The sequence below is a fragment of the Luteimonas sp. AC640a genome (genome assembly GCF_979256585.1).
This window is the reverse complement of record NZ_CEEDOV010000007.1, coordinates 771,407-829,077: the sequence shown is the minus strand read 5'-3', so window position 1 is coordinate 829,077 and position 57,671 is coordinate 771,407. Positions and strand designations below refer to the sequence as shown.

The 57,671-nt window shown below is 67.8% G+C and carries 43 protein-coding genes, 1 pseudogene and 1 riboswitch (2 of these 45 running past the window's edge); of the genes and pseudogenes, 22 read left to right on the top strand and 22 right to left on the bottom strand.

Annotation, left to right across the window (positions count from 1 at the left end; all coding sequences use genetic code 11):
* Together ACZ9YD_RS07990 and recO are read left to right on the top strand one after the other, a co-directional pair.
* A protein-coding gene (locus ACZ9YD_RS07990; protein WP_465074595.1) for a GFA family protein crosses the window boundary here: on the top strand, nucleotides 1-213 show its final stretch. The gene continues 225 nt to the left of window position 1, outside the view; 213 of the gene's 438 nt are visible here — the last part of the coding sequence; its start codon lies beyond the left edge, outside the window; its stop codon occupies nucleotides 211-213.
* 18 nt (nucleotides 214-231) lie between these two features.
* A complete protein-coding gene (gene recO / locus ACZ9YD_RS07985) occupies nucleotides 232-948 on the top strand; it encodes a DNA repair protein RecO (RefSeq protein WP_465074594.1) in 717 nt (238 codons plus the stop codon).
* Between the two features lie 3 nt (nucleotides 949-951).
* Here recO and ACZ9YD_RS07980 read toward each other — a convergent pair whose 3' ends face one another.
* Nucleotides 952-1,692 carry a response regulator gene (locus ACZ9YD_RS07980; RefSeq protein ID WP_465074593.1) on the bottom strand — a complete coding sequence of 247 codons (741 nt, stop codon included), beginning with the start codon at nucleotides 1,690-1,692 and terminating at the stop codon, nucleotides 952-954.
* Between the two features lie 32 nt (nucleotides 1,693-1,724).
* On the opposite strand from ACZ9YD_RS07980, the gene ACZ9YD_RS07975 reads away from it, so the two are divergent.
* The 7 genes from ACZ9YD_RS07975 to ACZ9YD_RS07945 all read left to right on the top strand — a co-directional run bounded on the left by ACZ9YD_RS07975 (nucleotide 1,725) and on the right by ACZ9YD_RS07945 (nucleotide 9,255).
* Nucleotides 1,725-3,752 (top strand): translocation/assembly module TamB domain-containing protein, encoded by a 2,028-nt coding sequence (locus tag ACZ9YD_RS07975; protein ID WP_465074592.1) that lies wholly within the window; start codon nucleotides 1,725-1,727, stop codon nucleotides 3,750-3,752.
* Nucleotides 3,753-3,785: 33 nt separating this feature from the next.
* Nucleotides 3,786-4,385, top strand: a complete 600-nt coding sequence (locus ACZ9YD_RS07970) for a YdbL family probable chaperone protein (RefSeq protein WP_465074591.1) — start codon at nucleotides 3,786-3,788, stop codon at nucleotides 4,383-4,385.
* Nucleotides 4,386-4,671: 286 nt separating this feature from the next.
* Complete coding sequence (rlmD, locus tag ACZ9YD_RS07965) at nucleotides 4,672-6,009, top strand: 23S rRNA (uracil(1939)-C(5))-methyltransferase RlmD (RefSeq protein ID WP_465074590.1); 1,338 nt, start codon at nucleotides 4,672-4,674, stop codon at nucleotides 6,007-6,009.
* A gap of 7 nt (nucleotides 6,010-6,016) precedes the next feature.
* Nucleotides 6,017-6,520 (top strand): CYTH domain-containing protein, encoded by a 504-nt coding sequence (locus tag ACZ9YD_RS07960; protein WP_465074589.1) that lies wholly within the window; start codon nucleotides 6,017-6,019, stop codon nucleotides 6,518-6,520.
* Nucleotides 6,521-6,764: 244 nt separating this feature from the next.
* Entirely contained in the window at nucleotides 6,765-7,751 is a 987-nt protein-coding gene (gene nagZ / locus ACZ9YD_RS07955) for a beta-N-acetylhexosaminidase (protein WP_465074588.1), read from the top strand.
* The gene (locus ACZ9YD_RS07950; protein ID WP_465074587.1) at nucleotides 7,748-8,308 is read left to right on the top strand and encodes a hypoxanthine-guanine phosphoribosyltransferase; all 561 of its coding nucleotides are present in this window, start codon (nucleotides 7,748-7,750) and stop codon (nucleotides 8,306-8,308) included. Before nagZ ends, ACZ9YD_RS07950 begins: the two co-directional genes overlap by 4 nt.
* A 191-nt stretch (nucleotides 8,309-8,499) precedes the next feature.
* Nucleotides 8,500-9,255, top strand: coding sequence for an S-methyl-5'-thioinosine phosphorylase (locus tag ACZ9YD_RS07945; protein WP_465074585.1), 756 nt, complete (start codon nucleotides 8,500-8,502; stop codon nucleotides 9,253-9,255).
* Between the two features lie 106 nt (nucleotides 9,256-9,361).
* Here ACZ9YD_RS07945 and ACZ9YD_RS07940 read toward each other — a convergent pair whose 3' ends face one another.
* From ACZ9YD_RS07940 to ACZ9YD_RS07900, 9 genes and pseudogenes are all read right to left on the bottom strand, one after another.
* A complete protein-coding gene (locus tag ACZ9YD_RS07940) occupies nucleotides 9,362-10,078 on the bottom strand; it encodes a response regulator (protein ID WP_465074584.1) in 717 nt (238 codons plus the stop codon).
* Nucleotides 10,071-12,755 (bottom strand): ATP-binding protein, encoded by a 2,685-nt coding sequence (locus tag ACZ9YD_RS07935; protein ID WP_465074583.1) that lies wholly within the window; start codon nucleotides 12,753-12,755, stop codon nucleotides 10,071-10,073. The genes ACZ9YD_RS07940 and ACZ9YD_RS07935 overlap by 8 nt, the downstream gene beginning before the upstream one ends.
* A gap of 4 nt (nucleotides 12,756-12,759) precedes the next feature.
* The gene (gene kdpC / locus ACZ9YD_RS07930; protein WP_465074582.1) at nucleotides 12,760-13,377 is read right to left on the bottom strand and encodes a potassium-transporting ATPase subunit KdpC; all 618 of its coding nucleotides are present in this window, start codon (nucleotides 13,375-13,377) and stop codon (nucleotides 12,760-12,762) included.
* A 10-nt stretch (nucleotides 13,378-13,387) separates the two neighbouring features.
* A complete protein-coding gene (kdpB, locus tag ACZ9YD_RS07925) occupies nucleotides 13,388-15,454 on the bottom strand; it encodes a potassium-transporting ATPase subunit KdpB (RefSeq protein WP_465074581.1) in 2,067 nt (688 codons plus the stop codon).
* A 5-nt stretch (nucleotides 15,455-15,459) separates the two neighbouring features.
* Nucleotides 15,460-17,169: a potassium-transporting ATPase subunit KdpA gene (gene kdpA, locus ACZ9YD_RS07920; RefSeq protein WP_465074580.1), complete on the bottom strand. Its 1,710-nt coding sequence runs from the start codon at nucleotides 17,167-17,169 to the stop codon at nucleotides 15,460-15,462.
* Nucleotides 17,170-17,210: 41 nt separating this feature from the next.
* On the bottom strand, nucleotides 17,211-17,918 hold the full coding sequence (locus tag ACZ9YD_RS07915) for a TorF family putative porin (protein WP_465074578.1): 708 nt from the start codon (nucleotides 17,916-17,918) through the stop codon (nucleotides 17,211-17,213).
* Nucleotides 17,919-18,104: 186 nt separating this feature from the next.
* Nucleotides 18,105-19,976, bottom strand: coding sequence for a TonB-dependent vitamin B12 receptor (gene btuB, locus ACZ9YD_RS07910; protein WP_465074577.1), 1,872 nt, complete (start codon nucleotides 19,974-19,976; stop codon nucleotides 18,105-18,107).
* Between the two features lie 127 nt (nucleotides 19,977-20,103).
* Nucleotides 20,104-20,319: riboswitch (cobalamin riboswitch) on the bottom strand.
* Between the two features lie 116 nt (nucleotides 20,320-20,435).
* Nucleotides 20,436-20,744 (bottom strand): annotated as a pseudogene (locus ACZ9YD_RS07905) (TfoX/Sxy family protein); the annotation flags it as partial.
* Nucleotides 20,741-21,223, bottom strand: a complete 483-nt coding sequence (locus ACZ9YD_RS07900) for a GAF domain-containing protein (RefSeq protein WP_465074576.1) — start codon at nucleotides 21,221-21,223, stop codon at nucleotides 20,741-20,743. The pseudogene ACZ9YD_RS07905 and the gene ACZ9YD_RS07900, both read right to left, overlap by 4 nt.
* A 135-nt stretch (nucleotides 21,224-21,358) precedes the next feature.
* Here ACZ9YD_RS07900 and bioD point away from each other — a divergent pair, with 135 nt between their 5' ends.
* The gene (gene bioD / locus ACZ9YD_RS07895) at nucleotides 21,359-22,045 is read left to right on the top strand and encodes a dethiobiotin synthase (protein WP_465074575.1); all 687 of its coding nucleotides are present in this window, start codon (nucleotides 21,359-21,361) and stop codon (nucleotides 22,043-22,045) included.
* Nucleotides 22,046-22,126: 81 nt separating this feature from the next.
* On the opposite strand, the gene ACZ9YD_RS07890 is transcribed toward bioD, so the two are convergent.
* From ACZ9YD_RS07890 to ACZ9YD_RS07880, 3 genes are all read right to left on the bottom strand, one after another.
* On the bottom strand, nucleotides 22,127-25,306 hold the full coding sequence (locus tag ACZ9YD_RS07890; protein WP_465074574.1) for an efflux RND transporter permease subunit: 3,180 nt from the start codon (nucleotides 25,304-25,306) through the stop codon (nucleotides 22,127-22,129).
* 90 nt (nucleotides 25,307-25,396) lie between these two features.
* Nucleotides 25,397-26,599 carry an efflux RND transporter periplasmic adaptor subunit gene (locus ACZ9YD_RS07885; RefSeq protein WP_465074573.1) on the bottom strand — a complete coding sequence of 401 codons (1,203 nt, stop codon included), beginning with the start codon at nucleotides 26,597-26,599 and terminating at the stop codon, nucleotides 25,397-25,399.
* Between the two features lie 12 nt (nucleotides 26,600-26,611).
* Nucleotides 26,612-27,385: a TetR/AcrR family transcriptional regulator gene (locus tag ACZ9YD_RS07880; protein WP_465074572.1), complete on the bottom strand. Its 774-nt coding sequence runs from the start codon at nucleotides 27,383-27,385 to the stop codon at nucleotides 26,612-26,614.
* A gap of 209 nt (nucleotides 27,386-27,594) precedes the next feature.
* On the opposite strand from ACZ9YD_RS07880, the gene ACZ9YD_RS07875 reads away from it, so the two are divergent.
* The 5 genes from ACZ9YD_RS07875 to ACZ9YD_RS07855 all read left to right on the top strand — a co-directional run bounded on the left by ACZ9YD_RS07875 (nucleotide 27,595) and on the right by ACZ9YD_RS07855 (nucleotide 36,139).
* Complete coding sequence (locus ACZ9YD_RS07875; protein ID WP_465074570.1) at nucleotides 27,595-28,845, top strand: efflux RND transporter periplasmic adaptor subunit; 1,251 nt, start codon at nucleotides 27,595-27,597, stop codon at nucleotides 28,843-28,845.
* Between the two features lie 6 nt (nucleotides 28,846-28,851).
* Nucleotides 28,852-32,052 carry a multidrug efflux RND transporter permease subunit gene (locus ACZ9YD_RS07870; RefSeq protein WP_465074569.1) on the top strand — a complete coding sequence of 1,067 codons (3,201 nt, stop codon included), beginning with the start codon at nucleotides 28,852-28,854 and terminating at the stop codon, nucleotides 32,050-32,052.
* Between the two features lie 131 nt (nucleotides 32,053-32,183).
* Nucleotides 32,184-33,431: an FAD-dependent oxidoreductase gene (locus ACZ9YD_RS07865; RefSeq protein WP_465074568.1), complete on the top strand. Its 1,248-nt coding sequence runs from the start codon at nucleotides 32,184-32,186 to the stop codon at nucleotides 33,429-33,431.
* A gap of 855 nt (nucleotides 33,432-34,286) precedes the next feature.
* The gene (locus ACZ9YD_RS07860; RefSeq protein ID WP_465074567.1) at nucleotides 34,287-34,589 is read left to right on the top strand and encodes a metalloregulator ArsR/SmtB family transcription factor; all 303 of its coding nucleotides are present in this window, start codon (nucleotides 34,287-34,289) and stop codon (nucleotides 34,587-34,589) included.
* Between the two features lie 5 nt (nucleotides 34,590-34,594).
* Nucleotides 34,595-36,139, top strand: a complete 1,545-nt coding sequence (locus tag ACZ9YD_RS07855; RefSeq protein WP_465074708.1) for a DUF2867 domain-containing protein — start codon at nucleotides 34,595-34,597, stop codon at nucleotides 36,137-36,139.
* Here ACZ9YD_RS07855 and ACZ9YD_RS07850 read toward each other — a convergent pair.
* Genes ACZ9YD_RS07850 through ACZ9YD_RS07835 form a run of 4 tightly spaced genes read right to left on the bottom strand, consistent with a single transcriptional unit; the run spans nucleotide 36,103 to nucleotide 40,038 of the window.
* Nucleotides 36,103-37,881 carry an ABC transporter transmembrane domain-containing protein gene (locus ACZ9YD_RS07850; RefSeq protein ID WP_465074566.1) on the bottom strand — a complete coding sequence of 593 codons (1,779 nt, stop codon included), beginning with the start codon at nucleotides 37,879-37,881 and terminating at the stop codon, nucleotides 36,103-36,105. The two genes, ACZ9YD_RS07855 and ACZ9YD_RS07850, sit on opposite strands and share 37 nt — an antisense overlap.
* Nucleotides 37,881-38,471, bottom strand: coding sequence for an IMPACT family protein (locus tag ACZ9YD_RS07845; RefSeq protein ID WP_465074565.1), 591 nt, complete (start codon nucleotides 38,469-38,471; stop codon nucleotides 37,881-37,883). Before ACZ9YD_RS07845 ends, ACZ9YD_RS07850 begins: the two co-directional genes overlap by 1 nt.
* On the bottom strand, nucleotides 38,471-39,475 hold the full coding sequence (locus ACZ9YD_RS07840; RefSeq protein WP_465074564.1) for a hypothetical protein: 1,005 nt from the start codon (nucleotides 39,473-39,475) through the stop codon (nucleotides 38,471-38,473). The genes ACZ9YD_RS07845 and ACZ9YD_RS07840 overlap by 1 nt, the downstream gene beginning before the upstream one ends.
* Nucleotides 39,472-40,038, bottom strand: coding sequence for an RNA polymerase sigma factor (locus ACZ9YD_RS07835; protein ID WP_465074563.1), 567 nt, complete (start codon nucleotides 40,036-40,038; stop codon nucleotides 39,472-39,474). Before ACZ9YD_RS07835 ends, ACZ9YD_RS07840 begins: the two co-directional genes overlap by 4 nt.
* A 177-nt stretch (nucleotides 40,039-40,215) precedes the next feature.
* Here ACZ9YD_RS07835 and ACZ9YD_RS07830 point away from each other — a divergent pair, with 177 nt between their 5' ends.
* Nucleotides 40,216-43,071: an EAL domain-containing protein gene (locus ACZ9YD_RS07830; RefSeq protein ID WP_465074562.1), complete on the top strand. Its 2,856-nt coding sequence runs from the start codon at nucleotides 40,216-40,218 to the stop codon at nucleotides 43,069-43,071.
* 59 nt (nucleotides 43,072-43,130) lie between these two features.
* Entirely contained in the window at nucleotides 43,131-44,051 is a 921-nt protein-coding gene (locus ACZ9YD_RS07825; RefSeq protein ID WP_465074560.1) for a M14 family metallopeptidase, read from the top strand.
* 422 nt (nucleotides 44,052-44,473) lie between these two features.
* Here ACZ9YD_RS07825 and ACZ9YD_RS07820 read toward each other — a convergent pair whose 3' ends face one another.
* Nucleotides 44,474-47,269: a TonB-dependent receptor gene (locus ACZ9YD_RS07820; protein WP_465074559.1), complete on the bottom strand. Its 2,796-nt coding sequence runs from the start codon at nucleotides 47,267-47,269 to the stop codon at nucleotides 44,474-44,476.
* Nucleotides 47,270-47,472: 203 nt separating this feature from the next.
* On the opposite strand from ACZ9YD_RS07820, the gene ACZ9YD_RS07815 reads away from it, so the two are divergent.
* Together ACZ9YD_RS07815 and gloA2 are read left to right on the top strand one after the other, a co-directional pair.
* Entirely contained in the window at nucleotides 47,473-48,375 is a 903-nt protein-coding gene (locus tag ACZ9YD_RS07815; protein WP_465074558.1) for a dienelactone hydrolase family protein, read from the top strand.
* Between the two features lie 2 nt (nucleotides 48,376-48,377).
* Nucleotides 48,378-48,773, top strand: coding sequence for an SMU1112c/YaeR family gloxylase I-like metalloprotein (gene gloA2 / locus ACZ9YD_RS07810; RefSeq protein ID WP_465074557.1), 396 nt, complete (start codon nucleotides 48,378-48,380; stop codon nucleotides 48,771-48,773).
* Between the two features lie 33 nt (nucleotides 48,774-48,806).
* Here the strand turns inward: gloA2 and ACZ9YD_RS07805 are convergent, their stop codons facing one another.
* Complete coding sequence (locus tag ACZ9YD_RS07805; protein ID WP_465074555.1) at nucleotides 48,807-49,769, bottom strand: glutathione S-transferase family protein; 963 nt, start codon at nucleotides 49,767-49,769, stop codon at nucleotides 48,807-48,809.
* A 263-nt stretch (nucleotides 49,770-50,032) separates the two neighbouring features.
* Between ACZ9YD_RS07805 and ACZ9YD_RS07800 the strand changes: the two genes are divergently transcribed.
* Both ACZ9YD_RS07800 and ACZ9YD_RS07795 read left to right on the top strand, forming a co-directional pair.
* Nucleotides 50,033-53,152, top strand: a complete 3,120-nt coding sequence (locus ACZ9YD_RS07800) for a discoidin domain-containing protein (protein ID WP_465074554.1) — start codon at nucleotides 50,033-50,035, stop codon at nucleotides 53,150-53,152.
* An 84-nt stretch (nucleotides 53,153-53,236) separates the two neighbouring features.
* Nucleotides 53,237-54,196 carry a glutaminase gene (locus ACZ9YD_RS07795; protein WP_465074553.1) on the top strand — a complete coding sequence of 320 codons (960 nt, stop codon included), beginning with the start codon at nucleotides 53,237-53,239 and terminating at the stop codon, nucleotides 54,194-54,196.
* A gap of 34 nt (nucleotides 54,197-54,230) precedes the next feature.
* Here ACZ9YD_RS07795 and ACZ9YD_RS07790 read toward each other — a convergent pair whose 3' ends face one another.
* Both ACZ9YD_RS07790 and ACZ9YD_RS07785 read right to left on the bottom strand, forming a co-directional pair.
* On the bottom strand, nucleotides 54,231-55,529 hold the full coding sequence (locus ACZ9YD_RS07790) for a glycoside hydrolase family 16 protein (RefSeq protein ID WP_465074707.1): 1,299 nt from the start codon (nucleotides 55,527-55,529) through the stop codon (nucleotides 54,231-54,233).
* A gap of 309 nt (nucleotides 55,530-55,838) precedes the next feature.
* The gene (locus ACZ9YD_RS07785; protein ID WP_465074552.1) at nucleotides 55,839-56,540 is read right to left on the bottom strand and encodes a pirin family protein; all 702 of its coding nucleotides are present in this window, start codon (nucleotides 56,538-56,540) and stop codon (nucleotides 55,839-55,841) included.
* A 100-nt stretch (nucleotides 56,541-56,640) separates the two neighbouring features.
* Here ACZ9YD_RS07785 and ACZ9YD_RS07780 point away from each other — a divergent pair, with 100 nt between their 5' ends.
* Complete coding sequence (locus ACZ9YD_RS07780; protein ID WP_465074551.1) at nucleotides 56,641-57,555, top strand: LysR family transcriptional regulator; 915 nt, start codon at nucleotides 56,641-56,643, stop codon at nucleotides 57,553-57,555.
* A 10-nt stretch (nucleotides 57,556-57,565) separates the two neighbouring features.
* On the opposite strand, the gene ACZ9YD_RS07775 is transcribed toward ACZ9YD_RS07780, so the two are convergent.
* A protein-coding gene (locus ACZ9YD_RS07775; protein WP_465074550.1) for an MBL fold metallo-hydrolase crosses the window boundary here: on the bottom strand, nucleotides 57,566-57,671 show its 3' end. It continues 899 nt past the right edge of the window; 106 of the gene's 1,005 nt are visible here — the last part of the coding sequence; the start codon falls outside the window, past its right edge; the stop codon is at nucleotides 57,566-57,568.

Here is a 57,671-nt window from a genome sequence, read left to right as displayed (position 1 = left end):
CGCGCGTTCTGCAGCGCCTGCGGCAGCAGCCTGTTCTTCCGCAGCACCGGCGATGGCCAGCACTTTGTGGCGGCCGGTCTGTTCGATGCGATTCCAGGTGCGGACTTCGAATCCGAAATCTTCATTGACGCCAAGCCGGACTGGTACGCGCTCCACGGCCCCGCTGAGCACCTGACCGGCGAGGCGTTCTTCGCCCGTATCGGCGCCGGCTGACGCAGCCGCGGGCCGGCCGTGCGCATCGAGGATCAGCCCGCATTCGTGCTGCATGCACGGCCGTGGCGTGAGACCAGCCTGTTGGTCGAAGTCCTGAGCCTCGATCATGGCCGTCTCGGCCTGGTCGCGCGTGGCGTGCAGGGGCCGAAGAAGCATGTGCTGCGCGCCGCGTTGCAGCCGTTGCAGCACATCCGACTGACCGCCGTCCTGCGCGGCGAACTTGCCCAGCTGCATTCGGCCGAAGCGCTCGATGCCGCGCCCCGGCTTAGCGGCGACGCCATGCTCGCCGGCTTCTACATCAGCGAGCTGGTGCTCCGGCTCGCGCCGCGACAGGACCCGGCACCCGAACTTTTCGAAGCGTTCGCGAACGTCCGACAGCGGCTGGCGCTCGACGGACTCGCGTGGACCCTGCGCCGGTTCGAGCGGGACCTGCTCGACGCGATCGGCCTGGGATTCGCCTACGACACTGACGGCGACGGCGAGGAGATCGAGCCGGCGGCGCGCTATCGACTCGATCCCGAGCATGGTCCGCGTCGCCTGCAACGCGATGGCCAGGCGGCAGATCGCAGCGCCGCGGCAACCGGGCACGCGCTGCTGGCACTGGCGGCCGACACCGCGCCCGAAGCCGCCGACATGGCCAGTCTGCGACGGGCCTTGCGTGCGGTGTTGTCGCATCACCTGGGCCCGCGCGGACTGAAGTCCTGGGAGCTCGCTGCGAATCTGTCGCGGCGCTGAGGCTCAGGCGTTCGTCAGTGCATTCGCACTCGTGCGCGTGGCATCGAGCGCCTCGAGAAACGTCTGCAACGCGCGCTCTGATGTCGGATCGACATGCAGCACACGCGCCGCCAGTCCGAGCCGCTCGGCGCCGACGAAGCCACAGCCTGCGCGCAGGCGGTGCAGATCGCCGCGGACCGCGGTGTCGTCGCCTGCAGTGGCGGCAGCGACGATGCGCGCACGGGTGCCGTCGAGTTCGCTGACGAACAGCTCGCGCAGGCCGCGCACATTGCGGCCGTCGCCGCCGACTGCGGCCAACGCGGTTTCGCCATTCCACAGTAACGCCGCACCGTGACGGCGCGCGTCGGGCAATGGCGTCAGCAGCGGCGTGGGACGCACACCGCCGCGCCGCGCCAGCACGCGACGGATCGCGCCCAGCCATGCCTCGGCAGCCACCGGCTTGCTGACCGCGATCACGAAGCCCTCGGCGCGCAGGGCGTCGAGTTCGCGACGCTCCCGCGCAGCGGTGTGGGCGATCGCAGGGGTGGTCCGCCCGGCCGCGCGCAGGCGGGCGAGCAGGGCGCCGCCGGTGCCGTCGGGCAGGTTGGCATCGATCAGCCAGGCGTCGTAGGCGTTCGCTGTGGCCAGCGCGTAGGCGGCTTCGACCGAGTCGGCAATGTCGACTTCGGCGGGAAGTGCAGCACTTGCGGCTTGCAGAAAACTGCGGCTTGTGGGGTCGTCCTCGACCAGCAGCAATCGATTCATCGCGTCCTCGATGTCACGGGTATCCTGCGGCCATGCCGCGCCCCGTTCTGACGATCCTACCCCTGTTTCTCGCCTGCGTGCCGATTGCGGTGCAGGCGCAGTCGATGCAGGCCCGGATCTCGAAGGTCGAAGCCGCCGGCGCCACCTTGCAGGATGTACGCCTGACGCTGGACTGGCCGGCCGAGGCCCCGGAAGGGCAGCTGCGTCTGCAGGCGGGCGCTCTCGACGCCAATGCGCTGGGCTGGCGTTTCAGGAATGTCGATTGGCGCTGCCCCCTGCGCCGCGAAACGGTCCGCGACGACACTCGGTGGCACTGCGACGGCCCCTTGCGCAGCGGGCCGGGCGCGCCGGTGCAACTGTCGTTGGTGCTGGACGCGGCGACCACGACCGCAACGCTGTCCGGTGGCGGCGCGCGCGTCGGCCTGTTGCGCAACGCGGCCTCGCCTGATGCCACCCGAATCGATCTGCGGCGCGTCCCCGCGGCCTGGGTGGAAGCACTGGTCCGCGCGGGCTGGAGCTCGGCACGGCTGACCGGGGGGACGTTGGACGGCGAGGTCCGGATCGCGACGCCCACCGGTCGTGCGATGCGTGTGGATGCGGATCTCGCGATCGCCGGACTGGCCGTGGAAACCGAAGACGGCAGCATTGCCGCGGGCGATGTCGAGGGTGATCTCGAGGTGCGTCTGACGTTGCCCGACGATGCGTTGGACGCACGCGTCGGCGGCACCCTGCGCGGCGGCGAACTGCTGTTCGGTAATGCCTATGTGTCGTTGCCGAAGACGCCGATCGGCTTTGGCGTCGACATGTCGCGCATCGGCGATGGCGCGTGGACGCTGCCGCGGCTGCAGTGGCGCGACGGCGACACCTTGCGCATCGACGGCAGCGCGCGCCTGACGGCTGATTTCGACATCGATGCGCTCGCGCTCACGCTGGACAGCGACGAGGCTTCGGCGCTTCCGCAGCGCTATCTGTCCGGATGGCTGGGTCTGGCCGGTGTGCCGGGACTGTCGCTCTCGGGTGGTTTCCGCGCCGGACTGGCACTGGATGACGGGACGCTGCGCAGCGCCGACATCGCGTTGCGCCGGCTCGATATCGATGATGCCGGCGGGCGCTTCCGCCTCGACCGGCTCGACGGCACCGTCCGCTACTCGGCTGCAGCGCCTGTGCGCAGCGCCTTCGCCTGGCGAGGCGGCGCCCTCTATGGCATGCCCTTCGATGCGGCGGCCTGGAGCCTGGAGAGCGGCGCCGGCATGTTGCGCCTGCGCGAGCCGGTCGCGTTCTCGTTCCTGGGCGGCGAGATCGGGTTCGAATCGCTGCAACTGCAACCGCCTGCGGGTGGGGCGGGACTGCGCATGCAGACCGGACTGCGGCTGGATGCGCTGGACATCGGCGTGCTGGCGAAGTCGCTCGACTGGCCCGCGTTCGAAGGCACGCTCGCCGGAAGCATCCCGACCGTGCGCTACGCCGACAACCGCATCGATTTCGACGGCGGCCTGTCGATGACCTTGTTCGACGGCCGCGTCGACGTGTCCTCGCTGGCGATCGAGCGGCCGTTCGGCGTGCTCCCGACGGTGACCGGCGATCTCGCGCTGTCGGCGCTCGACCTGCATGCGCTGACCGGCGTGTTCGGCTTCGGCAGCATCGATGGGCGTCTGCACGGACGCATCGACGGGTTACGTCTTGTGGACTGGAACGCGACCGCGTTCGATGCGGAACTGCATACCGAGGCCGCCCCTGGCGTGCGCCAGCGCATCAGCCAGCGCGCAGTGCAGGACATCTCCAGCGTCGGCGACGCCTCGTTCGTGACCACCTTGCAGGGCAGGGCGATCGCCCTGTTTGACGACTTCGGGTATCGCGGTATCGGGATATCGTGTCGCTTGCGCAACGCGGTCTGCCGGATGGGCGGCCTGCGTTCAGAGGGCAACACCTTTACTATCGTCGAAGGTGCAGGCCTGCCGCGTCTGGACGTCGTGGGTTTCAATCGCGACGTCGACTGGCCGCTGCTGGTGAAGCGTCTCGCGGATGCTGCAGCTGGCGACATCGCGCCGGTCATCGAATGATCGACGCCCCAAATCTTTGACAGGAGAACGTAGATGGCACGTTGGATGGGTTTGCCGGCCGTGGCCGCACTGGCGTTGACCGCCTGCGTGACGATCAATGTCTATTTTCCCGCTGCCGAAGCGAAGGAAGCGGCGCGCGAGTTCGTGGAGAACGTGATCGGCGACCAGGCGCCGGCCAGCGAGACGCCGCCCGCGAGCGTTCCCGGTGGCGGCATGGCGCAGGCCGCGCCGCGATTCGATCCCTGGATGCTGCTCGGCATCGGCAGCGCGCAGGCGCAGACACCCGACATCAGCATCCGGACGCCCGCGATCCAGGCGATCCAGACGCGGATGGAGCAGCGCTTCAACGGCACGTTGCGTCCGCATTTCGATTCCGGCGCGCTGGGCTTCAGTGGAAACGGAACGGTCGTCGTGCGCGATGCCTCGCAGTTGCCGATCAAGGACCGTGTCGCCGTGAATTCGGCCGTGGCCGACGACAACCGCGACCGCCAGGCCGTGTACCGCGAAATCGCTGTCGCCAACGGGCACCCCGAGTGGGAATCTCAGATTCGCGACGTGTTCGCGCGCCAGTGGATTTCGAGTGCCCGTGCCGGCTGGTGGTATCAGCAGGGCGGGAGCTGGACGCAGAAGTAAGCGTCTTCGCCGCGTGCATCGCGCGCGGACGCACGGACACTGCAGAGACCGCAGGTGCTCATGGATCGTCACCCGGGCGCAGTCTGTGGCCCGGCTTGATCTTCGGATTCTCCGTGCAGACGGACGACCGGTCACTCGGCCGGCTGGATCACACGTTCGTCTGTCGAGAGCCGCCGGGATGACAAACCGAATGCTGCGCTGATCGTCCGCAAGGCAGCACCGGTCGCGTGCCTCGCTGACCGCTTCTGCGACAATACGCGGCCCTTTTGCCCGCAGCCTTCGCCACGTGGCCCGTAAACGTCTCGATCAAACTCCCTTCGAGGTCGATGTCCTCAACCTCACCCACGACGGCCGCGGCGTCGCGCGACTGCCCGATGGCAAGGCGCTGTTCGTCACCGGCGCGCTGCCGGGTGAGCAGGTCGTCGCCCAGCGTTTCGCGCGTTCGCGCAGTTTCGACGAGGCGGTGACGCTCGACGTCCTGCGCGCCTCTGAACATCGCATCACGCCGCGCTGCCCGCATTTCGGCACCTGTGGTGGTTGCGTGCTGCAGCATCTCGATGCCGAACAGCAGATCCTCGCCAAGGACCGCGTGCTGCGCGAGAACTTCGAGCGCATCGGCCACGTCACCCCGAAGCGCTGGATGGCGCCGATGGTCGATCGCGCCTGGGGGTACCGCCGCAAGGGGCGGTTCTCGGTGAAGCGGGTGGACAAGAAGGACAAGACGCTGGTGGGCTTCCGCGAGCGCGACCCGCGCTTCGTCGCCGAGCTGCAGGAATGCCATACGGTGATCGAACCGATCGCTGCGATCATTCCGGCGCTGGCGCAACTCATCGACGGCATGGACGCGCGCAGCACGATCCCGCAGATCGAATTCATCGCCGGTGATCCGCGTCCCGAGTTCGACGGTATCGCGCTGGTGTTCCGCCACCTGCAGCCGCTGATCGAATCCGATGTGGCCGCGCTGCTCGCGTTCGGCCAGCAGCACCGGATGGCAGTCTTCCTGCAGCCCGGCGGCAACGACAGCGTGCATGCGCTGTGGCCCGAATCGCCGGCGCTGTCGTTCCGGCTCGAGGACTGGGACATCGAACTGAGGTTCCGGCCGCTGGATTTCATCCAGGTCAACGCCGGACTCAACCGCACGATGATCGCGCGCACGCTCGAACTGCTCGACGTGCAGCCCGAGGACCGCGTGCTCGATCTGTTCTGCGGACTCGGCAATTTCACGCTGCCGCTGGCACGCCGCGTGCGCGAGGTGGTCGGCGTGGAAGGCGAGGCCGGGCTGGTGGCGCGGGCAAAGGAAAACGCTGCGCACAATGAACTGGCGAACGCGCAGTTCCATGCCGCCGATCTGACCCAGGATCAGCGCAGCGCATCCTGGATGCGTCAGGGTTTCGACAAATTGCTGCTCGATCCGCCGCGCTCTGGCGCGATCGACGTGCTGCGTCAGCTGCCACTCGAACGCTTCAAGCGCATCGTCTACGTCAGTTGCCATCCGGCGTCGCTGGCGCGGGATGCGGGCTATCTGGTCAACGAGCGCGGCTGGACGCTGGCCGATGCCGGGGTCATGGACATGTTCCCGCAGACCGCACACGTCGAATCCATCGCGCTGTTCGAGAAGCGCTGAGGACCCTATGGGCATCGAGATCGAACGCAAGTTTCTGGTCGCATCCGACGCGTGGCGCGCCGTTGCGCACGCGGTCGTGCCGATGGCGCAGGGCTATCTCAACGATGCCGCGTCGATCGCCAGCGGTGCGCAGAACGCCTCGGTGCGGGTGCGCATCGAGGGCGATGTCGCGTTCCTCAACATCAAGTCGCGCGAAGCAGGCACCACGCGGCAGGAGTTCGAACTGCCGTTACCGCTCGAGAATGCGCACGCGCTGCTGAAGCTCTGCGTCGGCGGTCTTGTCGAGAAGCGCCGGCACCTCGTGCGTCATGGCGCGCATCTGTGGGAAGTCGACGAGTTTCTCGGCGACAACGCCGGTCTGATCGTGGCGGAAATCGAACTCGACGATGCCGACGAACCCTTCGATCGCCCGGACTGGCTCGGCGCCGAGGTCACCACGCACCAGCGCTACTTCAACCTCGCGCTCGCCGCGCGGCCGTTCTCGCGCTGGGATGCTGCCGAACGCGAATAGGGAATGCGTCTGCACCGGTCGCTGCATAAGCGCCGTGGGCATCGATATCGGGCCGGATGTGGCTTCGGGCGCTTGATTGGGCGTTACGGAAGGCATGCCGAAGGCTGCGCCGGCTGGCGCCTCCGCGCCTGCATGTGATCGGTAGGCTGCGACTGAACACGCTGCGCCGCCTGACGGCACGCGCGTCCGCATCTGCGACAATGCCCGTCCGCGCCATGGGGCGTGTTCGATGGAGAGGTCCGCAATGCTCGTGATCGGCGTCGCCGGCACCGAACTCACCGCGCAGGAACGCGACTGGCTGCAGCACGATGCCTGCGCCGGCGTGATCCTATTCAAGCGCAACTTCGCCTCGCGCGCGCAGATCGCCGAGCTGTCGGCCGCGATCCGCGCCGCCGCGCCGCGTCCGCAGCTGGTCTGCGTGGACCAGGAAGGCGGCCGTGTGCAGCGCTTCCAGGACGGCTATTCCGAACTGCCGTCGCTCGCCGGTTTCGGTGCGCAGTATCTTGCCGATCCTGACGCTGCGATGGCCGCGTCGCGTGCGCATGCGCGTTTGATGGCGCAGGAGGTGCGCGCCAGCGGCGTCGATCTGAGCTTTGCGCCGGTGGTGGATGTGGGCCACGGCAATCTCGCGATCGGGGATCGCTCCTTTTCTGAGGATCCAAATGTCGTCGCCGCGCTCACGCGTGCCTATGTCGAAGGCATGCACGAGGCCGGCATGGCCGCGACGCTCAAACATTTCCCGGGGCACGGCTCGGTGCGCGAGGACACGCATTTCGACGACGCCGTCGACAACCGCAGTCTCGAATCGATCCGTGCGCATGATCTGGTGCCGTTCGTGGCCGGCATCGATGCCGGCGCCGACGCGGTGATGCTGGCGCACGTGGTCTACCCGCAGGTCGCGCCGGAGCCGGCAGGCTATTCGCCGCTCTGGATCAACACGATCCTGCGCGAGCAGATGGGCTTCCGCGGCGTGGTGTTCTCTGACGACATCGGCATGGCCGCCGCGTTCTCCGCCGGTGGCATCAAGTCGCGCGTCGACGCGCACCTCGACGCCGGCTGTGACGTCGTGCTTGTCTGCCATCCCGAACTGGTCGCCGAATCGCTGACTGCCGTCGAAGGCCGCACGCTCAACACCATGGCGCTGACCGGCCTGATCGGACGCGGTCCGCTCGGCTGGGATGGTGCGCTTGCCGGTGACGTGTCCAACCCCCGCACCGGAGACATCGCATGAACGTTCCACGCCTCGACGACGTGATCGACACTGCCGACTTGCTGTTCGACCGCGACGCGCTCGAAGACGTCATCGAAACGATGGCCGAGGAAATCGCCGACGAATACGGCGATGACGATGTGCCGCCGGTGTACATCACGATCATGCACGGCGGCATGCCGTTCGCGACGCAGCTCGCGTTCGCGATCGGCGAGAACGAAGTCGACCTCGAGTTCGACTATCTGCACGCCACCCGCTATCGCGGTAACACCACCGGCTCGGGTCTCGCCTGGTTGCATCGCCCGGCAACGCCGCTGCAGGGACGCCGCGTGCTGCTGGTCGACGACATCCTCGACGAAGGCCACACCCTCAAGGCCGTGCGCCAGTGGGTCGAAGACCAGGGCGCGGCCGACGTCCGTGTCGCCGTGCTCGCAGTCAAGGTCCACGACCGCGGCGTGGACGGCGTCGAGGCCGATTACGTCGGCGTCGAAGTGCCGGACCGGTATGTGTTCGGCTACGGCATGGATTTCCATGAGCAGGGCCGGAATCTGCCCGGGATCTACGCGCTCGCGGAGTGATTCCGTTCCCGGTATTGCCTGCCGTGACGCTGTGGGCGCATCGGCGGGTTTCCGGTCGAATGTTGCGGCGCGGTGCAGGCGGCTTCAGAAGCGTGTCGCCCCAATCGGCCCACCTGCGCGTCCGGCTGCCGTTTCAAGGCGCGTCATCGGACAATAGCGACCCGCTCCCGTCCCCATCGCGAGAACTCCCTATGCACCTCGACATCGATCTCGCCGTCATCGGCGGCACCGGCCTTTATCAGCTGGCCGACCTGCAAGACGTGGAGCCGCATCAGCCGGTGACGCGCTATGGCGCGCTGTCGGGACCGGTGCGGGTGGGCACGCTCGACGGCAAGCGCGTCGCGTTTCTGGCGCGGCATGGCGAGGGGCATTCGGTGCCGCCGCACCGGGTGAACTACCGGGCCAACCTCTCGGCGCTGCAGGCGCTGGGCGCGACGCGGGTGCTGGCGCTCAATACCGTGGGCGGCATCACCGAATGCTTCGGGCCGCGGGTGCTGGCATGTCCGGACCAGTTGATCGACTACACCTGGGGCCGGGTGTCGACGTATTGCGAGGAGGAGGGCACCGATGTGCTGCACGTCGACTTCGGCGATCCCTACACCCCGACGCTGCGCAGGCGCGTGCTCGATGCGGCGGGTGCCGCCGGTGTCGCATTGGTCGATGGCGGTTGCTACGGCGCGACGCAGGGTCCGCGGCTGGAGACGCGCGCCGAGATCGCACGCATGCGCCGTGACGGTTGCGATCTGGTTGGGATGACCGGGATGCCGGAGGCGGGTCTGGCGCGCGAACTGGGGCTCGATTACGCGTGCCTGGCGATCGTCGCCAACTGGGCGGCGGGTGCAGGCCCGCAGGTCGACGAGGTGATCACGTTCGAGGACGTGCTCGACAATGTCGCCGCGGCATCGTCGGGCATTCCGGCGTTGCTGCGCGCGATGCTCGCGAGCTAGTCGTCAGGCCCGCGCGGGCAAAGGCCTGTGCAGCACGCGGCTGTTTTCGCCGCGACTTGCACGATGTCTGTGCGCCACTGGAAAGCCCCGCATGAGCGGGGCTTTTTCATGGTGGGCGTTCGGCTTCGATGAAGCGCAGGCCGACGCCGGGTTCGGTGGCGATGTAGCGGGGCTGTGCAGCGTCGTCGCCGAGTTTCTGGCGCAGTTTGCCGACCAGGATGCGCACGTAATGTGCGTCGTCGGCGTGCGTCGGGCCCCAGATCTCGCGCAGCAGCTGAGGCTGCGTGATCACGCGGCCCGCGTTGCGCAACAGAAGTGAAAGCAGGGCGAATTCCTTGCGCGACAGCGCGAGCGCGACGCCATCGAGACTCGCCTCGCGACGGGCGAGATCGATGCGCAGATGGCCGTCATCGAACACGGGAGATGCGCCCGGTGCCTGCGCCTGCAGCCGCAGTAGGGCGCGCACGCGGGCCATCAGTTCCTGCGTGCCGAAGGGTTTGGTCACGTAGTCGTTCGCGCCGGCATCGAGGGCGGCGACTTTGCCGCCTTCGTCGCTGCGCACCGAGAGCATCACCACGGGCACCTGCGACCAGTCGCGAATCGCGCGCAATACCGCGTGGCCATCCATGTCGGGCAGGCCGATGTCCAGCACCACGAGGTCGGCGCCATCGCGCGCGAGTGCATCCAGCGCCTGCGCGCCGGTCTCGGCCAACGCGACGCGCCAGCCCTGCGCACGCAGGCTGATGTCGAGGAAGCGCCGGATCTGTGGCTCGTCGTCGACGACGAGAATGCGCGCGGCGCTGGCGGGTGTCGACTCAGTCATCGGTGTCGTCGCGCTCCGGTCCGGTCGGGTGCTGCATCGGCAGCTCGATACGGATCAGCGTACCCGTGCCGCCGGGGCCGCGCAGCGCCGACACCGCGCCGCCGTGTGCGCCGATCATGCCCTGGCAGATTGTCAGTCCCAGACCGGTTCCCTTGCGGCCGCGATCGCCGCGTTCGACGCTGTAGAACATGTCGAAGATCCGGCTGCGCTCGTCCTCGGGGATTCCGGGCCCGGCGTCGACGACATCGATGCGAAGCCAGTCGCGTGCATCGCCCGGTTCGGGCGATGCAATACGACGCGCCTCGATCCGCACCGGTGCGCCGGGCGGCGAGAACTTCGCCGCGTTCTCCAGCACGTTGAACAGCGCCTGTTCGACCAGCGCCGGATGCACCCACAGCGGTGCCAGGCTCGCGGGCACGTCGCTCTTCACCACGATCGCGGGTTGATAGCGACGCAGGCGGCCGACGGCCGCACCGACGAGTTCGTCGACGCCGATCCAGTCGCGGTTGAGCGCCAGACCCTCGTGACCGAGACGGGTCATGTCGAGCAGGTTCTGGATGTAGCGGTCGAGCCGTTCGCCCTCGAGCACGATGGTGTCGAGCAGGGCCCGGCGATCCGTCGCGTCCATCGTGTCGCTGTAGCCGACCAGGCTGCTGGCCGAGCCGATCATCGAAGCCAGCGGCGAGCGCAGATCATGCGAGACCGAGGACAGCAGCGCCGAGCGCAGGCGTTCGGTTTCGTTCGAGACACGCGCGCCTTCGAGATCGGCAACCAGTCGCGTGCGCAGCGCGGCCTGGGCGATGTCGTCGGCCATCGCCTGGGCCAGCCGGTGCTGCTCGAGGCCGAGGCGCGTGCGCGACTCCGGGAAGCGCAGCGCCGCGACGCCAAGTGTCTCGCTTCCCGCGTGCAGCGGCAGCAGCCACCAGCGTGACGCCGACAGCGTATCGGTGAAGCGGCCGGCCGGCTGTCCGTGGCGCAGTGTCCAGTCGACCGCCGCCGGGTCGAGGCCGTCTGGCCACGGGTCCGTCGCATCGGCGTTGCCGATGCGCAGCCATGCCTCCGCATCGAGCGCGCGCGCGAGCGCGTTGCGTCCGGCAGCCACCACTTCGCCGAGATCGGCCGCGCCCGCGAGCTGCCGGCCCAGCGCCTGCAGGCCGTTCGCATGGGTGTTGGCGGCGCGCAATGCCAGCACCTGTTCGCGCAATCGCGCAGCGAGCCGCCCGGCGACCAGCGCCGCGGCCAGGAACAGCACGACCGTGACCACGCCGCGATGCGCACTGATCTGGAACGTGAAGCGCGGCTCGATGAAGAAGAAGTTGTAGCTGACGAAGCACAGCAACGTGGTGGTCATCGCCGCGGCCATGCGCGCCTGCGCGGCGACGACGACGACGGCGACGATGAACACCATCGACAGATCGTCCAGGCCGGCGACGCGCTGCGCCAGCCAGCCGAAGCCAATCGCCAGCGCGGTGGCGATCACCGGCAGGCCGATGTCGCGCGCGCCGAATGCCGCCTCGCCGATGCGTCGGCGTCGACGCGCCTTCGCCCGCGCGTCCGGCGTGCCGATGATCACCAGTTCATGGCGTGCGCCTTGCTGCAGCAGCCGCTGTGTCAGCGTGCGGTTGACCATGCGCGCGAACGGCCGCTCGCGAGTGCGACCGACGACGATCGTCGACGCACCGATGCGCTCGGCGTGTTCGAGCAGCGCATCGGCGATGCGGCTGCCGTGCAGTACGTCGGTCTCGGCGCCAAGGCTACGCGCGAGCGCGAACGCCTGGTCGAGTTCGAGCTGACGCGCCGCGTCGCTGCGACCGCCGGCATCGACGGTGACCACGCGCCACGGCGCATCGCGCCGCTCGGCGATCCGCCGCCCGGCGCGCACCAGATACTCGGAGGTACCGAGGCCATCGATCGCAACCAGCACCGTGCGTCGCAGCGCAAAGCCCGGCAATCCAAGTGCCGCCTGGCTGCCCCGCAGATCGGCATCGACGCGGTCTGCCGCGGTCTGCATCGCCAGTTCGCGCAGCGCGGCAAGATTCGACGGAGAGAAGAACGCCTGCAGCGCACGCGTCGCCTGGTCGGGCAGGTAGACCTTGCCGGCCTTGAGCCGTTCGATCAGTTCCGCCGGCGGCAGGTCGACCAGCCGGATGTCGCGCAGCCGGTCGAACAGCGCGTCCGGCACGGTCTCGGTGACGCGCACGCCGGTGATGCGGTGGACGACATCGTTGAGGCTTTCCAGGTGCTGGATGTTGACCGTGGTGCAGACGTCGATGCCGGCATCGAGCAGGTCGACGACGTCCTGCCAGCGGCGTTCGTGGCGGCTGCCGGGTACGTTGCGGTGGGCGAGTTCATCGACCAGCACCAGCGCCGGGCGACGCGCGAGCACGGCGTCGACATCCAGATCGTCCAGCGTGCGGCCCTGGTAGGTGATCTGGCGCCGCGGCAGTTGTTCGAGCCCGTCGAGCAGCGCCGCGGTGTCCGCGCGTCCGTGGGTTTCCAAAAGGCCGACCACGACGTCGATGCCCGAGGCGCGCAGCTCGCGCGCGCGCGACAGCATCGCGTAAGTCTTGCCGACACCGGGCGCCGCGCCTAGAAAGACGGTCAGTCGTCCGCCCGCTTCGCGACGGCGGGTGTCGGCCAGCAGGGCATCGGCCCGGGCGTCGCGGTTGTCGATCATGGACTTATTCTGCGCCGCGTCCGTCCGCTCGTGCATCCAGTGCGAGGTTGAGCGCCAGCACGTCGACGCGCGCCGCGCCGAGCAGACCGAACTGCGGTGCGATGGTGTGCACCGCGACCAGCCGCTCGACGTCCGCAACCGCAACGCCGCGTGCACGCGCCACGCGCGCGATCTGTACGCGCGCGGCGTCGGGGCTGATGTGCGGATCGATGCCGCTGCCCGAGCGAGTGGCGAGATCGCCGGGCACCTGGCCTGCGGCGATGCCTTCGCGTACCGCGACCGCATCGATCTCGGCTGCGATTGTCGCGCGCAGCTCGGGATTGCTGCGCGCCTGGTTGCTGCCGGCCAGCGCCATTGGGTCGTACCCGGCGGCCGACGGCCGCGGCATGAAATAGCGGGCATCAGCGAATGGCTGGGCCACCAGCGCCGAGCCGACGATGCGCCCGTCGCGTTCGACCAGACTGCCGCGCGCCTGCGTGGGGAACAGTGCGCCGCCGAGCGTGGTCGCGGCGAGCGAATAGGCGAAGCCGAAGCCGATCAGTGTGACCGCGGCCAGACCACAGGATGCGCGGAGCAGGCCGCGCGGATGCGACGGGGAGAGCGGAGAAGACGGGGCGGACATGACGGGCTCCTCAGGAACCGAAGATGGCGGCGAGCGCGAGATCGATGAGCTTGATCGCGGCAAACGGCAGCAGCACGCCGCCAAGACCGAAGACCAGCATGTTCCGGCGCAACAGGGCCGTCGCGCTGCCGGCGCGGAAACGCACGCCGCGCAATGCCAACGGAATCAGCATCGGGATCACCAGCGCGTTGAAAATCAGCGCGGCCAGCACGGCGTTGGCCGGGCTCGACAGGCGCATGACATCCAGCGTCGCCATTTGCGGAATCGCCGCGGCGAACAGCGCCGGCAGGATCGCGAAGTATTTCGACACGTCGTTCGCCAGCGAGAACGTGGTCAATGCGCCGCGGGTGATCAGCTGCTGCTTGCCGACCTCGACGACGCGCAGCAGCTTGGCCGGGTCGGAATCGAGGTCGACCATGTTGCCGGCTTCCTTGGCGGCCTGGGTGCCGGAGTTCATTGCCAGGCCGACATCGGCCTGCGCGAGCGCGGGCGCGTCGTTGGTGCCGTCGCCGACCATCGCCACCAGCCGCCCGGCGGCCTGTTCGCTGCGGATGCGCGCGAGCTTGTCCTCGGGCCGCGCCTCGGCGATGTAATCGTCGACGCCGGCCTCGGCGGCGATCGCCGCGGCGGTGAGCGGGTTGTCGCCGGTGATCATCACCGTGCGGATGCCCATCGCCCGCAGCTGCGCGAACTTCTCGCGGATGCCGGTCTTGACCACGTCCGACAGTTCCACAACGCCGAGCACGTGCGCGCCGTCGGCGACGACCAGCGGCGTGGCGCCGCCGCGCGCGACCTGTTCGACCCGCGCGCGCAGTTCGTGCGACGGCTGCCCGCCGAGCGCCTGGACGTGCGCGGCAATCGCGTCGAGCGCGCCCTTGCGGATCTGCCGCGGGCGGTTGGCTTCACCGAGATCGACACCGGACATGCGCGTCTGCGCGGTGAACGCGATGAAGCGCGCGTCCGATGGCGCCTCGATCGCCTCGCCGGGTCGCCGCGCGAGCGCGACGATCGACTTGCCCTCCGGGGTCGGGTCGGCCAGCGACGACAGCAGCGCGGCCTCGCGCAGCGCGTCGGGATCGATGCCGGCCAGCGCATGGAACGCGGTCGCCTGCCGATCGCCGTAAGTGATGGTGCCGGTCTTGTCGAGCAGCAGCACGTCGACGTCGCCGGCCAGTTCGACCGCCTTGCCGGACTTCGCCAGCACGTTCGCCGACAGCGCACGGTTCATGCCGGCAATGCCGATGGCCGGCAGCAGGGCGCCGATCGTCGTCGGAATCAGGCAGACCAGCAACGCGATCAACAGCACCGGGTCGAGGCGCACGCCCACGAAGCCTGCGATCGCCGGCAGCGTCAGCACGACAACGAGGAAGGTCAGCGTCATCGTGGTCAGCAGCAGGCCGAGCGCGATCTCGTTCGGCGTCTTCTGTCGGTTGGCACCCTCGACCAGCGCGATCATGCGATCGAGAAAGCTGTGGCCCGGCTCGACCGTCACCCGTATGACGATGGCATCCGACAGCACCTTGGTGCCGCCGATCACGCCGGACCGGTCGGTGCCGGCCTCACGCAGTACCGGCGCGGATTCGCCGGTGACCGCGGCTTCGTTGATCGTGGCAAGGCCGCGGACGATCTCGCCGTCGGCGGGGATCAGTTCGCCTGCCGACACGGCGACCAGATCGCCCGGCTTCAATTCGGCGGCCGGCACCCGGGTTTCGGCGGCACCTTCGGCGTCTCCCGCCAGCCGGCGTGCGACGAGGTCCTGGCGGGCACGCCGCAGCGACGCCGCCTGGCCGCGACCACGTGCTTCGGCCATGGCTTCGGCGAAGTTCGCGAACAGCACCGTCAATGCCAGCACCACGGAGACACTGCCGCCCAGCGCCGGCGCGGCGTGGCCGAGCATGGTCAGCAAGGCGGTGAGCACGGTGCCCAGCCAGACCACGGCCATCACCGGGTTGCGCAGCGCGTGCCGCGGCGACAGCTTGCGGAACGCGTCGCGACCGGCGGCGCGCAGGATGGCCCCGTCGAACAGGCGGGGATTGGTGCCGCGCGTCGGCGCGGCGGTGTCAGCGACAGGAGGCATCGGAATCATCCGGCATTGGCGGCCAGTGCGAGGTGGTCGGCCACAGGGCCGAGCACCAGGACAGGCATGAACTGGAGGAGGGTGAGGATCACGACGATGGCAACGAGCGTCAGCGCGAACGTCGGCGTCTCGATTCGCAGGGTGCCGGCACTTTCCGGTGCGGCGCGCTTGGCGCCGAGCATCGCAGCGATCGCCAGCGGTACCAGCAAGGCCGGGTAGCGGCCCAGCGCGAGCACGGCGCTCGTCGACAGGTTCCACCACAAGGTCGCGTCGCCCAGGCCCTCGAAACCGGAGCCGTTGTTGGCGAACGCCGATACGTATTCGTAGAACACCTGGCTGATGCCGTGGAAGCCAGGATTGCTGTTGCCGGTCCACGCCGGCACCGCGAGGGTCAGCGCGGTGAGTCCGAGCAGCACCACCGGCTGCAGCAGCACCAGCGCGGCGAGCAGACGCACCTCGGGCGCCTCGATCTTGCGACCGAACAATTCGGGCGTGCGTCCGGTCATCAGCCCTGCGACGAACACCGCCAGCAGCAGATAGACCAGGAACTGCTGCAAGCCGCAGCCAATGCCGCCCCAGATCGCGTTGATCAGCATGTTGGACAGGGTGACGAGACCGGTCAGGGGCGCCAGCGAGTCGTGCATCGCGTTGACCGAGCCGTTCGAGGTCTGCGTGGTCAGCGCAGCCCACAGCGCCGAAGGCGCGGCACCGTTGCGGACTTCCTTGCCCTCCATCAGCGCGACATCGGTGGATGTGGGCGACGCGGATTCCGACCACATCGCGAGCCCGGTAGAGGCCATCGACATCGCCAGCATCGTGCCGAGCACCAGCGGCGTCAGTCGCCGACGCCCGGTGAACGGCCCGATCATGCAGGCGACAGCGATCGGCAGCAGGATCAGCGCCAGCGTCTCCAGCCAGTTGGAGAACGGCGTCGGATTTTCCAGCGGGACGCTGCTGTTGGGGCCGTACCAGCCGCCACCATTGGTGCCGAGCTGTTTGACCGCGACCATCGCCGCGACCGGGCCGAGCGGAATCTTCTGCGTCTCCATGCCGGCGCTCGCATCGACCGGCGTCGCCTCCGGCCCGCCCGACAGCGTCGCTGGCACGCCCTGACCTGTCAGCAGCACGCTCCACAGCACGGCCAGCGGCAGCAGCACGCGTACCGCGGGACGCACAACGTCGGCCCAGTAGTTGCCCACGTCCGCAACGCCGCCGCGTGCGACGCCGGCCTCGTCGCGGTCGCGGCCCCCGAAGAACGCGCGCAGCGTCGCCGCGACGAGTGCCAGGCCCATCATCGGCGTGACCACCTGCAGGCCCACGATGCCCGCCATGTGCGCGAGATACGACAGCTGTGCCTGGCCCGAGTAATGCTGCTGGTTGGTGTTGGTCAGGAACGACACCGTGGTGTGCAGGGCCAGGTCCCAGGACATGTTGGGCGCTGCATTGGGGTTGAGCGGCAGCCAGGCCTGGGTCATCAGCAACGCCCACACCAGCGCGCCCAGCACGGCGTTGCTGGCGAGAAACGCCAGCGCGTAGTGTTTCCAGTCCATGCCGCGCGCCGGGTCGACACCGAGGACGCGATAGATCGGCCGTTCGATCAGGCCGAACGCCCGGTCGCCTGGCAGGGGACCGCCGCGCATCACCGCGGCGAGATAGCGGCCCAGCGGCCAGCCGAGCGCGAGCGCGAGTCCGAGCACGGTAATGAATTCGATCATGGCGGAGATCCGTCAGTGAGAAGGCAGAAGCGCCGCGGCGCTCAGAACGAAGCCTGCAGCGCGGCTTCGATGCGTGATCCGGCGAGCCCAGGAAACACGCGCACGGCCGTCGAGTCGGTGTCGTGGACGGTCAACCGCAGCTCGAGCGGCGCGGCGAACATCCACACCGCACCGAGCTGCGCGTGGGCGTAGTCGTCGTAGCCGCTGTCGCGTGCGAGCCAGTAGCGGCCGGCGGCGGCTTCGACGCGGAACGTGTCCGTCAGCGGCCAGCGCGCACCGAGCTGGGAATAGGTGCCGGCGGTGTCGCTGGCCAGCGCGTCGCGCGAGTGGCCGACCTGCAGCCAGACGCGTTCCTGCCAGGTCACCGTCGCGTTGGCCTCCGTCCAATCGAGATCGACGGTCGTCGATGGATAGACGTAGCGCGTCAGGTTGACGTCGAGTGCCAGCGCGTCCGACAGGTCGCCCGACCAGCCGGCGATGAGATCAAACTCGCTGGAAGCGCGTGTGTCCGGCGCGAACTCGACGCTCGAGCCCCAGATCTGGCCATAGAGGCCCGAAGCGCCTGCGAACTTGAAGCCAGCCTGGACGGCGGGGTCTTCATTGCTCTGCGACGTGCCGCGCCAGACGTAGTCGGAGGTCAACGCGGCGCTGCCGCTGGTCTCGACAGCTTGGGCGGCCGTCATCGGCAGCAGCAGGGAGAGCGTTGCGGCGACGCGAGCGCGGCGTCGGCGGCACAGGGTGACGTGCATGGAAGCATCCGTGGCGGAACCGTTCCGCCGATGCCGCGCATGGTCCGCCCCACGCGCATAAAGTCTCCATGCGCCCGGCAGCCCTGCGGCATAAATTCGCCGTAAAACCTGCCCCCTGAAACGCACACGGCCGTCATGCGACGGCCGTGTGGATTGACGCGAAGTGCGGCGTGCGCCGCGAATGGATCAGCGCGTGACCGGCGACCAGCGCAGCGCCAGGCCGTACTCGCGACCGGGCTGGTAGTACCAGTTCACGGTCTCGTAGTTCTTGTCGAGCACGTTGGTCGCGCGGGCTTCCAGCGTCCAGTCCGGGTTGAACGCCCACGCGGCGCGCAGGTCCAGCGTGCCGTGTCCGGCGACGCGCACCGTGTTGGCCGCGTTGTCGTAGCGGCTGCTGCTGGCGCGCAGCGTGGTGCCGATGCGGAAATCGCCGAAGCTGCGGTCGATGTCGAGACGGCCGCTGTTGCGCGCACGACGGGCGAGCAGGTTGCCGTTGTTGGCGTTATCGCTGCGGTCGCGCGGATCGACGTGGCTCAGTTCGGTCGACAGGTCGAAGCCGGCGAGTGTGGTCGCGAACGTCAGCTCGGCGCCGCGGATGCGCGCTTCCTGGATGTTCTGCGGGACGAAATTGCTGTCGAGGAAGATCAGATCGTCGACGCGGCTTTCGAACGCGTTGATCGACCAGTTCCAGGTGTCGCCGTACTGCGCGAGGCCGAGGTTGGCGGTCTTCGCGCGCTCCGGCTCAAGATCCGGATTGCCGCTGCCGAACGGGAAGTAGAGATCGTTGAACGTCGGCGCCTTGAAGCTGGTCGCGGCGCTGGCGTTAAGGCGCAGGCCGTGTGCGAGATCGAGGCCCCAGCCGAGGCTGCCCGTGGTGTGGCCGCCGAACTGCTCGTTGTCGTCGTGACGCACGCCGGCCTGCACGCGGTGCGCGCCGAAACGCGCCGTGTAATCGGAGAACACGGCGAAGTTGTTGCGCGAGGTCAACGCATAGTCGGTGTCGCTCTCGACGTTGTCGGACATCCAATCGAAGCCGAGCGAGAAGCGCTGGGTCGGCGCCAGACCGAAATCGGCCTGCACCGATGCGGTGTCGCGACGGGTGTCGATCTGGCCGACATCGACGCGCGTACCCGCATCGATGTCGCGGAAGTAGGTCGTGGACTCGTCGTCGTTGCGGCCGGCCTGCGCGGTCAGCGTGACGACGTCAGAGGGTGCGTAGGTGAGCTTGCCACCGGCGACCTGCTGGACGTTGTCGGCCTCGTTGCCGCCGAACACGCTGCCGTCGTACTCGTTGAACGCTTCGGCGCGCAGGGCGTTGGCTTCGAACGTCAGGCCTTCCGCAAGTTCCACGCCGCCACGCAGGTTGAGCGAACGGTTGCGGTAGCCGTCACGGTCGGGCTCGTCGACGAAGCAGCCCTGGAACAGCGTGCCCGAACCGCGGCAGCTGTCGATGCCGTCGGTGCGCTGGAACGCCGCGTCGACGCCGAACCAGCCACGGCCCGCGCGGCCACCGATGCCGGCGCTGGCTTCGCGCAGGTTGTGGCTGCCGACGCCGATGCGTGCGTGCGGGCGGATCGCGCCGGTGTTGCGGCGGGTGAAGATCTGGATAACGCCGCCGATGGCTTCCGAGCCGTACAGGCTGGAGCGCGGACCGCGGACGATTTCGACGCGCTCGATCTGGTCGACCGGAATGTCCTGGAACGCGGCGAGACCCGCGGTCGCCGAGCCGATGCGCACGCCGTCGACCAGCACCAACACGTGGTCGGATTCGCTGCCGCGCATGAAGATCGAGGTCAGCTTGCCGGGACCGCCGGAGTTGCCGATCTGGATGCCGGCGCGGCCGCGCAGCAGTTCGGGCAGGTCGCGCGCCTGGGTGCGTTCGATCTCGGCGCGGTCGATGACCTGGGCCGGCACGATGGTGTCGCCGAGCGTGCTCTCGCTGCGGTTGGCGGTGACGAGCACGGTGTCGAGATCGCGCGCGTCGGCGGCGGTCGCGGCAGCGGCGAATGGCGAAGCGAGCGCGGCGACGATCGCCACGGTCAGGGTACGGAACGGCATTGCAGTCTCCTTGTCGCGTGCGCCCACGCACGCGGATGTGGTCTGGAGATTGCGAGGACGGACACGGCCGCCGTCCGGGCGCGCGAAAAGCCGCCCGGAACGCCGCCGCAATGCCCGCCGCATCGCAATCGAAGAAGACTTCGTGGCCGGTCTCCGGACTCGCGCGTGGGAGGACTCCCGGGCGTCGCGCCTTCCCGTGCGGAGCACAGTGGCGGATGCGATGCCTTGAACACGCTTACCGTTGCGGGGGCAGTGCCGGGCTGGCGCATACGCGCGTCACCGGCTTCCCGTTTCAACCCGGACGGCAGTACGCCGGCGGGTCACCATGAAGCTGGCGCGGATTGTACGTGAGCGCGGGGCCGCGGGCGCGGACAGGGCGCGCCGGTGTGGCAGTCAGTCGTCTCGGCGGTCGAACAGGCTGTCCAGCGGAGACTCGGACTCGAACGTTTCACTGACGGTCGTCGTAACCGGTCCGGCGGCCTGGCGCGCGCGCGGATCGGGAAGCAGGGCGGTCGCAGCCTCGGCGGCTTCGACCAGTTGCACGCGACGCGCTTCGGGCACGTCCTGCCAATGGCAGTCGAGCAACGCGCCTTCCAGCGAATACAGCAGATTGAGGCTGGGCTTGAAGCCGGCGCGGCGCACTTTGACGAACGCATCCACCGCGCCGGCCGCTTGCAGATCCTCGCGCGTGCGCAGGCCGACCTGACGCAGCCAGGCCGCGGACTTGGGCCCGATGTTGCGCAGCTTCAGCGGCGTCGGTGCGGTCATTGCAGTGATTCGAGATAGAGGGCGGCGAGGGACTCGATGCCTGTCTGGTCTTCAACGTCGAAACGCGCCGGCACCGGACTGTCGATGTCGAACACGCCGATCAGGCGCTCGCCGATGTGCAGCGGCACGACGATTTCCGAACGCGAAGCGCTGTCGCAAGCGATATGCCCGGGGAACGCATGCACGTCGTCGATGCGCTGCGTCGTGCGCGTGCGCGCCGCGGCGCCGCAGACGCCCTTGTCGAGCGGAATGCGCACGCAGGCCGGCAGACCCTGGAACGGGCCGACCACGAGTTCGGTGCCATCGAAGAGATAGAAGCCGACCCAGTTGAGATCCGGCAGCGCGTGATAGACCAGCGCCGAGAGGTTCGCCGCATTGGCGATCGCATCGCGTTCGCCGTGCAGCAGTGCCCGTGCCTGTGCCGCCAGCGCGGCATACTGTTCGGCCTTGGAGCCGGTCAGGGGAGATGAAGTGAACATGCCGCGGAGTGTAGCAGCGGCCCCGCAGGGGCCTGGCGGACTGGACGCGTTGCCGCGTGATGCGGACGGATTCCGCTTGCGCGGTACGCAGGCCTCACAGCCTGGAATGCAGAGGCGCACGGCGCCGGAATCCGCATGAGCGCGCGCAGTTTTCTGGTCACCGGTACGGACACCGGCATCGGCAAGACCTATTCGAGCGTGGCCCTGCTGCATGCGTTGCGCGCGAACGGGCTGCGCGCGGTCGGCATGAAGCCGATCGCCAGCGGATGCGACTGGATCGACGGGCGCTGGCGCAACGAAGATGCGCTCGCCTTGCAGGCCGCCAGTGATCCCCGGCCGGCCTACGCCGACATCAATCCGGTCGCGTTGCCGGAACCGACGGCGCCGACATTGGCGGCGATCGCGGCGGGTGTGACGGTCGACATCGCGGCGCTATATGCGGCGCACGCACGCCTGGCATCGCATGCGGACGTGGTGCTGGTCGAAGGCGCCGGTGGCTGGGACGCGCCGCTGGCCGAAGGACTCGAACACCGGGATCTCGCGCGGCAACTCGGCGGCACCGTCGTACTGGTCGTCGGCTTGAAGCTCGGCTGCCTGAGTCATGCGCGACTGACCGCGCGCGCGATCGAAGCGGACGGCTGCCGGCTGGTCGGGTGGATCGGCAACCGCATCGATCCGGACTTCGCGCGGGCGGACGATTACGTCGGTCTGCTGACGGACGCCATGCCGGCGCCGTGCCTGGGTGTTCTGCCGTTCGTTGCGAACGGGAGCGATCTGCCTGCGACGTTGTCGCTCGATCCGGCGTGGATCGCGACGCTGTAGCGCATCGCGTCAGGGCATCCGCCAGGCCCAAAAAAGGCGCGACCGAAGTCGCGCCTTTTCCATTTCACCTGTTGGCGAGACTCAACGCCCCTGCGGCGCCGGCGTCAGATCGTCGTCGTCGCGACGTTCCGCCTTCTGTGCTTCGGTCGCTTCACGATCGTGGCTGTGGTCGCGGGCCAGCAGCAGGTAGAACGCCGGCAACACGAACAGGGTGAACGCCGTGCCGATCGACATGCCGGCGGCGATCACCAGACCCATCGAGAAGCGTGCCGCGGCGCCGGGGCCGCTGGCGATCAACAGCGGCACCATCGCGAACACCAGCGCGGCCGTCGTCATCAGCACCGGGCGCAGACGGATCGCGGCGGCGCGTTCGATGGCCTCGGCTTTCGGCACGCCTTCGTTGACCTGCAGCTTGTTCGCGAATTCCACGATCAGGATGCCGTGCTTGGAGATCACGCCGACCAGCGTCACCAGACCCACCTGCGTGTAGATGTTGATCGACATGCCGGGGAAGGCCTCGATGCCGGCGAACTGCAGCACGCCCGACAGCAATGCCAGCGCATTGAGGACCAGCAGCGCGCCACTGATCGCCATCGGCACCGTGGCCAGCATGATCACCGCATCGCGGAAGCTCTCGAACTGCGCGGCCAGTACCAGGAAGATGATCACCAGCGCGAAGGCGAGGGTGATCAGCATCGTCGTGCCTTCCTGCTTGAACTGCCGCGACTCGCCGGCGTAGTCCACGCTGTAGCCCTGCGGCAGCACGTCGGCGGCAATCTCGTCGAGCACGCGCAACGCCTCGCCTTTGGTCACGCCGGGACGCGGCGCGAAGGTGATGCCCACCGCGTTGAGCTGCTGGAAGCGCTTGAGCGATTGCGGCTGCGCGCTCTCCTTGAACGAGATCACCGTCGACAGCGGAATCAGATCGCCGTCGCGCGTGCGGGTGTAGTAGTTGCCCAGCTGTTCGGCGTTGAGCCGGTCGCTGCGCTGCACCTGCGGGATCACGCGGTAGGAGCGGTTCTGCATCGCGAAGCGGTTGACGTAACCGCCGGCCAGCAGCGCGCTCATGTCGGCCGCCAGCGTGCGCATGTCGATGCCGAGTAGCGCCGCCTTGTCGCGATCGATCTGCACTTCCACGCGCGGCTTGTCGATCTTCAGATCCTTGTCGAGGAAGATGAAGCGACTGCTGGCCTGCGCACGTGCGACCACTTCGTCGGCAATCTCCGACAGCTGTTCCAGCGAGCCGATACCGCCGATCAGGAATTCGCCACCCCCATCGCCACCGGCCGACGGCAGCGACGGGGGCACCAGCGCGAAGATGTTCAGACCGGTGATCTCGGCGAGCTTGGGCTGCAGGTCCTGCTGCAGGATCTGGTTGGTCGAGCGCTCGCGCTGGCTCCACGGCTTCATGACGAAGCCGCCCATCGCGCTGTTGCTGCCGCCCATGCCGCCCATGCCGCCGTTGAACAGGAAAAAGTCGTTGATCTCGGGGATCTGCTCGACCACCGCGGTCATCTCCTCGGTGTAGCCCTCGACGTAGTCGAGCGTGCTGGCCGCATCGGCGCTGCCGATCGCGAACACGAAGCCTTCGTCCTCCGGTGGCGCCGGTTCCTTGGGCGCGCCGATGTAGAGGAACACGCACGAGACCAGCACGATGGCACCGAAGGTCAGGATCACCGCGCGCGTCTGCAGCGCGCCGTGCAGCCTGCGCTGGTAACCGCGCTCGACCGAATCGAAGCGACGGTCGAGCCACTTCTCCAGTTTGCTCTTGCTGTGCTCGCCATGCGGCTTGAGGATCTTCGCGCACATCATCGGCGTCAGCGTCAGCGCGATGATGCCCGACAGGAACACCGCGCCCGCCAGGGTGAACGCGAATTCGGTGAACAGCACGCCGGTCAGACCGCCCTGGAAACCGATCGGCAGGTACACCGCGATCAGCGTCGTGGTCATCGCGACCACCGGCCACGCGAGTTCGCGCGCGCCGCGGATCGACGCATCAAAGGGCGTCATGCCTTCTTCGATGTGCCGGTGGATGTTCTCCAGCACGATGATCGCGTCGTCGACCACGATGCCGATCGCCAGCACCATCGCCAGCAGCGTCAACAGGTTGATCGTGAAGCCCATCAGCAGCATGAGAAACAACGCGCCGACCAGCGAGAGCGGCACGGTGACCGCGGGAATCAACACGCTGCGGAACGAGCCGAGGAACAGGTAGATCACCACGATGACGATGATCACCGCCTCGATGATCGTGCGGATGACTTCGTTGATGCCGTCCTGGATCGACTCGGTGCTGTCGTATGGAATCGTCGCTTCGATGCCTTCGGGCAACTGCGGCACGATCTCCTCGTCCCAGGCCTTGCGCACCTCGGCGATCACGTCGAGCGCGTTCGCATCCGGCGAGACGTAGATGCCCATGAACGTCGCCGCGGCGCCGTTGATGCGCACCGACGACCCGTAGTTTTCCGAACCCAGTACCACATCGGCGATGTCGCCGAGCCGCACGATCGCGCCATCAGCCTCGCGCACGACGAGCGCGCGGAATTCCTCGGGCGTGCGCAAATCGGTGCGCGCGGTCAGATCGACCGACACCATCTGGCCCTTGGTCGAGCCCAGCGCGGACAGCACGTTGTTGGACTGCAGCGCGGTCGACACGTCGCTCGCGGTGACGCCGAGCGCGGTCATGCGATCGGGTTTCAGCCACACGCGCATCGCGAACGAGCCCGGGCCCATGATCTCCGCACGCTGCACGCCGGGAATCGTCGCGATCGTCGGTTCGACGGCGCGGGTGAGGTAGTCGGTGATCTGGTTGTCGTTGAGCGCGTCGCTGGCGAACGACACGTACATCGCCGCGACCTGCTGGCCCTGCTGCAGATCGATGACCGGATCTTCCGATTCGGCCGGCAGTTCGCTGCGCAGCTTGTTGACCTTGGCCGCGATCTGCGTGAGCGCTTCGTTCGGGTCGTAATCCAGCCGGATGTAGGCCTGGATCACGCTGACACCGGCCGAGCTGGTCGAGGTCAGATAATCGATGCCCTCGGCACTCGCGACTTCACGTTCCAGCGGCGTCGTGATGAAGCCCTGGATTAGGTCGGCGTCTGCGCCAAAGTAGGTCGTGCTGATGTTGACGACCGCATTCTGCAGCTCGGGGTACTGGCGCACGTTGAGTTCGGAAAACGCGCGCAGGCCGAACAGCAGGATGAAGAGGCTGACGACCATCGCCAGCACGGGTTTGCGGATGAAGATGTCGGTGAATTTCATCTCGGTCTCCCCCGCGCGGTGTCGCGCGGGTCAGGGAGCGGGGCGGGCGCAGGGCGCCCGGACACATCGATCAGGCAGCGGCGATCGCGATCAGCGGTTCTCGGGCGTCGGCGCGGCGTCCGCGCTCGGCTGCACCTTGTTGTTGATCGTCACGACGGCATCGTTGCGCAGCTTGAGCAGACCGCTGGTCGCGACCCGCTCGCCGGGCTTGAGGCCGTCGGTGACCGCGATCAGATCGCCGCGGGTCGCGCCGGTCTTGATGAAACGCTGGCGCACGATCAGGGTCGGGCCCTGCTGCGCGTCTTCGCCTTCGACCTTGGGCGCTTCCGGATCGACCGGCTTTTCCGACACCACGTACACCGCATTGCCGTAGGGATTGAAGGTGACCGCGGTCTGCGGAATCACCACTACGTCCTGCTCGCCGCCGACCGCGAGGCCGACACGCGCGAACGCACCCGGGCGCAGCTTGCCGTCGGGATTGGCCAGCGTGGCCTGCACCATGAAGTTGCGCGTACCGGCATCGACGGACGGTTCGATCGCGGTGATCGTGCCCTCGAACTGCTCACCCGGCAGCGAATCGACGACCGCCTGCAGCGTCGCGCCGGTATTGATCAGCGGCAGCTGCTGCTCGGGCAGGGTGAAGTCGAGGAAGATCGGATCGAGCTGCTGCAGACCGACGATCGGCGTGCCCGGCGAGATGAACTGGCCGAGGTTGACCTTGCGGATGCCCAGCACGCCATCGAACGGTGCGCGGATGGTCTTCTGCGCGATCAGGGCGCGCTGTGCCTCGACCTGCGCGATCGACGTCGCCGCCTGTGTCGCGCGTTCTTCGACTTCGGCTTTCGAGACGAGTTGCGTCTCGCCGAGTTCGCGCCAGCGGTCGCGCTGCACGACGGCGAGCTTCGCGGCCGCTTCGCTCGAGCGCAGCACCGCGAGTTCGTTGTCGGTGTTGAGTTCCACCAGCACGGTGCCGGCCTTGACCGGCTGGCCGGGCTCGAACGACAGCTTGCGGACCACACCGCCGGCTTCGGTCGTGACGTCGGTGCCGTTGACCGCGACCAGCGTGCCGACCGCTTCGAGCGGTGTCGACCACGACTGCTGCGCGGCATCAAAGGTCGTGATCGCGACCGGTGGCTGCGGCATGTTGTCGAAGAAGTCGTTCATGCCCTTGCCCATCAGGGCCTTAGCCAGAAAGACGCCGCCGAAGATCACGGCGACGAGGATCAGCATCACGATCATCCGCAAACGGGGACGCGGTTTGCGTGGCGTGGATGGGGTTTCGGTCCTGGACATGGGCGGTTTCCGTCAGGAAAGAGGAAGGGGAGGCGGCAGGTCGGGCGCGATGCTGGACCAGTCGGTATCGAAAACGTCGCGGCTGACGCAGGCGATCAGCGCATCGAGCGCGGCATCGTCCTCGGCGTCGAAGATCGGTTGCCAGCCGTAGCCGTTGAACAGGTATTGCAGCTGGCGGATCAGCAGGCGATAGGGATCGCCGGTCACGGCGGTGTCGACCAGACCCTGCTGCTGCACCAGCGCATGCATGCCGACGGTCATCGTCCAGGGGCCCATCATCAGGGCACCCACAGGCAGCACCGATGCGGGCAGCTCGCCGCGAGCGCGGCCCTCGGCGGCGATGCCGTCGATCAGCGTGGCCAGCGGCTCGCAGGCCTCGAGCGCACGTCGCCGGCTTTCGTCCGAGGCGGCGCCCCAGACCACGTCCGTCCAGACGAACTGGGCGAGGCGGAAATGTTCGGGCTGTTCGCGGAGGATCAGCATGTCGGCGAGCGCGACGGCGAGCATGCGTTCTCGGGTCGGGCCGTTCCATTTGGCGGCGCGTTCGAACAGTTCCACGCGGTCGAGGCTGTTGCGCGTCGCCAGCGCGACCAGCAGGTCTTCCTTGCTGGCGAAATGCTTGTACAGCGTGCCGATCGCATAGCCGCATTCCTCTGCCACGCGTGCCATCTGCAGCGACAGCAATCCGTCACGCTGGATCTGCGCCTGGGCGGCGTCGAGCAGGGTGCGCTCTCGCGCGACGATTTCGCGCTGGCGACGTGCGACGGCGGCAGAGAGAGGCGGCATGGCAACCTGAATGGACCCGGAGCGGCGCGGATTATGAACTTGATTCATTCGGTGAGCAAGGTTCGTTTTCACCGCTTTCGCATCGCCTGCAACGCAGCATCGCGTCGGCGACCGCGCCAATGACTTCTTTCACGGTGCGAACCGCAATCTGAATTAGCTATACTGGCCGGTATAGTAAATCCCGTCCCACCTCTCCCAGGTCTCTCCCCATGCGCCGACTCCTCTCGATTGCCGTGCTCGCTGCGGCACTTTCCGCCTGCGGTCAACAAGAGGAGCAGGCCGCGCCGCCGCCGCCCGAAGTCGGTGTGATGACGGTGCAGCCGACGAGCGTCGCGCTGGAGCAGGAACTGGTCGGCCGTCTGGCGCCGTTCCGCAGCGCCGATGTGCGCGCCCGGGTGCCGGGTGTGCTGGAGCGTCGCGTGTACCAGGAAGGCAGCGACGTCAAGGAAGGCGACGTGCTGTTCCGCATCGATCCAGCGCAGCTGCAGGCCGCGCTGGGCACGGCCCAGGGCGCGCAGGCGCAGGCGCAGGCCAACTACGCGAATTCGAAGACCGCCGCCGACCGCGCGCGCCAGCTGGCGCCGACCAGTTTCATTTCCAAGTCGGATCTCGACAACGCGATCGCCGCCGAGCGCAGCGCCGAAGCCGCGCTGCAGGCCGCCCGCGCGTCGACGCAGACCGCGCAGATCAATCTCGGCTACGCCACCGTGCGTTCGCCGATCTCCGGCCGCGCCGGCAAGCAGCAGGTCACCGAAGGCGCGCTGGTCGGGCAGGGTGATTCCACGCTGCTGACGACGGTCGACCAGATCGATCCGCTGTACATCAACTTCTCGATGAGCGCCGGCGATTTCAACCGCATCCGCGCGATGCCGCTCGATCGCGAGGCCGGTGCTGGCCGGGTCGAGATCGTCCTCGCCGACGGCTCCGTGCACGACCAGATGGCCACCCTGGACTTCTCCGGTGATGTGGTCGATCCCGCGACCGGCGCCATCCAGCTGCGTGCGACGGTACCCAATCCCGATCGCCGCTTGCTCCCGGGCGTCTACGTGACGCTGCGCGCGAACATGGGCCAGCAGAGCGGCGTGTTCCTGGTGCCGCAGGCCGCGGTGCTGCGCGACGCCAATACCGCCTACGTGCTGATTGCGGGCGAAGGCGACAAGGTGGTCCGCAAGCCGGTTCGCACCGACCGCGCGCAGGACGGCATGTGGGTGATCACCGAAGGCCTGACGGCCGGTGAGCGCGTGATCGTCAGCGGCGTGCCGAAGGCGCGTCCCGACGCCGTGGTCGCGCCCAAGCCCTGGACGCCGGAGCAGGACAAGGCCGCGCCCGCTGCAGGCGCAGCGCCGGCAGGCCAGCCGGCAGGCGAAACCGGCGCGCCTGCGCCGGCGGAAGACGCGACCGCTGCACCGCCGCAGGATGCCGCCGGTCAGGCGCCCGCTGCGAACGACACGCAGGACTGATCCGCCATGCCCAAGTTCTTCATCAACCACCCGGTCTTCGCCTGGGTCGTCTCCATCCTGATTTCGCTCGCGGGCGTGATCTCGCTGCTGAACATGGGCGTGGAGTCGTACCCGAGCGTGGCACCGCCGCAGGTCACCGTCTCGGCGACCTATCCCGGCGCCAGCGCCGACACCACAGAGCGCGCGGTGACGCAGGTCATCGAGCAACAGCTCACCGGCATCGACAACCTGCTGTACTTCAGCTCGACGTCGAGTTCCTCGGGCCGCGCCAGCGTCACCCTGACCTTCGAGACCGGTACCGACGCGGACATCGCGCAGGTGCAGGTGCAGAACAAGGTCTCGCTGGCCACGCCGCGCCTGCCGACCGAGGTCACCCAGCAGGGCGTGGTCGTGGCCAAGGCCAACGCCGGCTTCCTGATGGTCATCGGTCTGCGTTCGGATGACCCGTCGGTCAGCCGCAACCAGCTCAACGACCTGATCGGTTCGCGCGTGCTCGAGCAGATCGCGCGCGTGCCGGGCGTCGGCAGCACCCAGCAGTTCGGTTCCGAGTACGCCATGAACATCTGGCTCAACCCGGACCAGCTGCAGGGCTACGGCATGTCGGCCACGGAAGTCATGGCCGCGGTGCGTGGCCAGAACGTGCAGTTCGCCGCGGGCTCCGTGGGCTCGGATCCCGCGCCGGAAGGCCAGGGCTTCACCGCGACCGTCTCGGCCGAGGGCCGGTTCAGCACGCCGGAACAGTTCGAGAACATCATCCTGCGCGCCGACAGCGAGGGCGCGACCGTGCGTCTGAAGGACGTCGCGCGTGTCGAGATCGGCGCATCCGGCTACGGTTTCGACACCAAGTACAACGGCCAGCCCACCGGCGCATTCGCCATCCAGTTGCTGCCCGGCGCCAACGCGCTGACCGTGGCCACTGCGGTCGAGTCGCGCATGGACGAGTTGCAGCCGTCGTTCCCGCAGGGCATCAACTGGTTCAAGCCCTACGACACCACCACGTTCGTCACCCTGTCGATCAAGGAAGTCATCAAGACCCTGATCGAGGCGGTGATCCTGGTGTTCCTGGTGATGCTGCTGTTCCTGCAGAACCTGCGCGCGACGATCATCCCGACACTGGTCATCCCGATCGCGTTGCTGGGCACCTTCCTCGGCCTGAGCATGCTCGGCTACACGATCAACCAGCTCACCCTGTTCGCGATGGTGCTGGCGATCGGCATCGTGGTCGACGACGCGATCGTGGTGATCGAGAACGTCGAACGCATCATGGCGGAGGAACACCTGCCGCCACGCGAAGCCACGATGAAGGCGATGGACCAGATCACCGGCGCCGTCGTCGCGATCACCGTCGTGCTGGCCGCGGTGTTCATTCCCAGCGCGCTGCAAGGCGGCGCCTCGGGCGAAATCTACAAGCAGTTCGCGATCACGATCGCGGTGGCGATGGGCTTCTCGGCGTTCCTCGCGCTCGGCTTCACGCCGGCGCTGTGCGCGACGTTCCTCAAGCAGCACGCGCCGCCTGGCGAGCGCAAGAGCAACGTGATCGTCCGCACGTTCAACAAGTACTACGACAAGGTCAACGCGACCTATGTCGGCCACATCGGCAGCGCCGTGCGTCATGCACCGCGCTGGATGGCGGTGTTCGCAGTGCTGTGTGTGGTCTGCGGGTTCCTCTACATCAAGCTGCCATCGAGCTTCGTGCCCGAGGAAGACCAGGGCTACGCGCTGGCGATCGTGCAACTGCCCCCGGGCTCGACCCTGCAGCGCACCAATGCGGTGTTCGAGGACGTGCGCGCACGTCTGGAGCAGAACCCGTCCTACGAGGCGATGCTGCAGGTTGCGGGCTTCAGCTTCGTCGGTCAGGGCGAGAACGTCGGCATGGGCTTCATCAAGCTCAAGGACTGGGGCGAGCGCGACGTCGACATCAACGGATTTCTCGGCGAGGCCAACGGCGCGCTGCAGGGCGTGCAGGACGCGACGATCTTCGTCGTGAATCTGCCGACGGTGCAGGGTCTGGGCCAGTTCGGCGGCTTCGACATGTATCTGCAGGACCGGACCGGCGCCGGCAACGCGGCACTGCAGCAGGCCCGCAATCAGCTGCTGGGCGCGGCAGCGCAGAAGACCGACATCCTGCAGGGCGTGCGTCCGAATACGCTCGAGGATGCGCCGCAGCTGCAGTTGCATGTCGACCGGATCCAGGCGCAGTCGATGGGGCTGTCGGTGACCGACATCTACAGCGCGATCCAGCTGATGCTGGCGCCGGTCTACGTCAACGACTATGTGTCCGACGGCCGCATCAAGCGCGTCAACATGCAGGCCGATGCGCAGTACCGCACCGACCCCGGTTCGATCGGCCGGTTCTATACACCCAGCGCGGCGTCGACCAATGCCGACGGCACGCCGACGATGATTCCGCTGAGCACGGTGGTGAATCCGGAGTGGGGTGCCAGCACACCGTCGCTGACCCGCTACAACGGCTATTCGGCCATCAACATCGTCGGTTCGCAGGCACCCGGTCGCAGTACGGGCGAGGCGATGACCGCGATGGAAGAGATCGTCGAGAACGAGTTGCCGGAAGGCTTCGGCTACGACTGGGCGGGCATGTCCTACCAGGAGATCATCGCGGGCAACACGGCGACGCTGCTGTTGCTGCTGTCGGTGGTCGTCGTGTTCCTGTGTCTGGCCGCACTCTACGAGAGCTGGTCGATTCCGGTCGCGGTGCTGTTGGTCGTGCCGCTCGGCATCCTCGGCGCCGTGGTCTTCACGATGCTGCGTCCGGGCCTGTCGAACGACATCTTCTTCAAGATCGGCATGGTGACGGTGATCGGTCTGGCGGCGAAGAACGCCATCCTGATCGTCGAGTTCGCGGTGCAGCAGTACAAGGAAGGCAAGACGCTTCGCGATGCGACGGTGGACGCGGCGAACCTGCGCTTCCGCCCGATCCTGATGACATCGTTCGCTTTCATCATGGGCGTCACGCCGATGGCGCTGTCGAGTGGCGCAGGTTCCAGCGCGCGTCACGCACTGGCCACCGGCGTCATCGGCGGCATGCTGTTCGCCACATTCCTTGGACTGCTGTTGATCCCGGTGTTCTTCATCATCGTGCGGCGCGTGCTGGGCGACAAACTCGACGAGCCGGATCCGCGTCTCGAAGCAGTACGCGAGCGTGATCGCCGGCTGGAAGAAGACGGTGACGAACGACCGACGCACTGATCGCGTCATCGTCTGATCGACAAGGGCCGCCCCGGCAACAGGGCGGCCCTTTGTTTTGGGGTGCGCGATGCCTGTGGCTGCCGGAATCCGCGGCGTGCCGGATATGCTGGCCGCCCTGCTGCGGAGTCGTCATGACGTCATTGCGTATCGCCATCGTTGGTTACGGCACGGCCGGGCAGGCCGCAGCGGTGTTGCTGGCACGCGATGGACATCGCCTCGAGGTCTTCGAACGCGCATCCGAGCCGGGCCCAGTGGGTGCGGGTTTCCTGCTGCAGCCCACCGGCCTGCAGGTGCTGTGGCGCATGGGGCTGCTCGACCAGGTGCTCGCGCATGGCGCACGTGTCGATCGGCTGTACGGCGAAACGCCCTGCGGCCGCGCAGTCATGGACATGCGCTACGCCGGACTCGACGCGGGGCTGTGCGGGATCGGCATGCAGCGCGGTGCGCTGTTCGCCATCCTCGACCAGGCGCGCGACGAGACGGTGCAACTGCATGCCGGCATCACCATCGAAGGTCCGGACGAATCGGATGATCGCTGGCTGCGCGATGCCGAAGGCAGTCGTCACGGCCCCTTCGATCTGGTGCTCGCGGCCGACGGCGCCGCCTCGCGTCTGCGCGGTCGGCTCGATGGCGTGCGGCGCGACGCGGTCTATCCCTGGGGTGCACTGTGGTGCCTGCTCGATGCCGATGATTGGCCGCATTCGAATGAACTCCGCCAACGCTATGTCGCCGCGCGCCGGATGATCGGCCTGCTGCCGGTCGGCACGCGTCCGGGTGATGCGACCCAGCGGCTCAGCTTCTTCTGGAGCCTGCCGATCGCCGCCTTCGACGGCTGGCAGTCCGCTGCGCTCGACGACTGGCGCGACACGGTCACCGCGATCTGGCCCGAAGCCGCGCGCCTGCTCAGTGCTACGACGACGCACGCACACCTTGCCCGCGCGACCTATCGTGACGTCACGCTGACGCAGTGGCATCGCGGCCGCTGGGTGCTGCTCGGCGATGCCGCGCATGCGATGAGTCCGCAGCTGGGGCAGGGCGTCAACATGGCGCTCCTCGATGCCGAAGCCTTGCGTGATGCGTTGCGGAGACAGGCATTGCCCGACGCACTGGCCACGTACGCGCGCGTCAGGCGCAGGCATGTTGCGATCTACCAGTTCTGGAGCCGGTGGCTGACGCCGGTGTTCCAATCCGAGCGCGACATGATCGCGAAGGTGCGCGATGTCGCGTTCCGGCCGATAGGGAATCTGCCGGGGGGACGCGGGCACATGTTGCGGGTGCTCAGTGGCACGCAGCAGGGGGTGTTCGGGTCGATGGCGTTGGCGCCGGCGTTCGTGGGTGCATTGGCGGCGTTTCGGGTGTCCGGGGTTTCTTCGAAGTAGTCGCGACTCTGCCTGGCTTCGTTGTTGCTCAGGCTTCCGCTTTGGCTTTGGCTTTGGCTTTGGCTTTGGCTTTCAGCCTTTGACTTCAATCGAGCCGTAGAGCGAGCCGAGCACCGGAGCCTGGCGTGGCCGAAGAGCAGCCCATGTCTGAGCGCAGCGAGTTTGGGCTGCGTGCCGCGTCAGGCGAGGAGCGGAGGGCACCGATGCGGCCGTATCGCATCGGCTCGCGTCCGGCGAAGGGACTTTTTGGTTCCTTTTGGGTCCATCCAAAAGGGACTCGCACGCGCAGCGGGCGAAAGCCGTGCACTTGCCTCTCGCTTCTCAGCCTTGGCGTTGAGCCTTTCTGTCGCCAAGCGAATCGCTCGCAGAGAGCGAAGATCAAGTACAGGGCTTCCGCGCTGTCGCGCGGCTTACTTTTGTCTTGGCAAAAGTAAGCAAAACCGTCTTCGCCGGACGCGATCCGCCGCGATACAGCCGCGGCGGTCCCCTGCGCTTCTCGGACGACGGGGCACGCAGCCCAAACTCGCTGCGCTCAGACATGGGCTGCTCTTCGACCCCGGCGCCCTGCGATGCTCGGCTCGCTTTACGGCTCGATTGAGATCAAAAGCTCGAAGCCAGAGCCAGAGCCAGAGCCAAGGCCACAGCTAGCGCTACAGCTAGAGCTAAAGCTAAAGCCAGACACTCGCAGCCGTGCCTCGTCCCGCAGCGCGGCCAACGCAGTCAGCAAGCCCGCGCTCGACAGATCGCAGCCTGACGCCGATCACAGCGGTGCTGCCGGCCGCGGACATCGAACAGACTTGACACCACACCATCAACGGCGTAATTAATTAGGTAATTAGTTAACTGGATGCCAACATGGAGCGGGTCTTCGAAGCCCTCGCATCGACGCCACGTCGCCAGATCCTGGCGTATCTCAATGCCGGTGAACTCACCGCGGGCGAGATCGGCACGCGTTTCGAGTTCAGTAAGCCGGCGCTGTCGGGCCATCTGCGTGTGCTGGAAGAGGCCGGTCTGATCGAGCGTGAGAAGCGCGGCCAGTTCGTGTTCTTCCGGCTGGTGCCGGACCGGCTGGCGAACACGATCTTTGCGTGGGCGGCGGAAGTGTGTCCGGTCGCGAGACCGCTCAAGCGCGAGCGTCGCAAGGCGGGCGCGGCTTGAACGCGGTGGCTGGCGATGCGCTGCGCACGGCTTCGGCGCCGCGTGCGGCGTTCACTGCGATCCGTGCGTCGTCGACGTTTCCGTCGGTGCGCCTGCCGTCGTACTGCGGTGGATTGCCGGTCGAAGTCACGCTGATCGCGCAGTTCGCGCCGGGGCAGGGGGATGTCGCAATCGGCGATGCCTTGCGTCGGCAACGGGCGCATCCGGCTTTCGTCGATGCGCTGGACGAGCCGTCGACGCGGCTCGGTGCGATGGATCTCGCGCGTGGCGACCCCTCGTCGCTGTACACCTTCGGCGTCGGCGCGAACGGGCACCCGTTCCATCGCCACGCCGGCAACCGCATGTTCACCGCGGTGTCCGGCAGCGCCGGCGCGCACCTGCGGTTCTCCACTGCGTCGCAGCGGCAGATCGATGCCGATCCGCGCGCGTTCCTCGATGCATTGCACGTGGTCGAAGTGCCACCGGATTGCCTGTTCTCGGTACGCTTCGGCGGCGGCACCTGGCACCAGTTCATCGCCGCGCGTCCGGGCGGTCCGCATCCCACCTTGTTCGCGCTGTCCTGCCATCCCGATGAGACCGCTGGCGGTCTCGATGCGGCGACACAGGCACGCGTGCTCGGCAACACGGCCGACATTCCCGCGCTGACCGAGATATTGCCGCTGCCGGTGCAGGCGCTGCTCGATGCGGCAGGGCGCAATCCGGCATCGATCGCGACCACGGCCCTGTCACTACATGCACCGCCGGCGTCGATCGACGCGCGCTTCTGTGCCGGGGTGCGCGGCGCGATGGGGCGTCTGCGCGCGGGCATCGCGCAGCGCCGCGCTGCTGCGGGCTTCCGCGCGGACAATGGCGGCGGACGCGATGTCGTCGCGAGCGCCGTGGATGCGGATTCGCTGCTGCAATCGCAATTGCCGGGACGTATCGCACACGAGGACCAGGTGGCGCTGCGGTTCGACGCGGCGCAGGTCCACGGCGCGACACCCGCGCGCGTCATGGATCATCTGCTGACCGGCTTCGTCGCGAATCCACCCGATGGCGTGTCGCGCCTGATGGCGATGCGCAATGTACTGGTGCGGCCCGCGGGTCTGCGCACCTCGCCACTCGGCTGTCCTGCATCTTCGCTGCTGACACCCGATGCGCCGCTGAAGTTTGATGGCCGGCATCCGATGCTCTCCGAGCGCCACAGTGACGACGGGCGCCGCGTCGAAGTCATCCTCGGCGCCGACGACAAACATCTGATGTTCCGAACCTGCATCGGCGTGCGCATCCGGCCCGATGGTGCGCTCGTCTGCACGATGGCGACGCGCGTGCGGACCCGCAATACATTCGGGCGTCTCTACATGGCGGCGATCAGCGGCATGCATCGCCGCTACATCGCACCGGCGATGCTGCGGCATGCAGCCGACCACGCGGTGAGATCGCTGCGCGGTGTGGACGCCGTCGGTCCGGAACTGCTGACGCGGGACGGGAAGCGCGCAACGAGACCCGTCGAACGGGCCACGTGTGCGCAAGGTCAGTCGATGAACTGCAGCCGCGCCAGCTCCGCGTAGAGCCCGCCCTGCGCGAGTAGTTCATCGTGCGTGCCCTGGGCGACGATGCGACCGCGGTCCATGACCACGATGCGGTCGGCCTTGAGGATCGTCGCCAGCCGGTGTGCGATGACCAGCGTCGTGCGGCCTTCCATCAGGCGCGCCAGCGCCTCCTGTACGGCGAACTCGCTTTGCGCATCGAGCGCGGAGGTTGCTTCGTCGAGCAGCAGCACCGGCGCGTCGCGCAGCAGGGCGCGGGCGATCGCGATGCGCTGCTGCTGGCCACCGGAGAGGCGTGCGCCACGCTCGCCCAGCTGGGCGTCGTAACCGTCGGGCAGTTCACGGATGAAGGCATCGGCTTCGGCTGCGCGCGCCGCGGCTTCGAGGTCGGCATCGCTGGCATCCAGGCGCCCGTAGCGGATGTTCTCGCGGGCGCTCGTGGCGAAGATCGTCGGCGATTGCGGCACCAGGGCCAGGTGGTCGCGCAGCGCTGCGGGGTCGAGCCCGCGGATGTCGACGCCATCGATCGAGACGGAACCCTCGGCCGGATCATGGAAGCGCAACAGCAGCGACAGCACCGTGCTCTTGCCGGCGCCTGACGGCCCGACCAGCGCGACGGTCTCGCCGGGCGCGATGTGCAGACTGAAATGCTCGAGCGCCGGTGCATCCGGGCGCGACGGATAGTGGAAACGCACGTCGTCGAAGCGCAACTCGCCGCGCACCGGCGTTTGCAACTTCACCGGCGCGTCCGGTGCGCGGATGCCGGGATGTTCGACCAGCAGTTCGCCGATCCGGCCCATGCCACCCGCTGCGCGCTGCAGTTCGTTCCAGACTTCTGCCAGGGCGCCGACCGATCCTGCGCCGAACAGCGCGTACAGCACGAACTGGCCCAGCGTGCCGGCGGTCATGCGGCCTTCGATGACATCGTGCGCGCCCGACCACAGCACCACCGTCACCGCGCCGAAGATCAGCGTGATCGCGACCGCGGTGATGATCGACTGCAGGCCGATGCGCCGGCGCGCGGTGGCAACCGACTGCGCAACCGCGTCGCCGAAGCGCCCGCGCTCCCACGGCTCGCGCGCGTGCGCCTGCACGGTGCGGATCGCAGTCAGCGTCTCGTTGGCGAGCGCGTTGGCATCGGCCACGCGATCCTGGCTCTGGCGCGAGATCTTCGCGAGCTTGCGGCCGCCGAGCACCAGCGGCAGCACGAACAGCGGAATGCCGATCAGGGTGAACGCCGCGAGCCGCGGACTGGTGACGACCAGCATCGCGACGCTGCCGATCACCATCACGGTGCTGCGCAGTGCGACCGACATCGTCGAGCCGACGACCGCGCGCAGCAGTTCGGTGTCCGCGCTCAGGCGCGAGACGAGATCGCCGCTGCGGGTCTGCTCGAAGAAGGTCTGGTCGAGATCAAGCAGATGGCCGTAGAGCCGGTTGCGCAGGTCGGCGACGACGCGCTCGCCCAGAAGCGAGACGAAGAAGAACCGCGCCGCGGTGAACACCGCCAGCGCGATCGCGACGAGGAGCAGCAGCGCGAACGCGCGGTCGATCTGGTCGCCACCGGTGAAGCCGTGGTCGATCATCTGCTTGACCGCCATCGGCAGGCTCAGCGTTGCGGCCGACGACAGCGCCAGCGCGACCATCCAGGCGGCAAACAGCCCGCGCTGGCGCATCACGAACGGCCACAGGGTCTTGAGCGCGCTGATGCGCGACTTGGGTTCGCCGGCGTCAGGCGCGGTGCGTGGGGATCGGAATGCCATCAGCCATTGTCGTCGATGCGGACCCGGTCACGGGTGGCATCGCGCAGACGGATTTTCAAGTCCTCGACGCGATCGGCGGGCAGGTCCAGTACCAGCGATACACCCTGGGTGTCGAAGCGCTCCTCGCGTTTGACTGCCAGCGCGCCCGGCAGCGCGGCGTGCACGCTGCCGATCGCGTCGAACGGCGCATGCAGATGCAACGTCGCCATTTCCACCAGCGCGATGCGTGGCGCGATGCGCAGGCACTCGGCCGCGCAGCCGCCATAGGCACGTACGAGCCCGCCCGCGCCCAGCTTGATGCCGCCATACCAGCGCACGACGACGACCACGATGCGGTCAAAGCCCTGACCATCGATCGCGGCCAGGATCGGCCGCCCTGCGGTGCCTGCGGGCTCGCCATCGTCGCTGGAGCGGTACTGATCGCCGATGCGCCAGGCCCAGCAGTTGTGGGTGGCTTCGGCCACGTGCACCTGCTGCATGAAGGCCGCCGCGCCGCCTGCATCCTCGACCGGCGCCGCATGCGCAATGAAGCGGCTGTGCTTGACCTCGAGCGTGTGGTCGACCGGGCCGGCCAGGGTATCGAGCGGCATCAGTCCAGCAACGCGCGCAGATCCGGCGGCAGTTCGGCCTGCGGATGGCGGCGGTGGAACTCGGCCAGGCTCGCCTTCGCTTCGCCAATGCGGCCGGCGTCGAGCAGCTCGCGCACGCGGGCCAGCCAGGCGGCGCGGACCTCGGGGGCGTCTGCCGACGCGGGCGGATCGCCATCGTCAGGACCGTCGTCGATCGATTCGAGCATCGGTGCTTGCGATTGTGCACGTGTCTGTCGCGCTGCTGCAGGCGCAGGCGCTGTCGGCGCCGCGCGTCTCGCCGATGCATCCGCAGGCGCCTGCATCGGTGCGGGCGGCGAGGGCGGGGCCGGCGGGAGGGCGCGGGCAGGCGCGGGTGCAGGCACAGCCTGGACGGCCGCGGAGATTGCAGGCGGTGGTGGCGGTGCGTCGGCTGGATGCATCTCGGCGCCGAACGCGGTCACCCGCTCCAAAGATTGTTGTTGATTCGCACGCGCAGGCGCTGACGGCGAGACGGTGTCCATGGAATCGGCCGCAACTGTCTCCTTGTGCATCGATGCGGCAGGCTTCACTTCGTCCGCGACCGGGGCTGAAGACGTTGGTGCATCGTCTGCGGCCGCCTCCGGCAACGGCGCGGGCTCGGCGACGGGCGGCGGCGCGGTCTCACGCGACCGCAGCACCTCCGGCGCTGGCGCATTTGCGGGCGCAGACATTTGCGCGGGCATTTCCGATGCGGCACGCATTTCAATGTCGGGCACTGGTCGCACCTGCCAGGCGATGCCGATCGCCAATGCCAGCGATGCGGCGATACCCGCGGCGAACGGCCAGCGTCGACGACGCGGCGACGCAAGACGTTGCTTGGCGTCAACCTGCGGCTGCGCTGGCGCTGTGTCTGCGGCCTCGCGTGCGGCGCCGAGGATCACCGCGTCCAGCGCGGCGGACGGCGACGCGGCGCTGCTGTCACGCGCCAGGCGATCGGCCAGCGTGCGTTCTTCGGGCGTCAGCGGTTCGCGGTCGGATCGGTTCATGGGTTCAGCAGCGTGCGCAGTTTGTCCATCGCGTAGCGCAATCGCGATTTCACGGTTTCGCGGCCGACGCCGGTGATCGTGCCGATCTCCTCCAGCGTCAGTTCCTGTTCCAGCCGCAGCAGCACCACCTCACGCTGCTCGTCCGGCAATGCCGCCAGCGCGAGCTGCAGCTGGCGACGCTGCTCGAACTGCGACAGCTGACGCTCGGGCGAATCGGGATCGACGATGCGCGCGGTACGCAAGTCCGCATCCTCGGGCGGCGGTGGACGATGCTGCGCGGCGCGCCAGTGATCGGCAAGGCGATTGTGGGCGATGCGGTACAGCCACGTCGTGAACAATGCGTCCGGTGTCCAGTCGGCGCGCGCGGCGATCACGCGCTGCCAGATGTCCTGGAACACCTCGTCAGCCAGCGCGCTGTTGCGCAACTGGCGCACGAGAAACCGGTAGAGCTTGTCGCGATGGCGGCGGTAGAGCGTCTCGAACGCGGCGACATCGCCCGCGACCCACGCCTGCATCAAGGCATCGTCGCCGGGCGGCGCCTGCTGGCTGGCGATGTCGGGCATGGTCCCCAGGTTACGTGCTGCGGACGTGGCCGGGAAGACCGGGCGGACTGGAAGCGCGGGCGTGGCGTACGCGTGCATGGATGGGTGAACGTCCGGATGTCGCCGATGGGGTCGGACGCACGGGGTCGGTGTGAGGATTTGGTTATGCTCGCCTCGGAAACACCCAGGCAAGACCACGTGTCCGATCGTCAGTCCCCGGATCCGCCATACCAGCCGCCACCTGGCGCGGCTGCACGCGCGTGGGACATTCTCGCCACTGCGCCAGGCGGTCTGCCGGTGGCGATTGCCTGGCATTGCCCCGATGGCAGCCGCGGCGCGGTGCATGCGCGAGCCGCATCGGCAGCATTGGCGGACGCCGCGACGGCAGCACTCGATGACGATGCGGTCAACGATGCAGCTGTGCGCCTGCATCGATCGGAACGTGGCGGCGCGCGTGTCGCGGTTGCAATAAAGGCGGGGCAGGGTGATGCGGTGTGCGCGGCCTGGATGCGTCTGGCGGCCAACAGCCTGTTCGCCGCGCTCGGTGCGTTGGCCACCGAACGCATCGTCGCGACATTGCGACGCTCCGAACGGCTGCAGCAGGCGCTGTACGAAATCGCCGACCTGGCGGGCTCATCACTGGAGATGAGTGATGTGCTGGCGCGCATCCATGGCGTCGTCGGCGGACTGATGACAGCCGAGAATTTCTACATCGTCCTCTACGACGACCTTAGCGAGACGCTGCGCTTCCTTTACTTCGTCGATGCGCTCGATCCCTGGGTCGCCGACCCCGAGCAGGAGCTGCATGTCGACGACATGCCCAACAGTCTGACCATCGCGCTGCTGCGCGGAGGCCAGCCGATGCTCGGTCCGTCAGCGCAGCTGCGACGTGCCCATGGCGTCGACGACGGCAATCTGCTGCACGGACCCGACAGCGCGGACTGGCTGGGCGTGCCATTGCGGCGCGATGGCCGCGTCTGCGGCGCGATCGTCGTCCAGAGCTATGACCGGCCCGATCGATACAGCCAGGACGACCGGGCGCTGCTCGAATTCGTGGCCCAGCACATCCTCACCGCGCTCGACCGCAAGCAGGCGCATGCGGAACTGGAGCGCCGCGTCGATTCACGCACCCAGGAATTGCAGGAGGCCAACTTCGGTTTGCAGGCGCAGATCGCCGAACGCGCACGTGCCGAGCGGCTGCAGCGGGCGCTGTACCGGATCAGCGAACTGTCGGTGGCCGCCGGTAGCGTCGAACGCTTCTATGCGGACCTGCACGCGATCGTCGGCGAGCTGCTGTACGCGCGGAACTTCTATATCGCGATGCTGAGTCAGGACGGACAGCGCCTCGAGTTCCCGTATTCCGTCGACGAACGCGATGTGGCGCGGCGTCCGCGCGAACGCGCCAACGGTCTCACCGAATATGTCATCGACACTGGTGAGCCTCTGCTCGCGCGGCGCGAGAGCATCGTGCTGCTGGAGGCCAGCGGCGAGCTGCGGAGCCGCGGCACCCACGCGCAGTGCTGGCTGGGCGTGCCGTTGAGTCGCGATGGCCGGCCGGTCGGCGCGATCGCAGTGCAGAGTTACGACCCGCAGATCAGCTTCGCGCACAGCGACCAGGCGCTGCTGACCTTCGTTGCACATCACATCGACAGCGCGCTGGAGCGCAAGCGCGCGCAGGAAGCGCTGAAGGCAGCACACACCGAACTCGAATTCCGCGTCGACGCACGCACCCGTGAACTCGAAGAAGCCAATCGTGAACTGCGTGCGCAGATCGGCGAACGCGTACGTGCGCAACAGCGGCTTGTGCATCAGGCGCGTCACGATCCGCTGACCGGCCTGCCGAACCGCGTGCAGTTGCTCGAACGCCTGAATGCCGCGCTGGCCTCGTCGGAGAGCCGGCAGGAGCCATTCGCCGTGCTGTTCCTTGATCTCGATCGCTTCAAATTGGTCAACGACAGCGTCGGCCACGCGGCGGGCGACGCGATGCTGGTCGAGATCGCGCAGCGTATTTCCGCACTGCTCGGTCCGCAGGACATGGCCGCGCGCCTGGGCGGCGACGAGTTCGCGCTGGTGCTGGGCGGCGTCGACGACGCTTGCGTCGCCGACACGATGGCCGCCGCGCTGCTGGCGACGCTGTCGCGGCCGATGTGGGTGGCGGGGCGCGAGCTGTATCCCTCGGGCAGCATCGGCATCGCGATGTCGCATGCGGGCGCCGATGGCGACGGCCTGCTGCGCGACGCGGACGCGGCGATGTATCGCGCCAAGGCCTGCGGCCGGGACCGCAGCGAACGTTTCGACGAAGCGATGCGTGCCGAGGCGACGCGTCTGCTCGATCTGGAAGCGGATCTGCGCCGGGCGATCCTGCAGGATGCGTTCGAGCCGTTCTTCCAGCCGATCGTAAGGCTGTCCGACGGTGCGGTGATCGGCCACGAGGCGCTGCTGCGCTGGCGCCACGAACTGCACGGCATCCTGCCTCCAGCTGACTTCATCGGCGTGGGCGAGGACAGCGGGCTGATCGAACAGGTCGACTGGCTGATGTACCGCAAGGTCGTCGGTGTGATGGCGAACTCGAACTGCCCGGGTTACGTGTCGATCAATGTCTCGCCGCGGCATTTCCGCTCCGATGATTTCGTCGAACGTCTGTTGGCCCTGCTCGAAAGTGCGGGCGCGGATCCGTCGCGCCTGCGCATCGAGATCACCGAGGTCGCATTGCTCGACGACGCTCCACGAGCGCTGCGCATGCTCAGTCAGCTGCGCGAACGGGGTGTGCTTGTGCTGCTGGATGATTTCGGGACCGGCTTCTCAGCGCTGTCCTACCTGCACCGGTTTCCGATCCACGCGCTGAAGATCGACCAGAGTTTCGTGCAGGGGCTCGGCAGCGATCTGCATGCCGAAAGCCTCGCCCTGGTCCGCGCGATCCTCGCGCTCGCCGGCACGCTCGGCATCGACACGATCGCCGAAGGCGTCGAGACACAGGCGCAACGCGACATGCTCGACGAACTCGGATGCCAGTACGCGCAGGGCTATCTGTACGGGCGACCCGAGCCGCTCTGAGCCTGGGGTTCGGGTGCGATGCTAGAGTGCCGGCGATTTTTCCCGCACCGGAGCACGCCATGCAGCAGACCGCTTTCTATCCGATCGGCACCCCCGGCCAACCCTGGGGCGACACCGAGCGCGCGGCGTGGCGGGCCCGTCAGGTGCGGCAGCGCAGCCACGCGGACGATGTCGTGACACGCGTGGATGCGCTGCGCGATCGCTTCGACATCGAGACCTACGACACACTCGATGCAGGCGGCCGACGCTATCCGCTGCTCGCGATCCGCAGCCGCGACTGGAACCCCGATCTGCCGATCTGCGTGGTCACCGGTGGCGTGCACGGCTACGAGACGAGCGGCGTCGAGGGCGCGCTCGAGTTCGTCGAGCAGTCCGCCGCGCACTACGCTGGCCGGATCAATCTGCTGGTCGTGCCCTGCGTCAGTCCGTGGGGCTACGAGCACATCCAGCGCTGGAACATCGACGCGATCGATCCCAACCGTTCGTTCCGCGCAGGCAGTGCGGCGAAAGAGTCGGCCGCGCTGGTCGCGCTGCTCGCGCCGTTGCACGATCAGGTGCTGGTGCACGTGGACCTGCACGAGACCACCGACACCGACGAATCCGAGTTCCGGCCCGCACTTGCCGCGCGCGACGGTCTGCCGTTCGAGCCGGGCGGCATTCCCGATGGGTTCTACTTGGTCGACGACAGCGTGCGCCCGCAGCCCGCATTCCAGAAGGCCGTCATCGCTGCGGTGGAGCGGGTGACGCACATCGCGCCGGCCGACGCCGACGGCGAGATGATCGGCTCACCCGTCGTCGCGCATGGCGTGATCGAGTACCCGGTCAAAGAACTCGGCCTGTGCGCCGGCATCACCGGCGCGCGTTACGTGACCACGACCGAGGTCTATCCCGACAGTCCGCGTACCACACCGGCGGAATGCAACGCTGCGCAGGTGGTCTCGATCGTCTCCGCACTGGATTACGCGATGGCGCATCGCTGAGCGACCTAGTGGTCGGACGGTGTCAGCCCGTTTGATTCCGGGGATTTCGAAGGCGGTATCGGGCAGGCGGGACCAAGTCGCCCAGTCTCGAAAGCAGCCCGTGATCTGAAGCCCTCCCCCGCATGGCGGGGGAGGGTTGGGTTGGGGGCGAACGTTCACATCGTGTCGATCCGCCGATTCAAAAATCCACGCGGCACGCATCCCGTTCGTACCGCAATCCGGCGGTTCGCCCCATCCCAACCTTCCCCCGTGTACGGGGGAAGGGGCAGATTTCTATGCGGCTCGGTTTGGCTGATCCTCGACGTCTCTCAGAGCAACCTGAATTTCGCGAACAAGAGCCGGATCTGCTTCAACGACGTCGCTAAGAAAAGAAAGGGCCACCGCAAGCGGTGGCCCTTTCCGTGTTGCCCGTGCAGCCGGAGTCAGAAATCCGCGCGCAGTCCCAGCGAGATGCGGCGGCCCGACAGTTCGTACATCGTCGGGAACGACGGATCCATGGTGTAGCCGGTCGTCGCCTCGTCGGTCATGTTGATGCCCTTGAGGCTCAGCTTGAGGTTGTCGGCCAGGCGCAGGCCGATGGAGACGTCGAGCTGGCCGTAACCGTCGCGGTAGATCGGATACATGTTGTAGCCGATCGATTCCACGTACTCGCTCTTGTGGTTGTAGGACACGCGCGCATCGAAGCGCGCGTTCTCGTAGTACGCGGTGAGGTTCCAGGTCTTCTCGGCCAGGCCGGGCATCGGCGTCTGGATGCCGAGATCGGATTCACCGGCCAGCGAGCTGTCGAGCATCGTGTAGTTGGCATTGATGCCGAAACCTTCCAGCGCCGGATGCAGCATGGTCAGCGGCAGCTGCGCGATCAGCTCGATGCCGTCGACCTCGTAGGCACCCGCCGCATTGACTGGCTGGTAGACGTCGAAATCGAAGATGCCGTTGAGCGTGCCGTTGGCGTTGTAGACCGGTACGTCCTCGACCACGCCGGTCAGCGCGTTGATCACCACGCCGTCGATCTTCTTGCGGAAGTAGGACGCGGCAAGCAGGCCGCCGTTGTCGAGGTACTGCTCCAGGCCCACTTCCCACTGGTCGGCATAGGTCGGCTTGAGCGCCGGGTTGCCGTCGGTGAAGCGGTACGAACTCCAGCTCGCCGTGCGCTTGTAGGCGATGTCGGTCATCGCCGGGCGGATCAGCGTTTGCGACGCAGCGGCGCGCAGCAGCAGGCCGTCGCGCAGCTCGGCGGTGATGTTGAGACTGGGCAGCACGTCGCTGTAGTCGCCGTCCATCGACACGGGCGTGTCGGTATAGCCGGTGCTGCCGTCCGGGTTCTGCACCGGGTGATAGCCGAACGAGGTCACCGAGGTGTCGACGTAGCGCACGCCGGCGTTGATGTCGACCGGCACGCGGCCGAGATCGAAGGCCACGTCCGCCATCGCGTAGAGCGCGGTCGCCTGTTCGTCGACGCGGTAGTACTGGCTGTCATCGAACGGCGTCGAGAAGCCGGCATAGCGGAAGGTGTCGCGCGCATAGTCGTTGCCGATCATCTGCCAGTCGAGATCGCGCGCGGTGTAGGCGCCGCCCGGGACGATGTCGCCGATCGGCTGCAGCTGGCTGTCGGCCAGGGTGCGCGTGTTGACCCAGCTGTTGTCGCCGGCTGACGGTCCGCCAATCTTGGCCTCGCCGTACTCGCGTTCCTTGGACTTGTCGGTGTGCCGCGCGCCGAACTGCACGCCGCGCAGCGCCGGCAGGAATGCGAGATCCAGCGTCTTGCCGACGTTGACCTGCGCGGCGTACTTGTCGTCGTTGATCTGCTCGAGCGTGGTCTCGTAGGCCTCGAACAGGTAGCGCTCGGGCGAGTCGTACATGTCGAAGCCGTTCGACGACGCGCTCGGGATCGTTTCACCGCTCGGCCCGTTCCAGCGCGTGCGCGACGGCGCGTAGGCGACGTGCTTGAGGTTCGCGTAGTCCAGCGACTTCTTCGCGCCCGAATAGCCGAGCAGGGCTTCGATGGTCCAGGTGTCGCCGCGCCAGTCGAGCGCCGCGCTGTACTGGCGGAAATCGGTTTCGTTACGGCGTTCCTTGCTCAGGAACTCGTGCTGCGTTGCGGTGTAGGACACGTCGCGCAACACCAGGATGCCGTGCTCGGCCAGCGTGGTCTCGTCGTACTCGTGAATGGTTTCGAGCGTGCTGCGGCTGGACGCGGAATACGCGGCCGCATCGTATTCGTCTTCGTTGGAATCGTAGCCGCCGACCAGCGCGTCGAAGGTCAGGCTGAAGTCATTGCTGGGCTTGAACTGCAGCGAGGCGGTCGCGCCCCACTTGTCCTGCTCGTTGAGAAACACCCGGTCGCCCACCTTGTCCTGGAACACGATCAGGTTCGATTCGGCGGTGTCGGTGCGGTCGCCGATCTGCCGGCCGGTATCACGCTCGATCACGGCTTCGGCCTGCGATCCGCGCACGCCCGACGCGCCGAGGAAGCGCGACATCGGACGGAAATTGATGCCCGAGGTCGCGTCGGTGCGGTTCGTGCGCTTGGCCTTGGAGAACGAGACCAGCGCGCCCCAGTCGCCCCAGGTGTCGGATGCGAGGAAGGAGATCTTCGGATCGGTCTCTTCGGAGATCGAGTTGTGCGCGCCTTCGACCGAGCCGACCAGCTGACGCGTGCTGTAGTCGAACGGGCGCGCGGTGGAGATCTTCACCGAGCCGGCGATGCCGCCTTCCTCGTCGGCGGCCGTCGGCGACTTCTGCACGGTGACCTGCTGGATGATCTCGGACGCGAAGATGTCGAACTCCACCTCACGGCCGCCGCTGCCCGACGCGGTGGCGAGATTGTTGATCGACACGTGCGTGTAGTCGGACGGCAGGCCGCGCACGTTGACGCGCGAGCCCAGGCCCTTGTTGCGTTCGATGGTGACGCCGGGCATGCGCTGCAGCGCTTCGGCGAGATTCTGTTCGGGGAAATCGGCCACATCGGTGGCGACGATCGAATCGGAGAAGCCCACGTTGTCGCGCTTCAGATCGACAGCCTGTTCGAGGCTGCGACTGTAGCTGCCGGTGACCGAGACGGCGTCCAATGCCTGGATGTCGTCGGCTGCCGGCGCGTCCTGCGCGAGGGCGAGCGTCGGCATGGCGACCATGCCGCCGACGAGAAGGAAATGGATGCTGCGGCTCAGGCAGCGCGGGCGTGGCCCGGACGCGCGGCGCGCCGGGTGGTAGGACTTCATGCCAGGTGTTCCCCTTGGAGACGGATGGACGCGCACGCCGTGCGCTTGCACGCGACGCGATGGGCCGACGTGCGACCGGGGCCGGAGGCTAACGACGATGTATTGAAGTTTTGTTGCGGTGCAGCGCGGTGTTGCGGAGGCCGCACGCCGGACGTCACGCGCGGCGATTACCATCGAGGCCCGATCCGCCCCAGGAGCACGTCATGACCAAGCCGCCGAAGCAGACCGCACGCGATTTCGATCCCGATGTCCTCGCGTTGTTCGACGATTACGTGCACGGCGCGATCGATCGCCGCGGCTTCCTGACGCGCGCGGGCCGCATCGCGGGCGCCGCGGGCGCGGTGGGGCTGCTGGCCGCGCTGAGCCCGCAGTTCGCGAGTGCGCAGCAGATCGCGCCGGACGACGCCCGCCTGCAGACGCGCCACGTGGAATTCGATTCGCCCAAGGGCAATGGCCGCGGCCGCGGCTATCTCGCGCAGCCGGCCGACGCGAGCGGTCCGTTGCCGATGGTGCTGGTGGTGCACGAGAACCGCGGCCTCAATCCGCATATCGAGGACGTCGCGCGGCGCATCGCGCTCGAGGGCTACATCGCGTTCGCGCCGGATGCGCTGTTCCCGAAGGGCGGTTACCCGGGCGAGGAAGACGCCGCGCGTGCGTTGTTCGCCACGCTGGACCAGGACACGGCACGGCAGGATTTCGTCGCCGCTGCGGGCTGGCTGCAGACCATCGAAGGCGGCAACGGTCATCTCGGCGTTGTTGGCTTCTGTTACGGCGGTGGCATGGCCAACTGGCTGGCGACGCAGCTGCCGACGCTGCGCGCTGCGGTGCCGTTCTACGGACCTGCGGCGCCGCTGGAGGACGTGCCGAAGATCAACGCGGAACTGCTGGTGGTGCTGGCGTCCAACGATGCCCGCGTCAACGCGCAGTGGCCGGACTACGAAGCCGCGTTGAAGGCGGCCGGCAAGACGTTCGCGCTGTACCAGCCGGCGGATACCGAGCACGGCTTCAACAACGACACCACACCGCGTTACGACGAAGCGGCTGCCAGGGACGCCTGGTCGAAGATGCTGGCGCTGTTCGCACGCACGCTGAAAGTCCCGGCCTGACGATGCTGCGCGGCCTCCACCATGTCGCGGTGATCTGCGGCGACTACGCAGTATCGAAGGTGTTCTATGTCGAGACGCTCGGTCTGCGGGTGCTGGCCGAGCATTTCCGCGAGGAACGGCAGTCGTGGAAGCTCGATCTCGCCCTGCCGGAGGGCGGGCAGATCGAGCTGTTTTCGTTCCCGGATGCACCGCCGCGACCGTCGCGGCCGGAAGCGCGCGGCCTGCGGCATCTCGCATTCGCCGTCGACGATATCGACGCGGCCTGCGCACGCTTGACCGCACGTGGCGTCGCGCTGGAGCCGGTGCGTGTCGATCCCTACACGGGGCAGCGCTTCGTGTTCTTCGCCGATCCCGACGGTCTGCCACTGGAACTCTACGAAGTCGTGCCTGCGGACTGAGCGCTCAACGGATACGCGCCAACCCGCGCCGATTCAAGCCGCGCCGGGAAACACCGGTTCCGGGCCGGCCGGCACGATGCCGGTCGGATTGATCTGGCGATGGCTCTGGTAGTAGTGGCGACGGATGTGATCGAAGTCCACCGTCGGCGCGACCGCGGGCTCGGCGTACAGCCGCTGGGTATAGGCCAACAGCGCGGGATAGTCCCGGAGCTGCCGCAGATTGCACTTGAAGTGCCCGTGGTAGACCGCGTCGAAGCGGAGCAGGGTGGTGAACAGCCGCCAGTCGGCCTCGGTCTGCACGTCGCCGCACAGCCAGGTCCGTCCCGACAGATGCGATTCCAGCCAGTCGAGCGTCTCGAACACACCGCGCACGGCGGCGTCGTACGCCGACTGGCTGGTGGCGAAGCCGGCCTTGTAGACGCCGTTGTTGAGGCCGTCGTAGATGCGCGCATTCACCGCATCGATCTCGCCGAGCAGCGCGTCGGGCGCATAGTCGCCGGGCGTCGCGCCGACGCCGTCGAAGGCACTGTTGAACATGCGGATGATGTCAGCCGATTCGTTGCTGACGATGGTCTCGCGCTGCGTGTCCCACAGCACCGGGACGGTGACGCGTCCGGTGTAGTGGGGATCGGCGCGCACGTAGAGTTGCCAGACGGTCTCGGCGCCGTACAGCGGATCGGCAATCACGCCCGGACCGCTGGCGAAGGTCCAGCCGTCGTGGGCCATCAGCCAGTGTGTGACCGACAGGCCGATCATCCCCTGCAGGCCTTTGAGCTCGCGGAATATCGCGGCGCGATGGGCCCAGGGACAGGCGCGCGCCACGTAGAGGTGATAGCGGCCGGGCTCGGCGGCGAATCCACCTTCGCCGGTCGGACCGGCCGCGCCGTCTGGCGTGATCCAGTTGCGGAAGGCCGAGTCGGGCCGTTGCAGCGTGCCGTCCTCGCTGACGAGCTTGTCGTCGTCGGATTCCCAGCGGCCTTCGATCAGCATGCCCATGCGTTCGGTGTCCTGTGCGGTCGCAGCGCGGTGCGCGGGGGTCCAAGCCTCGCCGATGCCGGGTCAAGGCCACGTCCCCGGCCGCGTGTTCAGCCGGGCGGGGGTCGAATTGCAAGCGTGCAAGCACTGGAATCGTGCGTGCTGGAAGGCGTGGCCAAGCCTGCGCCTGCCACGACTGAAAACGGCTACGCTCCCGGTCGCGACGGTCCACGTGCCGGCGTCGCGACCCTGGGGAGGGCGTGCGAAGACAGGGCAGGTGCGCGATGCAGAACCGGGTGCGATGGCTGTGTGGTGTGGTGTGTGCGCTGGTCGGCGCGTCGGCGTTCGCGCAGGACGGCGTGCCGCCGCGCGCGGCATGGACGGCGACGAGTTCATCGACGCAGGTGCAGGCCGAGGCGATCGATCACCTGATCGACGGTGATCCAGCCACGAAGACCGGCGGCGCGTTCAGTGCCGGCCACTGGTTCCAGGTGGATCTGGGCCGCCCGGCCGACATCGGCGGCGTGCGCATCCGCTGGGATCTCGCCAATCCGGAAGGCTTCGTGCTGCAGGCGGCCGAGCGCGAAGGTGACTGGCACGATGTGCATGTGCAGGCGGATTCGCTCGGCGGCGTCGAGACGCTGTTCTTCGCGCCGGTGCGTGCGCGCTGGCTGCGGCTGGCGGCGCTTCCGAGGACGTCTGACTGGGGTGTGTCGATCTTCGAGTTCGAACCGTTGCCGGTCGCCGAGGCACCGCGTATCGAAGGCCTTTCGGATCCGGACAACGCACGCGTCTGGCGCACGGGCGAGTCGCCTGTGCCGGTCGATCTGGACGGCGATGACGGCGTCGTCGCGCTGTCGTTCGCATCACCGCAGCCCACTGCAGGCCTGCGCGTCGAATGGGCCGGCACGCGCAGCGGCGCGACGCTGGAGGTCCGCGACGCCGCGGGCGACTGGCAGGTCGTGGCGCGCGATCCGTTCCCCGGCGAAGGCGGCATGTCGACGCTGGCGAGTCCGGTCGCGTTGGAGGCGCGCGAGCTGCGTCTTCGCGTGTCCGCCGGGGACGGTGCGCCGCCGGCCGTCGCGCGCCTGCGTCTGCTCGGGCCGAGCGAAGTGATGACACCGATGCGCGCCTACCAGGCCGCCGCCGCGCGCGGGACCGCGGCGCTGTTTCCGCCCTCGCTGCGCATGCAGCAGACCTACTGGACGGTCGTCGGCGTGCATGGCGGCCTGCAGAAATCGATCTTCGACGAGTGGGGCAATCTCGAAGCCTGGAAGGGCGCGCCCCTGGTGCAGGCGATCTGGCGCGACGCGCGCGGCGCAGCCAGCGCGGCAACCGGTACGCCGGTGCACACGCTGCGCGAGCGCTGGATGCCGATGCCGGCGGTCGACTGGACGGCGACACCGGACATCGCGGTGCGCAGCGAGACCTTCACCACCACGCTCGACGGTCAACCGGTCACGTTGCTGCGGCATCGCGTGACCAATCGCGGCGCGACTGCGATCGACGGCACGCTGTCGTTGCTGGTGCGACCGATGCAGATGAATCCGCCGTGGCAGAACGGGGGCCTGTCGCCGATACGCGATATCGCGATCGCAGCCGAATCGCTCGGTACCGCGGTCCGCGTCAACGACCGCACGCTGCTGACATCGCTGACCCCGCCGACGCACCAGGGCGCGGCGCCATTCGGCGAAGACGGCGCGAGCGAACTCACGCCGCATGCCGCAGCCGGCACCGCGCCCGATGCGCTGGCCGCGCACGACGATGCGGGCCTGGCCGCATCACTGCTCGGCTACCGCATGCGGCTCGCGCCCGGCGCCAGCGAATCGGTCGTCGTCGCGTTTCCGCTCGGCATCACGCGCACGGACCGCAACCACGCCCCGCTGCCGGAGGCGCCGGCGCTGGTGCCGGCCTCGCTGCAGGTCGCCGCGACGCCCGATGCGGGCTTCGATGCACTGGCCGCACACGTTGCCGACGACTGGCGCGCACGCTTCGGCGATGTGCACATTGCGTTGCCCGATGCCGACATGGTCGATGCGCTGCGCACGCAGGCGGCCTACATGCTGATCAACCGCACCGGCCAGGCGATGCAACCGGGCCCGCGCAACTACGACCGCTCCTTCATCCGCGATGGCGCGGCGACCGCCGCGGTGCTGCTGCGGATGGGGCAGGCCGACGTGGCACGTGATTTTTTGCGCTGGTACACCGACCACGCGGTGCGCGATTCGGGTCTGGTCTCGCCGATCATCAACGACGACGGCACACTCTTCACCGGCTACGGTTCGGATATCGAGTTCGACTCGCAGGGCCAGTACATCGCGCTGGTGGCCGATGTCGCGCGGCTCGACGGCGGCCCGGAGACCGTCCGCGACTACCTGCCGCAGGTGGCGTCGGCGATGCGTTTCCTGCAGACCTTGCGCGAACGCACCCTGGTGCCCGGATACATGGCGGGCTCGGCGGCGCCAGAGCGCTTCCGCGGGATCATCGCGCCGTCGATCAGCCACGAAGGCTATTCCAGTCCGACGCACAGTTACTGGGACGATTACTGGGCGCTCAAGGGCTGGCACGACGGCGCCTGGCTCGCCGAACAGCTGGGTGACGCCGAGACCGCCGCTTGGGCGCGCGTGCAGTACGACGCGCTGCGCGCCGACGTGGCCGCCTCGATTCGCGCGACGATGGCCTGGAGCGGCCAGGACACCGTGCCCGCTGCTGCCGATCTCGGTGGCAACGATCCCACCAGCGTCTCGATCGCGCTCGATCCCACAGGGCAGCAGGACCTGTTGCCCGCCGATGCGCTGCGCACCACGTTCGATCGCTATCTCGCCGACTTCCGCCGCAATGGCGCGCCCGATGCGCTGTATGCGTACTCCCCATACGAACTGCGTAACGTGCTGACCTTCGTCCATCTGGACCAGCCGGATGCCGCGTGGGACATGCTCTCGCGCATGCTCGACGACCGGCGCCCGCAGCCCTGGCATGTCTGGGGCGAGGTCGTGCATTCGCGGCTGCGGTTCCCGCGCTATCTCGGCGACATGCCGCACACCTGGATCGGCGCCGAATACGCGCGTGCGGTGTTCGGCATGCTGATGCGCGAGGACGACACGGTGCTGCAGTTGCTGCCCGGCACGCCGCTCGACTGGGTGCCGGGCGCGGGACTGCGACTCGATGCATTGCCGACCGCCTACGGGCCATTGACCCTGCAGGCGCGTGGCGATGCCGGGCGGCTCGAGGTCGAACTCGGCGACGGATTGCGTGCGGGCAGCACCGTGCATCTCGCGTGGCCACAGCGCACCCGGCCGCAGCGCGTGCACGTCGACGGCGTGGAGGCGCACGACTACGACGCGCAGGGCATTACCTTGCCGGCGTCGTTCCGCAGGCTCGAAGCGAGGTGGTCTGCGGACTGACGCCGCCGTGGCGTGACCGCACGGTCACGCCTGCGCCGCCATGCTGCGGAGCCGGCACATTTGCCGCTTCCCAGCCGAGGCATCATGCGCGAACCCCCGCAGAATCCGCACGATCTGAGCCGCCACGACATTCAGGACATCCTGAAGACGATCCATGCGGAGGTCCGCGAACGCTTCGATACGCAGAAGGGCAAGGTCGCCGACTACATTCCCGCGCTCGCGTCCGTGCCACGCGATACCTTCGGCATGGCGGTCGCGACGCTCGACGGCGATGTCTACACGGTAGGCGAGGCGCACGCGCCGTTCTCGATCCAGAGCATGTCCAAGGTGCACACGCTGACCCTGGCGCTCGACAAGGCCGGCGACGATATCTGGAAGCGTGTCGGCCGCGAACCGTCGGGCGATCCGTTCAATTCGCTGATCCAGCTCGAGCACGAGGCCGGCATTCCGCGCAATCCCTTCATCAACGCCGGCGCGATCGTCGTTGCCGACGTGATCCTGTCGCACTACGACGATCCCGAAGCCGCGTTGCTGCAGTTCATGCGCGAACGCTCCGGCAACGCGGACATCGGCCGCGATGACGAGATCTGGGAATCGGAGCGCAAGAGCGGCTATCGCAATGTGGCGCTGGCCAACTTCATCCGCAGCTTCGGCAACATCAAGAACGACGTGCAGGCGGTGCTGGATTTCTATTACTTCCAATGCGCATTGAAGATGAACTGCATCGACCTCGCGCGCAGCCTGCAGTTTCTCGCCGACCGCGGGACATGCCCGTCGTCGGGCAAGCAGGTGACCAGCATCGAGCGCGCCAAGCGCATCAACGCGGTGATGATGACCTGTGGCACCTACGATGCGGCGGGCGAGTTCGCGTTCCATGTCGGCTTGCCGGCCAAGAGCGGCGTCGGCGGCGGGATCGTCGCGGTGGTGCCGCACGTGCTGAGCCTGTGCGTCTGGTCGCCCGCACTCGACGAAAAAGGTAACTCACTGCTCGGTGGTTATGCCTTGCATCGCTTCACGCGGATGACCGGTCTGTCGGTGTTCTAGAACCGGGCGCGGCGCGCCGCGCCCGGCCCCGTGATCACGGACTCTGGTAGTAGACGTTATCGATGACCAGTTCGACGTCCTGCGCCGGCGGATCGGCGACGACCATGAACATCTGTTTCACCGCGTGCAGGTCGAGATCGTAGAAGGCACTGAAGGGGATCGTGACCTGGTGCCATTGCCCGTCGCGCACCAGCCCGTAGTTCGGTCCGCCGGCAGCGAAGTCGACCCAGCTGTCGCCGAACGACGTATTGATGCCGATCTTGAACGTCGACGACGTGGTCGTGCGCATGTGGAACTTCAACGCGCCGCCGGTGTAGGCACTCATGTTGCGGTAGTCGGTCAGGATGCCGAGACCGAACCACTGTCCCGCGCTCGCTCGGAACGCCATTGCCTCGTTGCCTTCGAATGGCGAGGCGCTGATCGGGGCGAGGTTGTTCCAGACGAACAGATCCGCGTCGCTTCCGAAATCCAGTGCGCCAGCCAGGCCGCCCTGTTCGGAGTAGACCCCAAAGCGACCGGCCGGCACCGCGCTGTCGCCGCCGATCTGCAGTTCGCTGTCTGGATTGTCCTGGTACAGACGGATCCAGTCGACGAGCATTCTGCCGGGCAGCGGCGCGGTGACCCCGTTGGGGTCGGAAATGCCGGTGTAGGTGCCGCCGACCGCGAGATTGAGCAGCAGGAAATGCGGCGCGTGGAATTCGTGCAGTGAGGCGCCTTCGATGTCGGAGATCGCCATTTCGAAGTACTGCAGCCCGTCGACGGTGACGCGGATGAAGTCCGGATCCCAGGTCATCCGGTAGGTGCGGTAGTCGTCGTGCAGATTGCTCGGGAAATCCGCGAAATCGCCATGGCTGGCGTGACCGCCGCCGTAGTTCCAGTGCACCGCACCGCCGACCCTTCGATTCGCCATGCCGGCCGCGATGCCGTCGACGTGACCGATCTCCATGATGTCGATCTCGCCGCGGTCGGGCCACACGCCGATCGCGCCGAGCATCCAGTACGCCGGCCAGATGCCGTTGCCGGCTTCGGGTGTCTTGATGCGTGCTTCGAGCGTGCCGTACTTGAAGTGCACGCGACCCTCGGTCTTCAGGCGTGCGGACGTGAAGGGACTGCCTTCGAAATTCTCGCGGCGCGCTTCGATGACGAGATTGCCGTTCTCGACGCGCGCGTTCTCCGGGCGGCTGGTGTAGTACTGCAGCTCGTTGTTGCCCCAGCCGCAGATGCCAATCTGGCAGCCGGTGCCGACATCGTAGGTCCAGGTGTTGCCGTCGATCGTTGTGCCGTTGAAGTTCTCTTCCCAGACCGGCGTCTGCGCGTGCACGGCGGCGGGCATGGCGAGTGCGGCGAGGCCGACGCATGCGGCGATCGGAAGGGCGATGAGCGATGTGCGATCCATGTGGGCTCCTTGCGTGATGGTGTTGGGCCCACCCCCTGCGCTGGACCGTCATCGACGCTGCCGCCAATTGACAACGCTGTCAAAAGCGCATCCTGCCGAAGTGTCGTTCAGGGCACGAGGTCACGGAATTGCGTTCGGATCCTGTGAAACGACGCGCATACACACGCCGCCGATGCTGCGCGTGCAGCATCGGCGGGCGAGTGCGGCGCGCTTCCAGCGAAGCGCGATGAAGGCGGATGGACGCGATTACCGCGCGGTGTCGACCAGCACCAGTTCCGCGTCTTCCAGCGCAGTCACGCGGATCACCGCTTCGTCGCGGATCGCCGCGCCGTCACGCGTACTGATGCGCGTGCCGTTGATCTCGACCGCACCCGACGCGGGCACCAGATAACCGAGACGGCCATCGGCGAACGTGTACTCGGCAGTGTCGCCCGCCTTGAGCGTTGCACCGAGCACGCGGGCCGCCGCGCGGATCGGCAGCGCATCGTCATCGCCGTCGAAGCCGCTGGCGAGGGCGATGAAATCGCCGCTGCGCCCGTCCTTGGGGAACGGCTTGGTGCCCCAGGCCGGCGCGCCACCGGGCGCATCGGGAATGATCCAGATCTGGAAGATCCGGGTCTGCTCGCCTTCCATGTTGTATTCGGCATGCTGGATGCCGGTGCCCGCGCTCATCACCTGCACGTCGCCGGCGGTGGTGCGGCCGGCGTTGCCGAGATTGTCCTTGTGGCTGATCGCACCTTCGCGGACGTAGGTGATGATCTCCATGTCGGCATGCGAATGCGGCGGGAAGCCGGTGCGCGGCGCGATCAGATCGTCGTTCCAGACCCGCAACGCGCCCCAGCCCATGCGCGCCTGATCGTGATAGCTGGCGAACGAGAAGTGGTGGTGCGCGTCGAGCCAGCCGTGGTTGGCGGCGCCGAGGGTGTCGAATGGGCGGCGTTCGATCATGTCGTTCTCCAGTGCGTGTCGGGAATGGCGCCACGTTACGCCTTGCGCCCCATGTGGGGAACGGAAAGAATGGAACACCATCCATTCCATTTATGACGCCATGAAGCTTCCCGATCTCGAAGCCTGGGCGATCTTCGCGCGCGTTGCGGAGCTCGGCTCGTTCGCCTCGACCGCCGAAGCGCTGGGCATCACCCAGCCGACGGTGTCGAAAGCCATCGCGCGGCTGGAGACACGCATCGGCACGCCGCTGCTGCATCGCACCTCGCGCCGGATGACCTTGACCGCGGCCGGAGAGGACGCAGTCGAGCGTGCGAGTCGCTTGCTCGCCGAGGGCGAGGCGGTCGAGGCGTCCGTGACCGCGCAGGCGGTGAGTCCGCGTGGCCACGTGCGCATGGCCGCACCGATGTCGTTCGGCGTCGCGCACGTCGCGCCGCTGTTGCCGGCCTTCATGGCGAAGTTTCCGGACGTGACCCTGGAACTCGCGCTCAGCGACGAGACCGTCGACATCGTCGGCGGCGGCTTCGATCTCGCGCTGCGCATCGGCACGCTGGAGGATTCCAGCCTCGTCGCGCGCCGGCTGTGTGGCGTGCGCATCCTGCTGGTCGGCGCGCCGGCGTATTTCGAACGCTTCGGTAGGCCGAAGCATCCGCGCGATCTGGGCACGCATCGAGGGCTGACCTACGCCTATGCGCGCTCGGGCGCCGCGTGGCGTTTCCATCACGCGCGACACGGTGACTATTCGGTGGGCGTGCCGTCGGTACTGCGCGCGAACAACGCCGAAGCCCTGACGCCGGCGCTGCTGGCGGGCGCCGGGCTCGCTTTGCAGCCGGAGTTTCTGGTCTGGCGCGAGCTGCGCCGCGGCGCGCTCGAAGTCGCATTGCCCGGCTGGCAGCCGCCGGAGATCGCGGTGCATGTGGTCATGCCGCCGGGGCGCGGTCGACCCGCGCGCGTGCAGGCGCTGGTCGACCATCTCGCCCGCAAACTCGCGCAGGCGCCGTGGGCTTCGGGCGAATGACGCTGTGGCGTCAGCGGCCTGCGCTGTGGTCGTGCACATGGTCGCCGCGCAGCGCGAGCGCGCGATAGGCGGTCCGCTCTGCATCATCGAACACCGCGGCCGCGCCACGTGGACGG

Coding starts and splice junctions, on each gene's coding strand:
- ACZ9YD_RS07915 (WP_465074578.1), bottom strand. CDS start 17,918: ATGCACGTCACCCTGTGCCGCCGACGCCGCGCTCGCGTCGCCGCAACG.
- ACZ9YD_RS07980 (WP_465074593.1), bottom strand. CDS start 1,692: ATGAATCGATTGCTGCTGGTCGAGGACGACCCCACAAGCCGCAGTTTT.
- bioD (WP_465074575.1), top strand. CDS start 21,359: ATGAGCGCGCGCAGTTTTCTGGTCACCGGTACGGACACCGGCATCGGC.
- ACZ9YD_RS07815 (WP_465074558.1), top strand. CDS start 47,473: ATGACCAAGCCGCCGAAGCAGACCGCACGCGATTTCGATCCCGATGTC.
- ACZ9YD_RS07865 (WP_465074568.1), top strand. CDS start 32,184: ATGACGTCATTGCGTATCGCCATCGTTGGTTACGGCACGGCCGGGCAG.
- nagZ (WP_465074588.1), top strand. CDS start 6,765: ATGCTCGTGATCGGCGTCGCCGGCACCGAACTCACCGCGCAGGAACGC.
- ACZ9YD_RS07970 (WP_465074591.1), top strand. CDS start 3,786: ATGGCACGTTGGATGGGTTTGCCGGCCGTGGCCGCACTGGCGTTGACC.
- ACZ9YD_RS07820 (WP_465074559.1), bottom strand. CDS start 47,269: ATGAAGTCCTACCACCCGGCGCGCCGCGCGTCCGGGCCACGCCCGCGC.
- ACZ9YD_RS07785 (WP_465074552.1), bottom strand. CDS start 56,540: ATGATCGAACGCCGCCCATTCGACACCCTCGGCGCCGCCAACCACGGC.
- ACZ9YD_RS07900 (WP_465074576.1), bottom strand. CDS start 21,223: ATGTTCACTTCATCTCCCCTGACCGGCTCCAAGGCCGAACAGTATGCC.
- ACZ9YD_RS07835 (WP_465074563.1), bottom strand. CDS start 40,038: ATGCCCGACATCGCCAGCCAGCAGGCGCCGCCCGGCGACGATGCCTTG.
- kdpC (WP_465074582.1), bottom strand. CDS start 13,377: ATGTCCGCCCCGTCTTCTCCGCTCTCCCCGTCGCATCCGCGCGGCCTG.
- gloA2 (WP_465074557.1), top strand. CDS start 48,378: ATGCTGCGCGGCCTCCACCATGTCGCGGTGATCTGCGGCGACTACGCA.
- kdpA (WP_465074580.1), bottom strand. CDS start 17,169: ATGATCGAATTCATTACCGTGCTCGGACTCGCGCTCGCGCTCGGCTGG.
- ACZ9YD_RS07870 (WP_465074569.1), top strand. CDS start 28,852: ATGCCCAAGTTCTTCATCAACCACCCGGTCTTCGCCTGGGTCGTCTCC.
- ACZ9YD_RS07805 (WP_465074555.1), bottom strand. CDS start 49,769: ATGGGCATGCTGATCGAAGGCCGCTGGGAATCCGACGACGACAAGCTC.
- ACZ9YD_RS07845 (WP_465074565.1), bottom strand. CDS start 38,471: ATGCCGCTCGATACCCTGGCCGGCCCGGTCGACCACACGCTCGAGGTC.
- ACZ9YD_RS07960 (WP_465074589.1), top strand. CDS start 6,017: ATGGGCATCGAGATCGAACGCAAGTTTCTGGTCGCATCCGACGCGTGG.
- ACZ9YD_RS07875 (WP_465074570.1), top strand. CDS start 27,595: ATGCGCCGACTCCTCTCGATTGCCGTGCTCGCTGCGGCACTTTCCGCC.
- ACZ9YD_RS07950 (WP_465074587.1), top strand. CDS start 7,748: ATGAACGTTCCACGCCTCGACGACGTGATCGACACTGCCGACTTGCTG.
- ACZ9YD_RS07885 (WP_465074573.1), bottom strand. CDS start 26,599: ATGTCCAGGACCGAAACCCCATCCACGCCACGCAAACCGCGTCCCCGT.
- ACZ9YD_RS07890 (WP_465074574.1), bottom strand. CDS start 25,306: ATGAAATTCACCGACATCTTCATCCGCAAACCCGTGCTGGCGATGGTC.
- ACZ9YD_RS07860 (WP_465074567.1), top strand. CDS start 34,287: ATGGAGCGGGTCTTCGAAGCCCTCGCATCGACGCCACGTCGCCAGATC.
- ACZ9YD_RS07795 (WP_465074553.1), top strand. CDS start 53,237: ATGCGCGAACCCCCGCAGAATCCGCACGATCTGAGCCGCCACGACATT.
- ACZ9YD_RS07780 (WP_465074551.1), top strand. CDS start 56,641: ATGAAGCTTCCCGATCTCGAAGCCTGGGCGATCTTCGCGCGCGTTGCG.
- ACZ9YD_RS07945 (WP_465074585.1), top strand. CDS start 8,500: ATGCACCTCGACATCGATCTCGCCGTCATCGGCGGCACCGGCCTTTAT.
- ACZ9YD_RS07880 (WP_465074572.1), bottom strand. CDS start 27,385: ATGCCGCCTCTCTCTGCCGCCGTCGCACGTCGCCAGCGCGAAATCGTC.
- btuB (WP_465074577.1), bottom strand. CDS start 19,976: ATGCCGTTCCGTACCCTGACCGTGGCGATCGTCGCCGCGCTCGCTTCG.
- ACZ9YD_RS07840 (WP_465074564.1), bottom strand. CDS start 39,475: ATGAACCGATCCGACCGCGAACCGCTGACGCCCGAAGAACGCACGCTG.
- ACZ9YD_RS07850 (WP_465074566.1), bottom strand. CDS start 37,881: ATGGCATTCCGATCCCCACGCACCGCGCCTGACGCCGGCGAACCCAAG.
- ACZ9YD_RS07825 (WP_465074560.1), top strand. CDS start 43,131: ATGCAGCAGACCGCTTTCTATCCGATCGGCACCCCCGGCCAACCCTGG.
- ACZ9YD_RS07790 (WP_465074707.1), bottom strand. CDS start 55,529: ATGCCCGCCGCCGTGCACGCGCAGACGCCGGTCTGGGAAGAGAACTTC.
- ACZ9YD_RS07940 (WP_465074584.1), bottom strand. CDS start 10,078: ATGACTGAGTCGACACCCGCCAGCGCCGCGCGCATTCTCGTCGTCGAC.
- ACZ9YD_RS07800 (WP_465074554.1), top strand. CDS start 50,033: ATGCAGAACCGGGTGCGATGGCTGTGTGGTGTGGTGTGTGCGCTGGTC.
- ACZ9YD_RS07975 (WP_465074592.1), top strand. CDS start 1,725: ATGCCGCGCCCCGTTCTGACGATCCTACCCCTGTTTCTCGCCTGCGTG.
- kdpB (WP_465074581.1), bottom strand. CDS start 15,454: ATGCCTCCTGTCGCTGACACCGCCGCGCCGACGCGCGGCACCAATCCC.
- ACZ9YD_RS07935 (WP_465074583.1), bottom strand. CDS start 12,755: ATGATCGACAACCGCGACGCCCGGGCCGATGCCCTGCTGGCCGACACC.